This is a genomic window from Bacillus sp. 2D03, assembly GCF_003946765.1.
GTDB classification, from domain to species: Bacteria; Bacillota; Bacilli; order Bacillales; family Bacillaceae_G; genus Bacillus_A; species Bacillus_A cereus.
On the sequence record NZ_RPSJ01000018.1, the window covers coordinates 1 to 56476 of the forward strand.

The following is a 56476-nucleotide window of genomic DNA, read 5'->3' on the forward strand; positions in this document are numbered from 1 at the left end:
AGATTTCCCATAGCGTAAGCTAGTAAGATCCCTGAAAGATGATCAGGTTGATAGGTTCGAGGTGGAAGCATGGTGACATGTGGAGCTGACGAATACTAATAGATCGAGGACTTAACCATATAATATGTAGCAAATGTTATCTAGTTTTGAAGGAATATGCCTTCAATAGTTTGGTGATGATGGCAGAGAGGTCACACCCGTTCCCATACCGAACACGGAAGTTAAGCTCTCTAGCGCCGATGGTAGTTGGGACCTTGTCCCTGTGAGAGTAGGACGTCGCCAAGCAACTAAACACGAGTCAAATGACTCGTGTTTTTTCGTGTTTTCTTTTATAATCCATAGTAATTAAAAAAATGTGCTTAAATAATTACCATGTTGATTAAATACAGGGGAATGTGGCTAGGATAGTGAATAAGCAAAAGAGTTGCAAATTTTATTAATACGTATATAATTAAAGTCAAAGATAGTCAAAGTCAATAAAGGTGGCGGATAAATGAGAAATATATCTGATATCATTGAGCAATATCTAAAGCAAGTTATTGACTTAAGTAATAATAATGTGATTGAAATCAAAAGAAATGAGATTGCGGATCGATTCGAGTGCGTACCATCTCAAATCAATTATGTAATCAATACCCGTTTTACATTAGAAAGAGGATTTATAGTAGAAAGTAAACGTGGTGGTGGAGGTTACATTCGCATTATAAAAGTCAAACTGCATGATGATATAGACATTATTGATCAAATGCTTCATATGATTGATCATAGCGTTGCACAAGGGAATGCAGAGAGTATGATTATACGTTTATTAGAAGAGGGAATTATAACAGGCCGTGAAGCAAAACTAATGTTAAGTGTACTAGATCGTTCTGTATTATCAATGGATATTCCTTCTCGAGATGAACTTAGGGCTCGAATATTATGCGCAATGTTAAGAACACTGAAATATAAATAAATACAGCTTTTGTAAAAGAATGATAATTAAGATAGGGCAGTTAAATATTGTAGAAGTTTTGAAAAAGAGCATGTACTTTTATCTAAATGGATTAAGGAAAGAGGACAATCTAGTAATGTATGAAAAGTATCATGAGGTAGATCGTTCCTATTTTAAAGGTGGGGATATTGATGACTTGTCAAAACTGTAATATAAGACCAGCAACTTTACATTATACAAAAGTAATCAACGAGAAGAAGGCGGAAGTTCATCTTTGTGAGCAATGTGCGGAGCAAAGTGGCTATACGTCTTTCTTTCAATCATCACAGTCTAACTTTTCATTTCATGATGTATTTGCTGGTTTATTACACGGTGAATCAACAATGTTTGGAGAAGAAAAAAACGGGTTTTCAAATACAAATACAGTAAGATGTCCAGATTGTAAGATGACATATGAACATTTTACAAAAGTGGGACGCTTTGGTTGTGCTTCTTGTTACGATACATTTAAAGGACACTTAAACCCATTGTTAAAGCGACTTCATGGTGGACATACAGAACATTGTGGAAAAATTCCGGAACGAATGGAAGGAAATATCCACTTAAAGAAAGAATTAGATGAACTAAAACTTATTCTGAAACAATATGTACAGAATGAGGAGTTTGAGAAAGCTGCTGAGGTAAGAGATGAAATTCGAGGGCTTGAAACTCAGCTTAGTGAGCATAGAGAGGGGGAGTAGTTCTATGTCACTGGACAAAATTATGAATGAAGCGATTAGTCCATGGATGAAGGGGGATGGCCCTGATTCTGATATTGTTTTAAGTAGTCGAATTCGTTTGGCTCGTAATTTTAAGCAATATCAATTTTCTACTATGCAAAACGAAGAGGAAGCTCAACAGGTTCAAGAATTATTTAAAAAGAAATTTATAAATAAATCGGTAGAGCCCTTTGGGAAGTTTGGATTATTAAAAATGAATGAATTAACGCCTCTTCAAAGGAGAGTTTTAGTCGAAAAGCATTTAATTAGTCCAAATCTCGCAGGGACCGAATATGGAGCATGTCTGTTATCAGAAAGCGAACACATTAGTGTGATGCTTAATGAGGAAGACCACATTAGGATTCAGTGCCTATTTCCAGGGCTACAATTATCAAAGGCGCTTCAAAGCGCTAATCAAATAGATAATTGGATTGAGAAAGAGGTTGAATATGCTTTTGATGAATCACTTGGATATATTACGAGTTGTCCTACTAACGTTGGTACAGGATTAAGAGCTTCTGTAATGATTCATTTACCAGGGCTGGTTTTAACAAAAAGAATTAGCCGTATTATACAAGTAATTCAAAAATTAGGGTTAGTAGTAAGAGGAATATACGGTGAAGGTAGCGAAGCGTTAGGTAATATATTTCAAGTATCAAATCAAATGACGCTAGGGAAATCCGAAGTAGATATTATTGCAGATTTAAAGAGTGTCATGCAGCAAATTATACAACAAGAAAAATTGGCCAGAGAATTAATTGTACAAAATTCGAGTATTGAGCTTGAAGATAAGGTTTATCGTTCTTACGGTATACTAGCAAACAGTCGTTTAATTCAATCTGCAGAAGCGGCAACTTGCTTATCGGATGTACGACTTGGTATTGATCTAGGATATATAAAAGGTATATCGAGAAATATTTTGACTGAGCTAATGGTTCTTACGCAACCAGGTATTTTACAACAATACGCAGGAGGACCTTTAGGACCAGAAGAAAGAGATTATCGAAGAGCAACCTTAATCCGTGAGCGATTACGTATTGAAAAAAACTAAGCGCAAGTAGGAGGCGATTTCTATGATGTTTGGAAGATTTACAGAAAGAGCACAGAAAGTATTAGCTTTATCTCAAGAGGAAGCAATTCGCATTGGGCATAATAATATTGGAACAGAACATATTTTACTTGGGCTTGTACGCGAAGGTGAAGGAATTGCAGCAAAAGCGTTAATTGCTCTTGGATTGAGCCCGGAAAAAGTGCAAAAAGAGGTAGAAGCGTTAATTGGACGTGGAACAGAAGCTTCTCAAACTGTACATTATACACCTCGTGCTAAAAAAGTTATTGAATTGTCTATGGATGAAGCGCGTAAGCTAGGACATTCTTACGTTGGAACAGAACATATTTTACTTGGCTTAATCCGTGAAGGTGAAGGTGTAGCGGCACGTGTTTTAAATAATTTAGGCGTAAGCCTCAACAAAGCAAGACAACAAGTGTTACAACTTCTTGGAAGTAACGAAGCGAGTTCAGGTCACCAAGGTGGTTCATCGACAAATGCCAATACACCGACACTAGACAGTTTAGCGCGCGACTTAACAGTTGTTGCACGTGAGAATCGTTTGGATCCTGTTATTGGACGTAGTAAAGAAATTCAACGTGTAATTGAAGTGTTAAGCCGTAGAACAAAAAACAATCCAGTGTTAATTGGAGAGCCTGGTGTAGGTAAAACAGCAATTGCTGAAGGGTTAGCACAGCAAATCGTAAATAATGAAGTTCCTGAAACGTTAAGAGATAAGCGTGTTATGACACTAGATATGGGAACAGTGGTAGCTGGGACGAAATATCGTGGTGAGTTTGAAGATCGTTTAAAGAAAGTAATGGATGAAATACGTCAAGCAGGGAATATTATTCTATTTATTGATGAACTTCATACATTAATCGGTGCAGGTGGAGCAGAAGGTGCAATCGATGCATCAAATATTTTAAAACCATCTTTAGCACGCGGAGAATTACAATGTATTGGTGCGACAACTTTAGATGAGTATCGTAAATATATTGAAAAGGATGCAGCTTTAGAGAGACGTTTCCAGCCAATTCATGTTGATGAGCCGAGTCTAGAAGAATCAACTCAAATCTTGAAAGGTTTACGCGATCGTTATGAGGCGCATCACCGTGTGTCTATTACAGATGATGCAATTGATGCAGCTGTAAAACTTTCTGATCGTTATATTACGGATCGTTTCTTACCGGATAAAGCAATTGATTTAATTGATGAAGCTGCTTCAAAGGTTCGCTTACGCTCTTATACAACACCACCAAACTTAAAAGAGCTTGAAGTGAAGCTTGAGGAAATTCGAAAAGAAAAAGATGCGGCTGTACAAAGTCAAGAGTTTGAAAAGGCTGCTTCCTTACGTGATATGGAACAACGCTTACGTGAGAAATTGGAAGATACAAAGCGTCAGTGGAAAGAGCAACAAGGAAAAGAAAATTCAGAGGTTACGGTAGAAGATATTGCAAATGTCGTTTCTACATGGACACGTATCCCTGTTTCTAAACTTGCACAAACAGAGACTGATAAATTATTAAACTTAGAATCCATTCTTCATGATCGTGTCATCGGCCAGGATGAAGCGGTAGTGGCTGTAGCGAAAGCTGTTCGTCGTGCAAGAGCAGGACTAAAAGATCCGAAACGTCCAATTGGTTCATTTATTTTCTTAGGACCAACAGGTGTAGGTAAAACAGAATTAGCAAGAGCATTGGCAGAATCTATGTTCGGTGATGAGGATGCAATGATTCGCATTGATATGTCTGAGTATATGGAGAAACATTCAACTTCTCGCTTAGTTGGTTCTCCTCCAGGATATGTTGGGTATGAAGAAGGCGGACAATTAACAGAGAAGGTTCGTCGTAAGCCGTATTCAGTTGTCCTATTAGATGAAGTAGAGAAGGCGCATCCCGATGTATTTAATATTTTACTACAGGTATTGGAAGATGGTCGTTTAACTGATTCTAAAGGACGTACAGTTGACTTCCGTAATACGATTGTTATTATGACGTCTAACGTTGGTGCTGAGGCGTTAAAACGTAACAAACATCTTGGATTTAACGTACAAGATGAAAGCCGTGATTATTCGGATATGAAAGGTAAAGTAATGGATGAGCTGAAAAAGGCATTTCGTCCAGAATTCTTAAACCGTATTGATGAAATTATCGTATTCCATATGCTTGAGAAAAAACATATTCAAGAAATTGTGACTCTTATGGTAAATCAGTTAGTGAATCGCTTAAAAGAACAAGAAATTGAATTGCAATTAACAGAAGGGGCGATTACAGCTATTGCTGATAAAGGGTTTGATCGTGAATATGGTGCTCGTCCACTACGTAGAGCAATTCAGAAGCATGTAGAAGATAGACTATCGGAAGAACTTTTAAAAGGTGCTATTGAGAAAGGGCAAAAAGTTATCTTTGATGTAGAAGGGGAAACATTTGTCATTCATAGTGCTGAAAAGGTAAAATAAGTATAGACAAACTAAGAGGGCTACGAGATAGCCCTCTTTCTTGTACGAGAAGGTCAAATGTTTATAGATGAAAGCGAAGTGAAATATAAAAAGATATGGCTAAAAAGAAAACAAAATTCACATGTCAAGAGTGTGGTTATCAATCACCAAAATATATGGGTAAATGTCCAGGGTGTGGTCAATGGAATTCGCTTGTTGAAGAGATGGAACCCGTTGTATCATCCAGACGCCTAAATTATGCAAATGCAATTCAAACAGAAGTAACAAAACCAAGACGTCTTACAGAAGTAGAAACAAAGTCTGAGGCACGTATTGAAACAAAATTTCAGGAGTTTAACCGTGTACTAGGTGGCGGAATTGTAGATGGATCTTTAGTACTTATTGGTGGGGACCCTGGGATTGGAAAATCAACGTTATTATTACAGATTTCCTCGCAATTAGCAGATGCTTCATATGATGTATTGTATATATCAGGTGAGGAGTCAGCAAAGCAGATTAAACTTCGTGCAGATCGTTTACATGTAAATGGTAGTAATCTATTTGTTGTATCAGAGACAGATTTACAGCGTATTGCAGCACATATTGAAGAGATGAATCCTGCTTTTGTTGTTATTGATTCTATTCAAACGATACATTTACCTGAAGTGACATCAGCTCCTGGTAGTGTGGCGCAAGTACGTGAATGTACAGCAGAATTAATGAAACTTGCAAAAACAAAGGGAATCCCAATTTTTATCGTAGGGCATGTGACAAAAGAAGGTGCAATTGCGGGACCGCGTATGCTAGAACATATGGTCGATGCAGTTCTTTACTTTGAAGGAGATCGACACCATACATATCGTATTTTACGAGCTGTAAAGAATCGTTTTGGTTCTACGAATGAAATGGGTATCTTTGAAATGAAAGAACTTGGCCTTGCAGAAGTCTTAAATCCTTCTGAAATTTTCCTTGAGGAAAGACCAGTTGGAGTTGCAGGTTCAACAGTAGTTGCCTCAATGGAAGGAACAAGACCAGTTTTAGTAGAAATACAGGCATTAATTTCCCCTACTAGTTTTGGAAATCCTCGAAGAATGGCGACAGGAATTGATCATAATCGTGTCTCGCTTATTATGGCGGTACTAGAGAAAAGAACAGGTTTACTATTACAAAATCAAGATGCGTATTTAAAAGTAGCTGGTGGTTTGAAATTAGATGAACCGGCAATTGATTTAGCTGTTGCCTTAAGTATAGCTTCAAGTTTTAGAGATAAATCTACGGCACCAACTGATGCGGTAATAGGAGAAGTTGGATTAACTGGAGAAATAAGAAGAGTATCAAGAATCGAACAACGTGTACAAGAAGCAGCTAAATTAGGATTTCAACGTGCTATCATTCCTAGAAAAAATTTAGGGGGGTGGACAATTCCAGAGGGGATTGAGGTTGTAGGTGTTTCTAATTTAGGAGAAGCGCTTCGTTTGACATTAGGAGGCTAGGCTATGGAAGAAAATAAGCAACGTGTCAAAAGTATAATTAATATTTTACAGCTCGTGGCCCCGGGAACACCACTGCGCGAAGGGATAGATAATGTACTTCGCGCACAAACAGGGGGACTAATTGTTCTTGGGTATAATGAGCAGATTAAAAGCATTGTTGATGGTGGTTTTCATATTAATTGCGCATTCTCTCCTGCTAGTTTATATGAATTAGCAAAAATGGATGGAGCACTTATTTTAAATGAAACTGGAAGTAAAATTTTAATTGCAAACGCACAGTTAGTTCCGGATTCATCTATTGATTCTATTGAAACAGGTATGCGTCACCGAACAGCAGAGCGTGTAGCAAAGCAGACGGGCAGCCTTGTTGTGGCCATTTCACAAAGACGTAATGTAATTACGCTATATCAAGGGAACTTACGTTATACATTAAAAGATATAGGTGTCATTTTAACGAAGGCAAATCAAGCAATTCAAACGCTAGAAAAATATAAGGCTGTATGGAATGACGGCATTACGAATTTGGGTATTCTAGAATTTGAAGAGGTCGTTACAATGTCCGAGGTGGTTCACGTTTTACATAGTGTTGAAATGGTGCTGCGTATAAAAAATGAAATATTGAGCTATATTCATGAGCTAGGAACAGAAGGTAGGTTAATTCGTTTACAGCTTACAGAATTACTAGCTGATTTAGAGGCAGAGGCAGCATTGTTAATTAAAGATTATCACCAGGAGAAAACACAAGACCATCATCAAATCTTGAAAAAGTTACAAGATCTTGCAAATACACAACTTTTAGAGGATAGTGATTTAGTTAAATTACTTGGGTATTCAGGACAAACAAGTTTAGAAGAAAGTGTGACACCTAGAGGATACCGAATCACAAGCAAGATTTCTCGTGTTCCGCCACTTATTATCGAAAATTTAATTAATCGATTTAAAACATTGCAAGGTGTTTGCCGAGCAACTATTAATGAATTGGATGATGTGGAAGGAATTGGAGAAGTGAGAGCGAAGAAAATACGAGAAGGTCTAAAAAGAATTCAAGAGCATCTCTATATGAGTAGACACAATTAAGAATATTACATTGATTCTATAATATAACGACACTAGAACATTTTTGGTATATGATATGATATATTGGTAAATAAAACTATTTACAAAAAAACACGTCCGCTTTTGCATTCGGCGTTTTGATTAGCGAAACAATGGTTAATAATGAGTAGGAGGTGGTTGGATGTTAAAACGGATTGTACAGCTCTTCTTTTTAGTGATCGGGGGAGCGTTAGGGATTTACTTAATCCCAAAAATTATTAATGTATTAGATATCGGTGCGGTTCCTTTGTTGGAAGGATCGTATGTTCGTGCAATTATTGGTGCAATTATTTTATTTTTAACAACATTTTGGCTTGTAGATTATATTGTTCAACTTATTAAGCATATTGAAGAGGCTCTTGTAAAGGCGCCTGTAGCAGATGTTTTATTTGGTACATTAGGATTAATCTCTGGTCTTATTGTTGCATATTTAATTTTGATACCAATTCGTGAATTTACAATTCCAGTTATTAGTACGGTGTTGCAAGTGTTCTTCACCCTTTTACTTGGATATTTAGGATTCCAAGTAGGATTTAAAAAGAGGAATGAATTGCTAGGATTATTTACATTACCCCAACGCGGAGGTAAGAAGAAAAACAATAGTGAGAATGAAGAGGTAGAGGTCGAAGCAGAAAAATCTACGACTCATTGGAAAATTCTCGATACGAGTGTAATTATTGATGGACGTATTGCAGATATTTGCCAAACAAAGTTTTTAGAAGGAACAATCGTCATTCCACAATTCGTATTAGAAGAGCTTCAGCATATTGCCGATTCTTCAGATGCTTTAAAGCGTAATCGTGGCCGCAGAGGACTAGACATTTTAAATCGTATTCAAAAGGAGATGCCAATTCCGGTAGAAATTTATGAAGGCGATTTCGATGATATCCAAGAAGTAGATAGCAAGCTTGTAAAGTTGGCAAAAATCACTGGTGGAACTGTAGTAACAAACGATTTCAATTTAAACAAAGTTTCTGAATTACAAGGGGTTACGGTGTTAAACATTAATGATTTAGCTAATGCGATTAAACCAGTCGTACTCCCTGGTGAAGAATTAAGTGTTTATGTTGTGAAAGATGGTAAAGAACAGAATCAAGGTGTTGCATACTTAGATGATGGTACGATGATTGTAGTAGAAGATGGTAGAGAGTATGTGGGTTCACAACTTGATGTACTTGTTACTAGCGTATTACAAACATCGGCTGGTCGTATGATTTTCGCAAAACGTAAATTGCTAGAAAAAGCATTATAAGTAGAGGATTATTAATATGTATACATTAATTATTCCGGCAGCGGGCCAAGGGAAACGAATGGGTGCTGGTAAAAATAAGTTATTTTTACTTATAGATGAAGTACCAATTATTGTGCACACATTGCGTGCTTTTGAAAAAGATAAAGCGTGCAAAAGTATTATTATGGCAATTAACGAAGAAGAACGCCCGTATTTTGAAGAGTTGATGCAGAAGTACCAGATTGAAAAGCAGGTACAATTTATTCAGGGTGGAGCCGAAAGACAAGATAGCGTATATAACGCACTTCAGTATGCGAGTGGTGTCGAATATGTTCTTGTTCATGACGGGGCGCGCCCGTTCGTAACGAATAAAGTGATTCGCGATGTATTAACTGCAGCAGAAAAATATGGAGCTTCCATTTGTGCAGTGCCAGTAAAAGATACTGTTAAGAAAGTAGAGCAGGGTGTTGTTGTAGAAACGGTAGAGAGGTCTCAACTTAACGCTGTACAAACACCACAAGGATTCTCTGTTTCTCTTTTGCTAGAAGCTCATAGAAGCGCAAAGCAAAGTTGTTTTCTTGGCACAGATGATGCAAGTCTCGTAGAACGCGTTGGGAAGCAAGTTGGTGTAGTGGAGGGGAGTTACTATAATATTAAAGTGACGACTCCGGAAGATCTACTAATTGCTGAAAGTTTCCTTCGTGTTCAGAAGAAATAACGTTGATGATGTGTTAATAAAGAAAAGCTCGGCAACAGCCGGGCTTTTCTTTATAAGGATAGCGATATAATATAGAGTCATAAAGCTCAGTAGTTTAGCTTAAGGAGGAAGTAAGGATGTTTCGAATTGGACAAGGTTTTGATGTACATGAATTTGCGGAAGGGCGTCCGTTGATTATCGGTGGAATTACAATTCCACACGAGAAAGGATTAATCGGTCATTCAGATGCAGATGTATTGTTACATACGATTGCTGATGCATGTTTAGGTGCGATTGCAGCAGGAGATATCGGAAAGCATTTTCCTGATACAGACCCAGCTTTTAAAGATGCAGATTCAGCTGTATTGTTACAAAAAGTTTGGGAATTTGTGCGTGAACAAGGTTACGAGTTAGGAAATTTAGATTGTACAATTATTGCTCAAAAACCAAAAATGGCACCACATATTGAGAGCATGCGTAAGCGCATTAGTGAACTGTTAGAAACGTCTATCAATAACATTAATGTAAAGGCAACAACAACAGAAAAATTAGGATTTACAGGTAGAGAAGAAGGGATTGCTTCTCAAGCGGTTGTTTTATTACAGAAAAAATAATGGTTTTTAATTCGTAAGATGGATAATCACATTTTTTTGGTGTACAATTATAGAATGTGTTGACATTAAGAATGGAAGGTGTACCAATTATGGAAAAGCAAGTGAGAGTGCGCTACGCGCCAAGTCCAACAGGACACTTACATATCGGAAATGCGCGTACGGCATTATTTAATTATTTATTTGCTCGTCATTTAGATGGCAAATTTATTATTCGTATTGAAGATACTGATGTAAAACGTAACGTGGCTGGTGGAGAAGAAAGCCAATTAAAATACTTGAAATGGCTCGGTATGGACTGGGATGAAGGTGTTGATGTTGGTGGTGAATTTGGACCATATCGCCAAACAGAGCGTTTAGATATTTATAAAAAATTATATGAAGATTTATTAGAGCGTGGTCTAGCTTATAAATGTTACATGACAGAAGAAGAGCTAGAAGCAGAGCGTGAAGGACAAATCGCTCGCGGTGAAACACCTCGTTACGCAGGTAACCACCGTGAATTAACTGAAGAACAAGTGAAAGAATTTGAAGCTGAGGGACGTATTCCAAGTATTCGTTTCCGTGTACCAGCTGATCGTGACTACACATTCAAAGATATTGTAAAAGATGAAGTTGCGTTCCATTCAAATGATTTCGGTGATTTTGTTATTGTGAAAAAAGATGGAATTCCAACTTATAACTTTGCAGTAGCAGTAGATGATCATCTAATGGAAATTACACATGTACTTCGTGGTGATGATCATATTTCAAATACACCGAAACAAATGATGATTTATGAAGCTTTCGGCTGGGATATTCCACAATTCGGTCATATGACTCTAATTGTTAATGAAAGTCGTAAAAAGTTAAGTAAGCGTGATGAATCTATTATTCAATTTATTGAGCAATATAAAGAGCTTGGGTATCTTCCAGAAGCAATCTTTAACTTTATTGCACTACTAGGTTGGTCTCCGGTAGGAGAAGAAGAAATCTTCTCTAAAGATGAGTTTATCAAAATGTTCGATGCAGCTCGTTTATCAAAATCACCTGCATTATTTGATTCTCAAAAACTAAAATGGATGAACAACCAGTATATGAAAAAGCAAGATTTAGATACGGTTGTAGAGTTAAGCTTACCGCATTTAGTGAAAGCTGGACGTGTGGGAGAAACTTTAAGCGAACAAGACCAAGCTTGGATTCGTGATGTAATTGCTTTATACCATGAACAAATGAGTTTTGGAGCTGAAATTGTAGAGCTTTCTGAAATGTTCTTTAAAGATCATGTTGATTATGAAGAAGAAGGACAAGAAGTATTAAATGGTGAACAAGTACCTGAAGTACTTCGTGCATTTGCTGGTCAAATAGAAGCTCTAGAAGCAATGGAGCCAGCAGCAATTAAGGCAGCAATTAAAGCAGTTCAAAAGGAAACAGGACATAAAGGTAAAAATTTATTTATGCCAATCCGTGTTGCAACTACAGGACAAACGCATGGTCCAGAGCTTCCGAATGCTATTGCACTTCTTGGAAAAGAAAAAGTTTTAAATCGTCTTCAAAAAGTAATTGGTTAACATTTTCTAGATTTAGAAATATAATAAGTATACCTAAAATCTAATAAGGAAAAGCGACGAGAAGGAGAAGTAGAAAATCAGGCTTTTTACAGAGAGAACCACCTTTAGGCTGGGAGTGGTTTATAAGCGGGTTTTTGAAATGCCCCTTCGAGTCTTCTGCTGAACAGCGAATTGCTTCGTGGGACGTCTTAGGCCGCAAAGTAAGCAGAAGCGGTGTACACCGTTATCATGGATGAGTTTGAGGCTTTTTTAAGCCTAAACAGAGTGGAACCGCGCTTAAAAGGCGTCTCTGTCAATATGACAGAGACGCCTTTTTTTTTATACCGTGTAAATAGGTAGAGATATAGAATTTCTCCCCTTATATAAAGAATTAGGGGAGAAGTGATGAGTTAGGGGAGTTAGTTCGTTCGACAAAAAAGCAGCCCATAAAGGGGAGGGAACACCGATGTTTAAGAGGCTTCGGGAAGATATTGAAGTCGTTTTTGAACAGGATCCAGCGGCAAGAGGTTATTTCGAAGTCATTTTAACTTACTCTGGATTACATGCAGTTTGGGCCCATCGAATTGCACATGCTTTTTATAAAAGGAATTTTTTCTTTCTTGCACGTTTTGTTTCACAAGTGAGTCGCTTTTTTACTGGCATTGAGATCCATCCAGGAGCAACTATTGGTCGACGCTTTTTTATAGATCATGGAATGGGAGTTGTAATTGGAGAAACTTGTGAAATTGGTGATAATGTAACGATTTATCAAGGGGTTACATTAGGTGGTACAGGAAAAGAAAAAGGGAAGAGGCACCCAACAATTCAGGATAATGTATTAATTGCGACGGGTGCTAAAGTTCTTGGGTCTATTACTGTGGGAGAGAATTCTAAAATCGGAGCAGGGTCTGTCGTATTAAAAGAAGTTCCTGCACATTCTACAGTTGTAGGTATACCTGGCCGTGTCGTTATTCAAAATGGAGTAAAGATTGGTCAAGAATTAAATCACTCTGACCTTCCAGATCCGATTTTTGATAAATTAAAGGCTATGGAAGTAGAACTTGATAAATTGAAGAAACAATTGGAATTAAAGGTAGAAAGGAAGGATAAAAATGACTATTCACATTTATAATACGTTAACACGTCAAAAAGAAGAGTTTGTTCCATTAGAAGAAAATAAGGTAAAGATGTATGTATGCGGACCTACAGTTTATAACTACATTCATATTGGGAATGCAAGACCTCCTATGGTATTCGATACAGTGCGTCGTTATTTAGAATACAAAGGATACGATGTGCAATATGTATCTAACTTTACGGACGTAGATGATAAATTAATTAAAGCGGCAAATGAATTAGGTGAAGATGTACCAACGATTGCTGATCGTTTTGTTGAAGCGTACTTTGAAGATGTAACAGCACTAGGTTGCAAACATGCAACAGTTCATCCTCGTGTAACAGAAAATATGGATATCATTATTGAATTTATTCAAGAACTTGTGAATAAAGGGTATGCATATGAATCAGAGGGTGATGTGTACTTTAAGACGAAGGAATTCGAAGGTTACGGTAAATTATCACATCAACCAATCGCAGATTTACGTCACGGTGCTCGTATTGAGGTAGGGGAAAAGAAACAAGACCCTCTTGATTTTGCTTTATGGAAAGCTGCGAAAGAAGGAGAAATCTTCTGGGAAAGCCCTTGGGGGCAAGGACGTCCAGGATGGCATATTGAATGCTCAGCAATGGCGCGTAAGTACTTAGGGGATACAATTGACATTCATGCTGGTGGGCAAGATTTGGCGTTCCCGCATCATGAAAATGAAATTGCGCAGTCAGAGGCATTGACTGGAAAAACGTTTGCACGTTACTGGATGCATAATGGATATATTAATATTAACAATGAGAAGATGTCTAAATCGCTTGGTAACTTTATTTTAGTTCACGATATTATTAAGCAATACGACCCGCAGTTAATTAGATTCTTTATGTTATCAGTACACTATCGTCACCCGATTAACTTTAGTGAAGAGTTATTACAAAGTACGAATAATGGACTGGAAAGAATTAAAACAGCTTATGGAAACTTAAAGCATCGTATGGAGAGTAGTACGGATTTAACGGACCATAATGAGAAATGGTTAGCTGAAATAGAGAAATTCCAGACTGCATTTGAAGAGGCAATGAATGATGACTTTAACACTGCAAATGCAATTACCGAATTATACAACGTAGCAAATCATGCAAATCAATATTTACTTGAAGAGCATACATCTAAAGTTGTGATTGAAGCATACGTAAAACAACTGGAAACGTTATTTGATATTTTAGGATTAGAATTATCAAAAGAAGAATTACTGGATGAAGAAATTGAAGAGCTTATCCAAAAGCGCATTGAAGCTCGTAAAAATCGCGATTTCGCATTGTCTGATCAAATTCGTGACGATTTAAAAGAACGTAATATTATTTTAGAAGATACCGCTCAAGGTACAAGATGGAAAAGAGGATAAGGATGATTGATGCAAAGCAATTAAACAGCTTGGCGTTAGCGTATATGGGTGATGCGGTATATGAACAATATATCCGCTATCACCTCCTTCAAAAAGGAAAAGTTCGCCCTAATCAATTACATCGCTTAGGGACGAGCTTTGTTTCAGCAAAAGCACAGGCGAAAGTTGTTTATCATTTATTAGAGACGGCATTTTTGACAGAGGAAGAAGAGGCGGTATTAAGAAGAGGGCGTAATGCAAATTCAGGTACAGTTCCGAAAAATACGGATGTACAAACATATCGACATAGTACAGCCTTTGAAGCACTAATTGGTTATCATCATTTATTAAATAATCGTGAAAGATTAGACGAAATTGTATATAAGGCAATTGCAGTTTTAGAAGAAAAGGAAGGGGGCACATCATCATGACTAGTGAATATATTATCGGACGTAACCCTGTAATTGAAGCGTTAAGATCAGGGAGAGATATTAATAAAATTTGGATCGCAGAAGGTGCTGCCAAAGGACAAGTACAAATTGTACTAGCGTTAGCGAAAGAAAATAAGATTATTTTACAACATGCACCAAAGAAAAAGTTAGATCAATTAGTTGAGGGTAATCATCAAGGTGTAATTGCTCAAGTAGCTGCATATCAGTATGCAGAGTTAGAAGATTTATTCAAAGTGGCAGAAAAACGTAATGAAGATCCGTTCTTCTTGATTTTAGATGAGATTGAAGATCCGCATAACCTAGGTTCTATTATGCGTACTGCTGATGCAACAGGAGCTCATGGAATTATTATTCCGAAGAGAAGAGCTGTGGGACTTACAGCATCAGTTGCGAAAGCATCAACAGGAGCGATTGAATACATTCCTGTTGCGCGCGTAACAAACTTATCTCGTACAATTGATGAATTAAAAGAGCGTGGACTTTGGATTGCTGGTACAGATGCCAAAGGGAAAACGGATTACCGTAATTTAGATGGTACAATGCCGATTGGATTAGTAATTGGTAGTGAAGGAAAAGGTATGAGTCGTATTATTGGTGAAAAGTGTGATTTCTTAATCACTCTACCGATGGTTGGTAAAGTTACATCCTTAAATGCTTCAGTAGCCGCAAGTTTGTTAATGTATGAGGTATATCGTAAACGTCACGAAATTGGTAAATAAAAAATGAACGATATTTTAATCGTTGACGGTTACAACATTATCGGAGCTTGGGGAGATTTGAAGAAACTGCGGGATGTAGATTTACAATCATCAAGAGATGCGCTTATTGATAAGATGGCGGATTATCAAGGTTATACAGGCACAAAAGTGATGATAGTCTTTGATGCCTATACAGTCCATGGTATTGAAAAAAAGATGAAACAATCTCGTGTAGAAGTAATATTCACACGAAAGAATCAAACTGCAGACGAAAAGATAGAGCAACTTGCAATAGAGCTTAGAAATATAAATACACAAATATATGTTGCGACTTCTGATTATACAGAACAATGGGTTATATTTGGGCAAGGTGCCCTTCGAAAATCTGCGCGTGAATTAGAGTTGGAAGTACAAGCGATGGAACAACAAGTAAGAAGGCGTACAAAAGACGCGAAAGAACAGCAGCCTGCCATGCGAAAGATATTTAGTAAGGATATTACAGAAAAATTAGAAAAATTAAGAAGAGGAGAGCGTTGAAGCATTGACGCTCTTTATCTTTTTACTGTATAATATTGCTAAATAAATAGCGGTCGGAGGGATCAAGGTGGAAGCAGGCTTCGTAAGTATAGGCGACGTTACATTTCGTGATTTAGAGGATGAGGCAATCGTTGAGTTAGTTCGAAAAGGTAATACTGACGCTCTAGAATATTTAATTCACAAGTATAAGAACTTTGTTCGTGCGAAATCAAGATCTTACTTTTTAGTGGGTGCCGATCGAGAAGACATTGTTCAAGAAGGTATGATAGGGTTGTTTAAAGCAATTCGTGATTATAAAGAGGACAAGCTGTCTTCATTCAAAGCATTTGCTGAACTATGTATCACTCGACAAATTATTACCGCTATTAAAACGGCAACAAGACAAAAACATATTCCTTTAAATTCGTATGTGTCTTTAGATAAGCCGATTTACGATGAGGAATCTGATCGAACGTTATTGGATGTTATTTCTGAAGCGAAGGTGACTGATCCTGAAGAGATGATCATTAGCCAGGAAGAATATACAGACATAGAATCAAAAATATCTGAATTATTAAGCGATTTAGAAAGAAAAGTGCTTTCTTTATATTTAGATGGTCGTTCTTATCAAGAGATTTCAGAACAGTTAAACAGGCATGTGAAATCTATTGATAACGCTTTACAACGAGTAAAGAGGAAATTGGAACGATATATGGAAATGAGAGAAAGTACAACTTTAAATTCATAAGAAGTAACAAGTGCTGCAGGTGTAAAATAAATCACCTGTTTTCTTTTGTAGAGAGTACAAAATGCATGTCATTGACATTGTCTTTTATTGTATGATACATTTTTAGGGACATAATGTTACAAGGTTGGTGTAACTAATGAGGAAAAAAGTTGTACTCTCATGTGAAGAGTGTAAAAATCGAAACTACTCTACTATGAAAGATACGAGCTCAATAGAGCGACTTGAAATAAAAAAGTTTTGTAAAACATGCAATCAGCATACAGTTCACAAGGAAACAAAATAAATAATTGAAATAATACACTGGAGGTCCCGCAGATGCGTTTAACGAACTTTTTCGGCGATGTAGGTCGCGAAATGAAAAAAGTAAGTTGGCCTAAAAAAGATGAATTACTCCGCTCAACAGCGACTGTTGTTGCTACAGTTGTGTTCTTTGCGATTTTCTTCGCAGTAGTTGATATGGGCATTTCTTCTTTAATTCGGTTAATTCTTGGTTAATTCTTGAATAAGAAGCACTTATCCATGATATAATGTTATTTATAAGAACTGTGTAAAAGCCCGGTGAACGGGTTTTTTCATTTGCGCAAAAAAATGTACGTCAGGGAGGGAAGGACGCTCGTCCTAAATGAATGGAAAAAAGTTGGTATGTTGTCCATACTTATTCTGGATATGAAAATAAAGTAAAAGCAAACCTAGAGAAACGTGTAGAATCAATGGGTATGCAAGATAAAATTTTCCGTGTTGTTGTCCCGGAAGAAGTAGAAGTAGAAATGAAAAACGGAAAAGAAAAATTAATGAAAAGAAAAGTGTTCCCAGGTTATGTATTAGTAGAATTAATCATGACTGATGACTCTTGGTATGTTGTACGTAACACGCCAGGTGTAACTGGGTTCGTTGGTTCTTCTGGTTCTGGATCTAAACCATCACCTCTATTAGAAGAGGAAGTTGTTACCATTATGAAACATATGGGAATGGACAACGAAGTGGTTGATTTCGACTTTGAACTTCATGAGACAGTACGTGTAAATGAGGGGCCATTCGCAGATTATACAGGTGCTATTGAAGAAATTGATGTGGAGAAGAAAAAGGTTAGCGTGCTTGTGGACATGTTTGGTCGCGAGACTCCAGTTGAACTTGACTTCCATCAAATTGAAAAATTATAAAATGAAACTTGAAATGAATTGTAAAAAGTGATAATATCTTTTAAGTCAGTACGTCTTCGTTATCGGAGACGTTTTTTGAAAGATTTTATCCTTACAGATAAAATATGACGTGGGAGGGCAAATCACTGTCCAATTGACCACATCACGGACTTAAGGAGGTGTGTCTCGTGGCTAAAAAGGTAATTAAAATGGTAAAGCTTCAAATTCCTGCAGGTAAAGCTAACCCAGCTCCACCAGTTGGTCCAGCATTAGGACAAGCAGGTGTTAACATCATGGGCTTCTGTAAAGAGTTTAACGCTCGTACAGCAGATCAAGCTGGTCTTATCATCCCTGTTGAAATTACGGTATTTGAGGACCGTTCATTCACTTTCATTACTAAAACTCCTCCTGCTGCTGTTCTTCTTAAGAAAGTAGCTGGTATTGAGTCTGGTTCTGGTGAACCAAACCGTAATAAAGTGGCAACTGTTAAGCGTGATAAAGTACGCGAAATCGCTGAAACTAAAATGCCTGACCTAAACGCTGCTAGCGTAGAAGCTGCAATGCGTATGGTTGAAGGTACTGCACGCAGTATGGGCATCGTTATCGAAGACTAATTCGATTTGTTTTTAAAAAAGGTTGCGGGTCTGGAATTCCAATTCGCAACCTTTATTATCGTAAATGATTATCGTTTTTAAATAAATGGATGGCGCTCATCCTCAGGTTATACCTGAAAACAGGCGTAAACGTGGGAGGTTATTCCGCTAAAACCACATTCGAGGAGGAAATAAAAATGGCTAAAAGAGGTAAAAAGTACGTAGAAGCTGCAAAGCTTGTTGATCGTGCAGCTGCTTACTCTGCAACAGAAGCAGTAGAATTAGTAAAGAAAACAAACACAGCTAAATTTGATGCAACTGTAGAAGCTGCATTCCGTTTAGGTGTTGACCCTAAGAAAGCTGACCAACAAATCCGTGGCGCAGTTGTTCTTCCACACGGTACTGGTAAAGTACAACGTGTATTAGTATTTGCTAAAGGTGAAAAAGCTAAAGAAGCTGAAGCTGCTGGAGCTGACTTCGTAGGCGATACTGATTACATCGGTAAAATCCAACAAGGTTGGTTCGATTTCGATGTAGTAGTAGCAACTCCTGACATGATGGGTGAAGTTGGTAAACTTGGTCGCGTATTAGGACCTAAAGGTTTAATGCCAAACCCTAAAACTGGAACAGTTACTTTCGATGTAACTAAAGCTGTTAACGAAATCAAAGCTGGTAAAGTTGAATACCGCGTTGATAAAGCTGGTAACATCCACGTTCCAATCGGTAAAGTATCTTTCGAAGATGCTAAATTAGTAGAAAACTTCAAAACAATTGCTGACACTTTACAAAAAGTTAAGCCAGCTGCTGCAAAAGGTACTTACATGAAGAACGTAACAGTTGCTTCTACAATGGGACCTGGCGTACGTGTAGACGTTTCTACATTAGCGTAAATTTTGGAAGTTGACTTCATAAAGAAGTTTTAATATAATCATTTATGTTGTGAATTTAATTAGTGTACCGTAGACAGTAGGTGTCAATAGACTTAATTTCCTACCTAGGTGTTAATATACGAAGCGGAATCTTTTTTCTGTGACTATATGCCTCCATGTCTACAAGTTGGGCATGGAGGTTTTTAGTGCACTTTCGGTACATCTTCTATATAATCTACAGGAGGTGTAATAACATGAGCAAAGTAATCGAAACTAAACAACAAGTTGTAACTGAAATCGCGGACAAACTTCGCGCTAGTAAATCTACAATCGTTGTTGACTACCGTGGTTTAACAGTTTCTGAAGCAACAGAATTACGTAAGCAATTACGTGAAGCTGGCGTTGAGTTCAAAGTTTACAAAAACTCTCTAACTCGTCGTGCTGCAGAATCTGCTGAAATGGCTGAGTTAAATGAATTCTTAACAGGACCAAACGCAATCGCGTTCAGTAACGAGGATGTAGTTGCTCCTGCGAAAGTATTAAACGACTTCGCTAAAGATCATGAAGCTTTAGAAATTAAAGCGGGCGTAATCGAAGGTAAACTTGTAACACTTGATGAGGTTAAAGCAATCGCTACTCTTCCATCACGTGAAGGCTTACTTTCTATGCTTCTTAGCGTTCTTCAAGCTCCAATCCGTAACCTTGCACTTGCTACTAAAGCAGTTGCAGACCAAAAGGAAGAGCAAGGCGCTTAATTTTTTAAAAGATAATTACGTATTATCGATAAAACAATACAAACCTATTTAAGGGAGGATATTTACAATGACTAAAGAACAAATCATTGAAGCAGTTAAATCTATGACTGTATTAGAACTTAACGACTTAGTAAAAGCTATCGAGGAAGAATTCGGCGTAACTGCTGCTGCTCCTGTAGCTGTTGCTGGTGGCGCTGGAGAAGCTGCTGCTGAGAAAACTGAATTTGATGTGGAACTAACTAGCGCTGGTGCACAAAAAATCAAAGTTATCAAAGTTGTTCGTGAAATCACTGGTCTTGGCTTAAAAGAAGCTAAAGAATTAGTTGACAACACTCCAAAAGTAATCAAAGAAGCTGCTGCTAAAGAAGAAGCTGAAGAAATCAAAGCTAAACTTGAAGAAGTTGGCGCTGCTGTAGAAGTTAAGTAATTAACTTTTGATGCTTTAAAAAAAGCTCGCTCTCATGCGAGCTTTTTTTTTAACTGTAAAGAAAAGAGGTGGCCATATGGCAGACCATTATTTTTCTAACGACCCTTCTAGTAAAAGTGATCGTAAGCGATGGGAGTTTGCCCTTCGTGGATCTCGATTTACTTTCTTATCTGACCATGGGGTGTTCTCGAAAAACGAAGTGGACTTTGGTTCCCGTCTTTTAATTGAAGCGTTTCAAATGCCAGATATTAAAGGTGATATATTAGACGTAGGTTGCGGATACGGTCCTATTGGTTTGTCGTTAGCGAAAGAGTTTCAAGGTCGTGAAGTTCACATGGTGGATGTGAACGAGAGGGCACTTGGGCTTGCGAAAGAAAACGCCGCTAATAACAAAATCGAGAATATACGTATTTTTCAAAGTAGCGTCTATGAAAATGTAGATGGTAAGTATGCTGCTATTCTATCTAACCCTCCAATTCGTGCGGGTAAAGATATCGTACATGAGATTTTAGAAAAAGCTGTGGAGTATTTAGTTCCGGGTGGAGAACTTTGGATTGTTATTCAAAAGAAACAAGGTGCACCGTCTGCGCTAAAAAAACTAGAAGAAGTATTTTCTGAAGTTGAGGTTGTAGAAAAGAAAAAAGGATATTATATCATAAAATCAAAAAAACGTTGACGGTTATTTTTGGCTATGTTAACATTATACAATGCCAATATATGATTTTCTGCGTTGAGAAAGATGTATATTTTTGTTTCTCTTGGAAAAGATAGTAAAATCAGCAGATTATGAAACAGAATGATGGTTTTCTTATAGAAGCCATTTTTCTTTTTTGAGCAGGTAGAAAGACTCAACGTATTTATCTTTAAGAGAAAGAGACTACGCTAATAGCAGTAGTTGTATTTATTTGTGATTTTGCACAAATTTTTTTGTGCATTTATAATACTCATGATTTGAGGGGTGAAGCAGTTGACAGGTCAACTAGTTCAATACGGACGCCACCGCCAACGAAGAAGTTATGCCCGTATTAGTGAAGTATTAGAGTTACCAAATCTTATCGAAATTCAAACCTCTTCTTATCAGTGGTTTCTTGATGAGGGTTTGCGAGAAATGTTCCAAGACATTTCTCCGATTGAAGACTTTACGGGAAATCTATCGCTTGAATTTATCGACTACAGCTTAGGTGAACCTAAATACTCTGTAGACGAATGCAAAGAGCGTGATGTGACGTATGCAGCACCACTTCGTGTAAAAGTGCGTCTAATCAACAAGGAAACTGGTGAAGTAAAAGAACAAGATGTGTTCATGGGAGATTTCCCACTCATGACAGAGACTGGAACATTCGTAATTAACGGTGCAGAACGTGTTATCGTTTCCCAGTTAGTTCGCTCTCCAAGCGTATACTATAGTGGCAAAGTGGATAAAAACGGAAAACGTGGTTTTACTGCTACTGTAATTCCAAACCGCGGAGCTTGGTTAGAGTATGAGACAGATGCTAAGGATGTTGTATATGTGCGTATTGACCGTACGCGTAAACTTCCTGTAACTGTTTTGTTACGCGCATTAGGGTTTGGCTCTGATCAAGAAATCACCGAGCTTTTAGGTGATAACGAATACTTAAGCAACACATTAGAAAAAGACAACACAGATAGCACAGAAAAAGCATTGCTTGAAATTTATGAGCGTCTACGTCCTGGTGAACCACCAACAGTAGAAAATGCTAAGAGCTTACTTGTGTCTCGTTTCTTCGATCCAAAGCGCTACGATTTAGCAAATGTAGGTCGCTATAAGATCAACAAGAAGTTACACATTAAAAACAGGTTGTTTAATCAACGTTTAGCTGAAACATTAGTGGATCCAGAAACTGGTGAAATTTTAGCGGCAGAAGGAACAATCTTAGATCGTCGTACACTTGATCGCATTTTACCTTACTTAGAGAAAAACATTGGATTCAAAACAGCGAAACCAATGGGTGGAGTGGTAGAAGGCGATGTTGAGCTGCAATCTATTAAGATTTATGCTCCTGAGTCGGAAGGCGAACGCGTAATTAATGTAATTGGTAATGCAAACATTACTCGTGATGTGAAACACATCACACCAGGTGATATCCTTGCTTCTATCAGTTACTTCTTCAACCTACTATACAAAGTAGGGGATACAGATGATATTGACCATTTAGGAAACCGTCGTCTGCGTTCTGTTGGAGAACTATTACAAAATCAATTCCGTATCGGTCTTTCTCGTATGGAACGTGTTGTTCGTGAGAGAATGTCGATCCAAGATACAAATGCAATTACACCACAGGCACTAATTAATATTCGTCCTGTTATTGCATCTATTAAAGAGTTCTTCGGAAGTTCTCAGTTATCTCAGTTTATGGACCAAACAAACCCATTAGCAGAGTTAACTCACAAACGAAGACTATCTGCATTAGGACCTGGTGGTTTAACGCGTGAGCGCGCAGGCTTTGAAGTGCGTGACGTTCATTACTCCCACTACGGTCGTATGTGTCCGATTGAAACACCAGAGGGACCAAACATCGGTTTGATTAACTCATTATCTTCGTTCGCGAAAGTAAATGAGTTTGGTTTCATTGAAACACCATACCGTCGTGTTGACCCAGAAACTGGTCTTGTAACAGGGCATGTTGATTACTTAACAGCAGATGAAGAAGATAACTATGTTGTAGCCCAAGCGAATATGAAATTATCTGACGAAGGTGAATTCCTAAGTGAAGATATCGTAGCTCGTTTCCGTGGTGAAAACATTGTCACAAATAGAGAACGCATCGACTACATGGATGTATCTCCAAAACAAGTAGTGTCGGCAGCGACAGCTTGTATTCCGTTCTTAGAAAACGATGACTCTAACCGCGCACTTATGGGAGCGAACATGCAACGTCAGGCGGTTCCGTTAATGAATCCGGAATCTCCGATTGTAGGTACAGGTATGGAGTACGTATCAGCAAAAGACTCAGGTGCTGCAGTAATCTGTAAACATCCTGGTGTTGTTGAGCGCGTAGAAGCACGTGAAGTTTGGGTACGTCGCTATGTAGAAGTTGACGGTCAAACAGTAAAAGGCGACTTAGATCGCTACAAAATGCAAAAATTCATTCGTTCTAACCAAGGAACTTGTTACAACCAACGTCCAATCGTAAGTGTTGGAAATGAAGTTGTAAAAGGTGAAATCCTTGCGGATGGTCCTTCTATGGAATTAGGTGAACTAGCACTTGGACGTAACGTGCTTGTTGGCTTCATGACTTGGGACGGTTATAACTACGAGGATGCGATCATCATGAGTGAGCGCCTTGTAAAAGATGATGTGTACACTTCTATTCATATTGAAGAATATGAATCAGAAGCTCGTGATACGAAGCTTGGACCAGAAGAAATTACACGTGACATTCCAAACGTTGGGGAAGACGCATTACGTAACCTTGACGAGCGCGGTATCATTCGCGTTGGTGCTGAAGTAAAAGATGGAGATTTACTTGTTGGTAAAGTAACACCTAAAGGTGTAACAGAATTAACAGCTGAAGAACGTCTATTACATGCTATCTTTGGAGAAAAAGCACGTGAAGTACGTGATACATCACTACGTGTACCACACGGTGGTGGCGGTATTATCTTAGATGTAAAAGTATTCAACCGTGAAGATGGCGATGAATTACCACCAGGTGTGAATCAACTTGTACGTGCATATATCGTTCAAAAACGTAAAATCTCTGAAGGTGACAAGATGGCCGGACGTCACGGTAACAAAGGTGTTATTTCTCGTATTTTACCAGAAGAAGATATGCCTTACTTACCAGACGGTACGCCAATCGATATCATGTTAAACCCATTAGGGGTACCATCTCGTATGAATATCGGTCAGGTATTAGAACTTCATCTTGGTATGGCAGCAAGATACCTTGGCATTCACATTGCAACACCAGTATTTGATGGTGCTCGTGAGGAAGATGTTTGGGGCACAATTGAAGAAGCTGGTATGGCAAATGACGCGAAAACAATCCTGTATGACGGACGTACTGGTGAACCATTCGATAACCGCGTATCTGTTGGTGTCATGTATATGATCAAACTTGCGCACATGGTTGACGATAAACTTCATGCTCGTTCTACTGGACCATACTCACTTGTAACGCAGCAACCTCTTGGAGGTAAAGCTCAGTTCGGTGGACAGCGTTTCGGTGAGATGGAGGTTTGGGCACTTGAAGCATACGGTGCTGCTTATACTCTTCAAGAAATCTTAACAGTGAAGTCTGATGATGTTGTTGGACGTGTTAAGACTTATGAAGCAATTGTTAAAGGCGAAAATGTTCCAGAACCAGGCGTTCCTGAATCATTCAAAGTATTGATTAAAGAGCTGCAAAGTTTAGGTATGGACGTTAAAATGATGTCTAGCGACGATACAGAAATTGAAATGCGTGATACAGAAGATGACGATGATCATCAATCAGCAGATAAATTGAATGTCGAAGTTGAGACAACTAAGGAATAATTGGGATAACCTGTAGACTAAAAGGGAGGTAGGCCCCTTGATAGATGTAAATAACTTTGAATATATGAAGATTGGACTTGCTTCACCTGACAAGATTCGTTCTTGGTCATACGGTGAAGTTAAGAAACCAGAAACTATTAACTATCGTACGTTAAAGCCTGAAAAAGATGGCTTGTTCTGTGAGCGTATTTTCGGACCACAAAAGGACTGGGAATGTCATTGCGGAAAATACAAACGTGTACGTTATAAAGGTGTAGTTTGTGATCGATGTGGCGTTGAAGTAACGCGTGCAAAAGTACGTCGTGAACGTATGGGTCATATCGAATTAGCTGCTCCTGTATCTCATATTTGGTATTTCAAAGGTATCCCGAGCCGCATGGGACTTGTCTTAGACATGTCCCCTCGCGCGCTTGAAGAAGTAATTTATTTCGCTTCTTATGTTGTAACAGAAAGTGGAGATACACCACTTGATAAGAAGCAATTACTTTCTGAAAAAGAATACCGTGCATATCGTGATCGATATGGTAGCACATTCCAAGCTGCTATGGGTGCAGAAGCAATTAAAAAGCTACTACAAGACATCGATTTAGATAAAGAAGTAGACTTCTTAAAAGAAGAATTAAAAACAGCACAAGGACAACGCCGTACTCGTGCTATTAAACGTCTAGAAGTATTAGAAGCATTCCGTAACTCTGGAAATGAACCGTCTTGGATGATCTTAGATGTTCTACCAGTAATCCCACCAGAACTACGCCCAATGGTACAGTTAGACGGTGGACGTTTTGCTACTTCTGACTTAAACGACTTATACCGTCGTGTAATTAACCGTAACAATCGTTTAAAACGTCTATTGGACTTAGGTGCACCAAGCATCATCGTTCAAAACGAAAAACGTATGTTACAAGAAGCTGTAGACGCATTAATCGATAATGGTCGTCGTGGCCGTCCAGTTACTGGACCAGGTAATCGTCCATTAAAATCACTATCTCACATGCTTAAAGGTAAACAAGGACGTTTCCGTCAAAACTTATTAGGTAAACGTGTTGACTACTCTGGTCGTTCTGTAATCGTTGTAGGACCGAACTTAAAGATGTATCAATGTGGATTACCAAAAGAAATGGCGCTTGAACTGTTCAAACCTTTCGTAATGAAAGAGTTAGTTGAAAAAGGATTAGCACATAACATTAAGAGTGCGAAACGTAAAATCGAGCGTGTACAACCTGAAGTTTGGGACGTTTTAGAGTCTGTGATTAAAGAACATCCAGTACTTCTAAACCGCGCACCAACACTTCACCGTCTTGGTATCCAGGCGTTTGAACCTACATTAGTAGAAGGTCGCGCAATCCGTCTACACCCACTTGTATGTACTGCATACAACGCGGACTTTGACGGTGACCAAATGGCCGTTCACGTACCTTTATCATCAGAAGCTCAAGCTGAAGCTCGTCTTCTTATGTTAGCGGCACAAAACATCTTGAACCCGAAAGACGGTAAACCAGTTGTTACTCCATCTCAGGATATGGTATTAGGTAACTATTACTTAACACTTGAGCGTGAAGGTGCAATCGGTGAAGGTATGGTCTTTAAAGATGCAAACGAAGCATTGCTTGCATACCAAAATGGATATGTTCATCTTCATACACGTGTTGCAGTAGCTGCAAGTGCAGTAAACAACGCAACATTTACTGAAGAGCAAAAGAGTATGCTTCTATTAACAACAGTTGGTAAATTAATATTTAACGAAATCTTACCAGAGTCGTTCCCTTATATTAATGAACCAACAAATTCAAACCTTGAAAAAGAAACACCAGCGAAATATTTCGTTGAAAAAGGTGCGAACATTAAAGAAATTATTGCTAGTCGCGAAGAAGTGGCGCCATTTAGCAAGAAGATCCTTGGTAACATCATTGCGGAAGTGTTCAAACGTTTCCAAATTACAGAAACGTCTCGCATGCTTGACCGTATGAAAAACTTAGGATTCAAGTACTCTACAAAAGCTGGTATTACAGTTGGGGTATCTGACATTCTTGTATTAGGCGAAAAAGATGAAATTCTCCACGAAGCACAAGCAAAAGTAGATAATGTAATTAAACAATTCCGTCGCGGTTTAATCACGGAAGAAGAACGTTACGATCGCGTTATCTCTATTTGGAGTAATGCAAAAGATGTTATCCAAGGAAAACTGATGAAATCCTTGAATAAACGCAACCCAATCTTCATGATGAGTGACTCAGGTGCCCGTGGTAACGCATCTAACTTTACTCAGCTTGCTGGTATGCGTGGTCTTATGGCCAATCCATCTGGTCGTATCATCGAACTTCCAATCAAATCGAGTTTCCGTGAAGGTTTAACAGTACTTGAGTACTTCATCTCTACGCATGGTGCGCGTAAAGGTCTTGCCGATACAGCACTTAAAACTGCCGATTCTGGTTACTTAACACGTCGTCTTGTTGACGTTGCACAAGATGTAATCGTTCGTGAAGATGATTGTGGAACAGATCGCGGTTTATTAATTGGTGCGATTAAAGAGGGTAATGAAGTTATCGAGTCATTATATGATCGTCTTGTTGGACGTTTTGCAAGAAAAACTGTAAAACATCCTGAAACAGGTGAAGTATTAGTTGCTGAAAATCAATTAATTACTGAAGATATTGCTCATATCGTTGAAAATTCGGGTGTTGAAACTGTAAACATTCGTTCAGCGTTTACGTGTAACACTCGCCACGGTGTATGTAAGAAGTGTTACGGTCGTAACTTAGCAACTGGAACAGACGTAGAAGTAGGAGAAGCGGTAGGTATTATCGCAGCTCAATCTATCGGTGAGCCAGGTACACAGTTAACGATGCGTACATTCCATACAGGTGGGGTTGCCGGAGATGATATCACTCAAGGTTTACCTCGTATCCAAGAGATTTTCGAAGCTCGTAATCCGAAAGGTCAGGCAGTTATCAGTGAAATCGACGGTGTTATCGCAGCGATCAACGACGTTAAAGATCGCCAAGAAGTAGTTGTGCAGGGTGAAGTTGAAGCTCGTACGTATGCTATTCCTTACGGTGCTCGTCTGAAAGTAACTCCAGGACAGCCAATTAGCCACGGTAAAGAGTTAACAGAAGGTTCTATTGATCCGAAAGAATTACTAAAAGTAACGGACATTACGGCGGTTCAAGAATACTTATTACGTGAAGTTCAAAAAGTATACCGTATGCAAGGGGTAGAAATTGGTGACAAACACGTAGAAGTAATGGTACGTCAAATGTTACGTAAAGTTCGTGTAAGTGATGCAGGTGAAACAGATGTATTACCAGGAACATTACTAGATATCCATCAGTTTACTGATGCGAATGCTAAGGTCTTACTGCAAGGTAAGCAACCAGCAACGGCTAGACCTGTTCTACTTGGTATTACAAAAGCTTCACTTGAAACAGATTCATTCTTATCTGCAGCATCGTTCCAAGAAACAACTCGTGTCTTAACTGATGCAGCAATTAAGGGTAAACGCGATGAACTTCTAGGATTAAAAGAAAATGTTATTATCGGTAAACTTGTTCCTGCTGGAACAGGTATGAATCGTTATCGCAAAGTGGATCTTGTAAAAACAACACAAGATGACATGAATGTAGAAAACGATGAGGTTTATGTGGAACAGTAAAATTTTCCGGTATAAATTTTGTATAAAAACAATTAATCTTAGTTGACATTGTATGAGTCAAAATGTTACTATAATCAAGGTTGCTCCTGAACGATGCTTTGGAGGATATTTATATGTCTTATCAAAAAGTATCAACTGCTGAAAATGTAGTCGTTGGTCATAAACGCACATTGGAAGCAATCAAAAATGGTACAGTTAAAGAAGTTGTCATCGCAGAGGATGCTGACATGCGGTTAACCCATGCTATCATTCGTGTTGCAATGCAATATAACGTGCCCATAACAAAAGTTGAATCAGTTCGTAAGCTTGGTAAAGCTTCGGGGATTCAAGTGGGAGCTTCAGCAATAGGAATAATAAGTTAAAACTGTTTTTGTGAGGAGAGAGCATTTGCTCTTCCTTGCAAAAACTTTGTTTTCAACTAATAATGAACCACCTGGATATGTGGTCATACAAACATGCGAAGGGAGGATAATCAAATGCCTACTATTAACCAATTAGTGAGAAATGGTCGTACTGATAAAGTATGGAAATCTAAATCACCTGCGTTAAACAAAGGTTTTAACTCTTTAAAGAAAAAATCAACTGATATCTCTGCACCTCAAAAACGTGGTGTATGTACTCGTGTTGGTACAATGACTCCAAAGAAACCTAACTCAGCGTTACGTAAATACGCTCGTGTACGTTTAACAAACGGTATCGAGGTTACAGCTTACATCCCAGGTATCGGTCATAACCTACAAGAGCATAGCGTAGTATTAATTCGCGGTGGTCGTGTAAAGGATTTACCAGGGGTACGTTACCACATCGTTCGTGGTGCGCTTGACACAGCTGGTGTTGACAAACGTATGCAAGGACGTTCTAAATATGGTACTAAGAGACCAAAACCTGCTAAAAAATAATAACTTTAAAATGAAAGGAGGAACTCAATATGCCTCGTAAAGGACCTGTTGCGAAACGTGACGTGTTACCAGATCCAATGTACAATTCTAAGCTAGTAACACGCCTTATCAACAAAATGATGGTTGACGGTAAAAAAGGTAAATCTCAAACAATTCTTTATAATGCGTTCGATATCGTAAACGAACGTACTGGTAAAGAGCCAATGGAAGTATTCGAGCAAGCTCTTAAGAACATCATGCCTGTTCTTGAAGTACGCGCTCGTCGTGTTGGTGGTGCTAACTACCAAGTTCCAGTTGAGGTTCGTCCAGAACGCCGTACAACTTTAGGTCTTCGTTGGTTAGTAAACTACGCTCGTCTTCGTGGTGAAAAAACTATGGAAGAGCGTCTTGCTAACGAAATCTTAGATGCAGCTAACAACGCTGGTGCATCTGTTAAGAAACGTGAAGACACTCATAAAATGGCAGAAGCTAACAAAGCATTTGCTCATTACCGTTGGTAGGATTCAACGTAAAATAAATGTAAGCATAAACCGCTTTATTTGTCGCTTATGGAAGTGTGGAGAGGGAGAATGCCTCTCCCTTTCATCGGGCGCTCGTTTTACATAATGAGAGTACTGGACATACTGACATGTGTAACAATATAAAGTGGCTTTTTTGCTACTTAAAATAAAAAAATCCAATCCATATATGGAAGGAGCAAGACACCAAATGGCAAGAGAGTTCTCTTTAGAAAACACTCGTAATATTGGTATCATGGCTCACATCGATGCTGGTAAAACAACAGCAACTGAGCGTATTCTGTACTACACAGGACGTATTCATAAAATCGGTGAAACTCACGAAGGTGCATCTCAGATGGACTGGATGGAGCAAGAGCAAGAGCGTGGTATCACAATTACTTCTGCTGCAACTACAGCACAATGGAAAGGTCATCGTGTAAACATCATTGATACTCCAGGACACGTAGATTTCACAGTAGAAGTAGAACGTTCTTTACGCGTACTTGATGGCGCTGTAGCAGTACTTGATGCGCAATCTGGTGTAGAACCACAAACAGAAACTGTTTGGCGTCAGGCTACTACTTACGGCGTACCTCGTATCGTATTCGTTAACAAAATGGATAAGATCGGTGCAGATTTCTTATACTCTGTAGGAACAATCCACGATCGTTTACAAGCAAACGCACATCCAATTCAGTTACCAATCGGTGCTGAAGATGAGTTCAATGGTATCATTGACCTTGTTGAAGAGTGTGCTTACATGTACGGTAACGATTTAGGAACAGACATTCAACGTGTTGAAATTCCTGAAGAGCACAAAGAATTAGCTGAAGAATACCGTGGAAAACTTATTGAAGCGGTAGCTGAGCTTGATGAAGAAATGATGATGAAGTACCTAGAAGGTGAAGAAATCACTGTAGAAGAGCTTAAAGCTGGTATCCGTAAGGCTACAACTTCTGTAGAATTCTTCCCAGTAATCTGTGGTTCTGCATTCAAAAACAAAGGTGTTCAAATTCTGTTAGACGCAGTTATCGACTACCTTCCATCTCCACTAGATGTACCTGCTATTAAAGGTACTCTACCGGATACAGATGAAGAAGTAGAACGTAAGTCTAGCGATGAAGAACCATTCGCAGCTTTAGCATTCAAAATCATGACTGACCCTTATGTTGGTAAGTTAACGTTCTTCCGTGTGTACTCTGGTGTGTTAAACTCTGGATCATACGTGAAAAACTCAACTAAAGGTAAGCGTGAGCGTGTAGGTCGTATCCTACAAATGCACGCTAACAGCCGTGAAGAGATTTCAACAGTTTACGCTGGTGATATCGCTGCTGCTGTAGGTTTAAAAGATACTACTACTGGTGATACTCTTTGTGACGAGAAGAGCCTTGTTATCCTTGAGTCTATGGAATTCCCAGAGCCAGTTATCTCTGTAGCTATCGAACCAAAATCTAAAGCTGACCAAGATAAGATGGGTACAGCATTATCTAAGCTTTCTGAAGAAGATCCAACATTCCGTGCTCACACTGACCAAGAAACTGGCCAAACTATCATCGCTGGTATGGGTGAACTTCACCTTGATATCATCGTTGACCGTATGCGCCGTGAATTCAAAGTGGAAGCAAACGTTGGTGCTCCTCAGGTAGCATACCGTGAGACTTTCCGCGCTGCTGCGAAAGTTGAAGGTAAGTTCGCTCGTCAATCTGGTGGTCGTGGACAATTCGGTCACGTTTGGATTGAGTTTGAACCTAACGAAGAAGGTAAAGGATTCGAATTCGAAAACAAGATCGTCGGTGGTGTAGTTCCTCGTGAATACATCCCAGCTGTTGGAGCAGGTCTTGAAGATGCACTTAAAAATGGTGTACTAGCTGGTTATCCACTAGTTGACATTAAAGCTGCATTAGTTGACGGATCTTACCATGATGTCGATTCATCTGAGATGGCGTTCAAAATCGCTGCATCTATGGCACTTAAAGCTGCGGTTTCTAAATGTAGCCCAGTAATTCTTGAGCCAATGATGAAAGTTGAAGTTGTAATTCCTGAAGAGTACATGGGTGACATTATGGGTGACGTAACATCTCGTCGTGGACGTGTAGAAGGTATGGAAGCTCGCGGTAACGCACAAGTTGTTCGCGCTATGGTTCCACTTTCTGAAATGTTCGGTTATGCAACGTCATTACGTTCTAACACTCAAGGACGCGGAACATTCTCTATGGTGTTTGACCACTATGAAGAAGTACCAAAGTCTGTTTCTGAAGAAATTATCAAAAAAAATAAAGGTGAATAATTGATTTTTATCGATTGTTCAAGTATAACTACTTATGTAAGCTTAGAAAGTGGGACGTAAGTTTCGCTTTCTAGTCTAAATATAAAATAACCTATATAAACTAAGGAGGAATTTAGAATGGCTAAAGCTAAATTCGAACGTTCTAAACCCCATGTTAACATCGGTACAATCGGCCACGTTGACCATGGTAAAACTACATTAACTGCTGCGATCACTACAGTTCTTGCAAAAGCTGGTGGTGCTGAAGCACGCGGATACGATCAAATCGATGCTGCTCCAGAAGAAAGAGAGCGCGGTATCACAATCTCAACTGCACACGTTGAGTACGAAACTGAAACTCGTCACTATGCACACGTTGACTGCCCAGGTCACGCTGACTATGTTAAAAACATGATCACTGGTGCTGCTCAAATGGACGGCGGTATCTTAGTAGTATCTGCTGCTGATGGCCCAATGCCTCAAACACGTGAGCACATCCTTCTTTCTCGTCAAGTAGGTGTTCCTTACATCGTTGTATTCTTAAACAAATGCGACATGGTAGATGACGAAGAATTATTAGAATTAGTAGAAATGGAAGTTCGCGACCTATTATCTGAATACGGATTCCCAGGCGACGACATTCCTGTAATCAAAGGTTCTGCTCTTAAAGCTCTTCAAGGAGAAGCTGATTGGGAAGCAAAAATCATTGAATTAATGGCTGAAGTTGATGCTTACATCCCAACTCCAGAACGTGAAACTGACAAACCATTCTTAATGCCTGTAGAGGACGTATTCTCTATCACAGGTCGTGGTACAGTTGCTACTGGTCGTGTTGAGCGCGGTATCGTTAAAGTTGGTGACGTAGTAGAAATCATCGGTCTTGCTGAAGAAAATGCTTCTACAACTGTAACTGGTGTAGAGATGTTCCGTAAACTTCTTGACCAAGCTCAAGCTGGAGACAACATCGGTGCTTTACTTCGTGGGGTTGCTCGTGAAGACATCCAACGTGGACAAGTACTTGCAAAAAGCGGTTCTGTAAAAGCTCACGCTAAATTCAAAGCTGAAGTTTTCGTATTATCTAAAGAAGAAGGTGGACGTCACACTCCATTCTTCGCTAACTACCGTCCTCAGTTCTACTTCCGTACAACTGACGTAACTGGTATCATCCAATTACCAGAAGGTACTGAAATGGTAATGCCTGGTGACAACATCGAAATGACTATCGAACTTATCGCTCCAATCGCTATCGAAGAGGGAACTAAATTCTCTATTCGTGAAGGTGGACGTACAGTAGGTTACGGTGTAGTTGCTACTATCGTTGAGTAATCTTAACTGATATAAAAAAAACCTAAGGGATTTTCCCTTAGGTTTTTTGTTTGCGTTTATATAAGGGAGAAGAGAGTGTTTTTTTGTTTTGACGAGTTTCTTCTATAGTAATATAAAAACAATAAAAGATAATCCAGAAACTGTAAAATGAATTCTGTTAGATGAAAACTTGAAATTCTTTAAAGTGCCATGTATAATAGCAAAAGTAGAGAAAAGCAGATGCAAACAAAAAGATGCTTGCATCTAGACGAATAACATTGTATAATAAACAATGTTGCTCTTTGACTGCGATGAAGTGGAAGGTTGCTGACACACCCGGCCGCTTTGCCATGGCATGGTGTGGGGAAATTTCCATGGAGAAGGTCTATTTTAGAAATAGGCGAACGAAGGAGGGAAAATAATGGCAAAAGAAAAAATTCGTATCCGTTTAAAAGCTTACGATCACCGTATTCTTGATCAGTCAGCTGAGAAAATTGTAGAAACAGCTAAGCGTTCTGGGGCAACAGTTTCTGGTCCGATCCCATTACCAACTGAAAAAACTGTTTACACAATTCTTCGTGCTGTTCATAAGTACAAAGATTCTCGTGAGCAATTCGAAATGCGCACGCACAAACGTCTAATCGACATCGTGAGTCCTACTCCACAAACAGTAGATTCATTAATGCGTTTAGACTTACCATCTGGTGTAGATATCGAAATCAAACTATAATTTATATAACTTAAAAATGTAGGAGGTGTAACTCATGACCAAAGGAATCTTAGGAAGAAAGATCGGTATGACTCAAGTATTTGCTGAGAACGGTGAGTTAATCCCAGTAACAGTTATCGCTGCTAATCCAAACGTTGTTCTTCAAAAGAAAACAACTGAAACTGATGGCTACAATGCAATCCAGTTAGGATTTGAAGATAAACGTGAAAAGTTAACTAACAAGCCTGAACAAGGCCACACTGCTAAAGCATCTACAACTCCTAAGCGCTTCATTCGCGAAATCCGCGATGCAGACGTGGACGGATTAGAGGTTGGTCAAGAGGTAAAAGTTGACGTATTCGCTACAGGTGAAATCGTTGATGTAACAGGAATTTCTAAAGGTAAAGGTTTCCAAGGTGTTATCAAACGCCACGGACAATCTCGCGGACCTATGTCTCATGGTTCTCGCTATCACCGTCGTCCAGGTTCAATGGGCCCAGTTGCTCCGAACCGTGTATTCAAAGGCAAAAAACTTGCTGGACGTATGGGTGGAGACCAAGTTACTATCCAAAACTTAGAAATCGTTCAAGTTGACACTGAGCGCAACTTATTACTAGTAAAAGGTAACGTTCCAGGTGCTAAGAAATCTCTTGTAGTTGTTCAAGGCGCTGTGAAGGTTAGCAAATAATTCACAATAGGAAGGAGGAATTCCAATGCCAAAAGTTACTGTATATAACCAAACTGGTTCACAGGTTGGTGAAATCGAATTAGCTGAAGCTATTTTCGGTATCGAACCAAATGAAGCTGTACTTTTCGAAGCTGTAATGATGCAACGTGCATCTTTACGTCAAGGTACACACAAAGTAAAAACTCGCTCTGAAGTTCGCGGTGGTGGTCGTAAACCATGGCGTCAAAAAGGAACTGGACGTGCTCGTCAAGGGTCTATCCGCTCTCCTCAATGGCGTGGTGGTGGTACGGTATTCGGACCTACACCAAGAAGCTATGCGTACAAACTTCCTAAGAAAGTTCGTCGTTTAGCAATCAAATCTGCATTAGCTACTAAAGTAGTTGAGAACAACATTGTAGTTCTTGAAGACCTAGTGTTAAATGCACCAAAAACAAAAGATATGCTAGCAGTACTTAAAGGATTAACTGTTGAGAAGAAAGCTCTTATCGTAACTGCTGATGCAAACGAATCTGTAGAGTTATCTGCTCGCAATATCCCTGGAGTAACAGTAATCACTGCTGATGGCGTAAACGTTTTAGACGTGCTTCATCATGATAAGCTAATCATGACAAAAGCGGCAGTGGAAAAAGTAGAGGAGGTGCTTGCATAATGAGAGATCCTCGTGATATCATTAAGCGCCCAGTTATCACTGAACGTTCTATGGAAATGATGGCTGAAAAAAAATACACGTTCGATGTGGACGTTAAATCTAATAAAACAGAAGTTAAAGATGCTCTTGAAGCGATCTTTGGTGTTAAAGTAGAAAAAGTGAACATCATGAACTACAAGCCGAAAGCAAAACGCGTTGGTCGTCACGCTGGTTTTACTAGCCGTCGTCGTAAAGCAATCGTTAAGCTAACTGCTGACAGCAAAGAAATCGAAATCTTCCAAGGCGTTTAATTCTTACTAAAGAAGGAGGGAAATTGAGATGGGAATCAAAAAGTATAATCCAACTACTAACGGTCGTCGTAATATGACTACGAATGATTTCGCTGAAATCACGACTGATAGACCCGAAAAGTCATTACTTGCTCCTTTAAGCAAGAAGGCTGGTCGTAATAACCAAGGTAAAATCACTGTACGTCATCAAGGTGGCGGACATAAGCGTCAATACCGTATCATCGACTTTAAGCGTAACAAAGATGGAATTCCAGGACGCGTTGCTACGATCGAATACGATCCAAACCGCTCTGCGAATATCGCATTAATTAACTACGTTGACGGTGAAAAACGTTACATTCTTGCTCCTAAATCTTTAGAAGTAGGTATGGAAGTTATGTCTGGCCCAGAAGCTGACATTAAAATCGGTAACGCATTACCATTAATCAACATTCCAGTAGGTACTGTTGTTCATAACATCGAGCTTAAGCCTGGTCGTGGCGGACAATTAGTTCGTTCTGCTGGTACATCTGCTCAAGTACTTGGTAAAGAAGGTAAATACGTACTTGTACGTTTAACTTCTGGTGAAGTACGTCTTGTATTATCTGCTTGTCGCGCTTCAATCGGTCAAGTAGGTAACGAACAACACGAACTTATCAAAATCGGTAAAGCAGGTCGCTCTCGCTGGTTAGGTAAACGCCCAACAGTTCGTGGTTCTGTAATGAACCCGGTTGATCACCCACACGGTGGTGGTGAAGGACGTTCTCCAATCGGACGTAAGTCTCCAATGTCTCCATGGGGTAAACCAACTCTTGGATTCAAGACTCGTAAGAAAAACAAAGCGTCTGACAAATTCATCGTTCGTCGTCGTAAAAAATAATGGGATTGTAGTACGGTTCATTTCTAGAACCGTACGCCAATCACGAAGGGAGGCACCAAAATGGCTCGTAGCTTAAAAAAAGGACCATTTGTCGATGATCACTTAATGAGCAAAATGGAAAAATTAGTTGCATCTGAGCAAAAACAAGTTGTTAAAACTTGGTCTCGCCGTTCAACAATCTTCCCTCAGTTCATCGGACACACAATCGCTGTATATGATGGTCGTAAACACGTACCTGTGTACATCACTGAGGATATGGTTGGCCATAAGTTAGGTGAATTCGCACCAACTCGTACGTACAAAGGTCACCTTGCTGACGATAAGAAAACTAGAAGATAATGAGAGGAGGCACTTCAATGCAAGCTAAAGCAGTAGCGAGAACAGTTCGTATTGCTCCTCGTAAAGTTCGTTTAGTAGTAGACTTAATCCGAGGTAAGCAAGTGGGTGAAGCGATTGCTATCCTTAACCACACACCAAAAACTGCTTCTCCAGTTGTAGAAAAAGTTTTAAAATCTGCAATCGCAAATGCAGAGCACAATTATGAGATGGACATTAACAACCTAGTTGTTGAAAAAGTTTTCGTTGACGAAGGTCCAACGTTAAAACGTTTCCGTCCACGTGCAATGGGTCGTGCAAGCCAAATTAACAAACGCACAAGCCACATCACAGTTGTGGTATCAGAAAAGAAGGAGGGATAATCGATGGGTCAAAAGGTTAATCCAATTGGTCTTCGTGTCGGCGTTATCCGTGACTGGGAATCTCGTTGGTTCGCTGAGAAAGATTACGCTACATTATTACATGAAGACATCAAAATCCGTGAGTACATTAATGTACGCTTAAAAGATTCTGCTGTTGCTAAAGTAGAAATCGAACGTGCAGCAAATCGTGTAAATGTTACAATTCACACTGCAAAACCTGGTATGGTAATTGGTAAAGGTGGTACTGAAGTTGAAGCACTTCGTAAAGCTCTTAACCAATTAACAGGCAAGCGTGTACACATCAACATTTTAGAAGTTAAGAGAGCTGATCTTAACGCTAAATTAGTAGGCGAAAACATCGCTCGTCAATTAGAAAACCGTGTATCATTCCGTCGTGCACAAAAGCAAGTTATTCAACGTGCTATGCGTGCAGGTGCTAAAGGTATTAAAACACAGGTTTCTGGTCGTCTTGGCGGAGCTGATATCGCTCGTGCAGAATCTTACAGTGAAGGAACTGTTCCACTTCATACACTTCGCGCTGATATTGACTATGCAGCAGTTGAAGCTGATACAACATACGGTAAATTAGGCGTAAAAGTATGGATCTACCGTGGAGAAGTCCTTCCTACAAAAAAGAAAGCTTCTGAGGAAGGAGGAAAATAATATGTTAATGCCAAAACGCGTAAAATATCGTAGAGAGCATCGTGGTAAAATGCGTGGTCGTGCTAAAGGTGGAACTGAAATTGCTTTCGGTGAATTCGGTTTACAAGCACAAGCTGCTTCATGGATTACAAACCGTCAAATCGAAGCTGCTCGTCGTGCAATGACTCGTTACATGAAACGTGGCGGTAAAGTATGGATTAAAATTTTCCCTTCTAAACCTTACACTGCAAAACCTCTAGAAGTACGTATGGGTTCCGGTAAAGGGGCACCAGAAGGCTGGGTAGCAGTAGTAAAACCTGGGAAAATTATGTTCGAAATCGCGGGTGTATCTGAAGAGGTAGCACGCGAAGCATTACGTCTTGCAGCTCACAAGTTACCTGTGAAATGTAAATTCGTAAAACGTGAAGAAAATGGTGGTGAATCTAATGAAAACTAATGATATTCGTGAATTAACCACTGCCGAAATCGAAACAAAAGTTAAAGCTTTAAAGGAAGAGTTGTTTAATCTTCGCTTCCAACTTGCTACAGGACAATTAGAGAATCCAACTCGCATTCGTGAAGTGCGTAAAGCAATTGCTCGTATGAAAACTGTAGTTCGTGAAAGAGAGATCGGAATTAATCGATAAATTGAGGGGAGGTTTGCATAGTGAGCGAACGTAACCAACGCAAAGTTTATACTGGTCGTGTAGTGTCTGACAAAATGGACAAAACGATTACAGTTTTAGTTGAAACTTACAAAACTCATTCCTTGTACGGAAAACGTGTTAAGTATTCTAAGAAGTACAAAGCCCATGATGAGCAAAACCAAGCGAAACTTGGCGATATCGTTAAAATCATGGAAACTCGCCCGCTTTCTGCTACTAAGCGTTTCCGTTTAGTTGAAATCGTTGAAGAAGCGGTTATTATCTAAATAGACGAATCGGAATTTTTAGTCCGAAGGGAGGTTTCATAACATGATCCAACAAGAATCTCGTTTGAAAGTTGCTGACAACTCTGGTGCACGTGAACTTTTAACAATTAAAGTATTAGGCGGCTCTGGTCGTAAATATGCTAACATTGGTGACATTATCGTTGCTACGGTAAAACAAGCAACACCAGGTGGCGTTGTTAAAAAAGGTGACGTTGTTAAAGCAGTAGTGGTACGTACGAAGAGCGGAGCTCGTCGTCCGGACGGTTCTTACATCAAATTTGATGAAAACGCAGCGGTTATCATTAAAGACGATAAGAGCCCACGTGGTACTCGTATCTTCGGACCAGTAGCTCGTGAATTACGTGATAGCAACTTCATGAAGATCGTTTCTTTAGCTCCAGAAGTTCTATAATTTAAGGTATTGCCTTGCTAAGGAGGTGCAGAATTAAGATGCATGTAAAAAAAGGTGATAAAGTACAGGTAATCACTGGTAAAGACAAAGGAAAACAAGGCGTTATCCTTGTGGCTTTCCCAAAGCAAAACCGTGTTATCGTTGAGGGTGTCAATATCGTTAAGAAGCACTCTAAGCCATCTCAATTAAATCCACAAGGTGGAATTATTACTAAAGAAGCACCTATTCACGTTTCTAACGTTATGATTTTAGATCCGAAAACAGGTGAACCTACTCGTGTAGGCTTCAAAGTAGAAGATGGTAAAAAAGTTCGTATTGCAAAAAAATCTGGTGAATTATTAGATAAATAATTTTCTTAAGAAAGGAGGTCACTTCATTGAATCGCCTTAAAGAGAAGTTCCAAAAGGAAATTACTCCTGCTCTAGTGAGCAAGTTTAACTATAAATCTGTAATGCAGGTACCAAAAATCGAAAAGATCGTAATCAACACTGGTGTTGGTGACGCGGTATCTAACTCAAAAGCGTTAGACAACGCAGTAGAAGAATTAACACAAATCACAGGTCAAAAACCTGTTGTAACTCGTGCTAAAAAATCAATCGCTGGTTTCCGTCTTCGTGAAGGTATGCCAATCGGTGCGAAAGTAACTTTACGCGGCGAGCAAATGTATGAGTTCTTCGACAAATTAGTATCAGTTTCTTTACCACGTGTACGTGATTTCCGTGGTGTTTCTAAGAAATCATTCGATGGTCGTGGAAACTATACATTAGGTGTTAAAGAGCAACTTATTTTCCCTGAGATTGATTATGATAAAGTAAGCAAAGTCCGCGGTATGGACATCGTAATCGTTACTACAGCGAAAACTGATGAAGAAGCTCGTGAACTTTTAACACAATTCGGTATGCCATTCCAAAAATAATGGAAGCCAACGCTAAGTAGAGGAGGCGAAAACGTGGCTAAAAAATCTATGATAGCGAAACAAAAGCGTACTCCTAAGTTTAAAGTACAAGAGTATACACGTTGCGAACGCTGCGGTCGTCCGCATTCTGTATACCGCAAATTTAAACTTTGCCGTATTTGTTTCCGTGAACTTGCATATAAAGGTCAAATTCCTGGTGTTAAAAAAGCTAGTTGGTAAAACCCACAAATGGGAAGGAGGTAAAACACATGGTGATGACAGATCCAATTGCAGACATGCTTACTCGCATCCGTAATGCGAACATGGTACGTCATGAGAAATTAGAGGTTCCTGCTTCTAAAATCAAAAAAGAGATCGCTGAACTTTTAAAACGTGAAGGTTTCATTCGTGATGTAGAATACATCGAGGATAACAAACAAGGTATCCTTCGTATTTTCCTGAAATATGGTGCAAACAATGAACGTGTAATCACTGGATTAAAACGTATCAGTAAACCTGGCTTACGCGTTTACGCTAAAGCTGACGAAGTACCACGTGTACTTAACGGATTAGGTATCGCTCTTGTTTCTACATCTAAGGGAGTAATGACAGACAAAGACGCTCGTCAATTACAAACTGGTGGAGAAGTAGTAGCATACGTTTGGTAATATATATTTAAAACGAACGGAGGTGTGACCACATGTCTCGTATTGGTAAAAAGATTCTTGAAATCCCTGCAGGTGTTACTATTACAGTTGCAGAAGACAATACTGTAACAGTAAAAGGCCCTAAAGGTGAATTAACTCGTACTTTCAATGCTGATATGCTTATCAAAATTGAAGAGAATACATTAACAGTTGAGCGTCCATCTGAACAGAAGGAACACCGTGCATTACACGGTACAACTCGTGCTTTAATCGGAAACATGGTTGAAGGTGTAACTGAAGGTTTCGCACGCGGACTTGAATTAGTCGGTGTTGGTTACCGTGCTCAAAAACAAGGTGATAAACTTGTATTAAGCGTAGGTTATTCTCATCCAGTAGAAATGACTCCGGAAGCAGGTCTTGAAGTTGAAGTACCTGCACCAACTAAGATCGTAATTAAAGGTATCGACAAGCAACGTGTTGGCGAATTCGCTGCTAACATCCGTGCTGTACGTGCTCCTGAGCCTTACAAAGGTAAAGGTATTCGTTACGAAGGCGAAGTTGTTCGTCGTAAAGAAGGTAAAACTGCTAAGTAAACCCGTTAGGTGAGAGAAAGGAGTGACAAGAATGATCACTAAAGCTGATAAAAATGCGACTCGTAAGAAAAGACATGCACGTGTACGTGCTAAACTTACTGGTACTGCAGAGCGTCCACGTTTAAACGTGTTCCGTTCTAACCAACATATTTACGCTCAAGTTATTGATGATGTGAATGGTGTAACGTTAGTAAGTGCATCTACTCTTGATAAAGACCTTGCTCTTAACGGTACTAGCAATATTGAAGCTGCTACGAAAGTTGGAGAATCAGTTGCTAAGCGTGCTGTAGAGAAAGGCGTTAAAGAAGTAGTATTTGATCGCGGTGGTTACTTATACCATGGCCGTGTTAAAGCTCTAGCTGAGGCTGCTCGTGAGGCTGGATTACAATTTTAATGGTCAAAGGAGGGAAAATTGATGCATCGCATTGACCCAAGTAAATTAGAACTTGAAGAACGTGTAGTTACGATAAATCGTGTCGCGAAAGTTGTTAAGGGTGGTCGTCGTTTCCGCTTTGCTGCACTAGTTGTAGTTGGCGATAAAAACGGTCATGTTGGATTCGGTACTGGTAAAGCACAAGAGGTACCAGACGCAATCCGTAAAGCTATCGAAGACGCTAAGAAAAACTTAATCGCTGTACCATTAGTTGGTACAACAATTCCACACACAATCAACGGTCATTTTGGCGCTGGTGAAGTATTCTTAAAACCTGCTGCTGAGGGTACTGGTGTTATTGCTGGTGGACCTGTTCGTGCGGTCCTTGAATTAGCTGGTGTACAAGATATTCTTTCGAAATCTCTTGGTTCTAACACACCAATCAACATGATTCGCGCTACTGTGAACGGATTAAGCGAACTTAAGCGCGCTGAAGATGTTGCAAAATTACGCGGTAAATCTGTAGAAGAGCTACTAGGTTAAGGAGGGAAAACAAATGGCGAAAAAGTTAGAAATTACCCTCACTCGTAGTGTAATTGGTCGTCCACAAGATCAACGTGCGACGGTAGAAGCTTTAGGTCTTAAAAAGTTGAATTCAACTGTAGTTAAGGAAGAAACTCCTGCTATTCTTGGTATGATCAACAAAGTTTCTCACCTTGTAACTGTAAAAGAAGCTTAAGGATAACTCATTAATATAAGGAGGTGCCTGGGAATGAAACTTCATGAATTAAAACCTGCAGAAGGTTCTCGTAAAGTACGTAACCGTGTCGGTCGTGGTATCGGTTCTGGTAACGGTAAAACTGCTGGTAAAGGTCATAAAGGACAAAACGCACGTTCTGGCGGCGGTGTTCGTCTTGGCTTCGAAGGTGGTCAAACTCCATTATTCCGTCGTTTACCAAAACGCGGCTTCACAAACATTAACCGTAAAGAGTTTGCTATTGTAAACTTATCAACGTTAAATCGTTTTGAAGATGGTACAGAAGTAACACCTGAATTATTGCTGGAAACTGGCGTTATCAGCAAGTTAAACGACGGTGTTAAAGTTCTTGCAAGCGGAGCAGTAGAGAAAAAACTAACTGTTAAAGCGCACAAGTTCTCTTCAAGTGCTAAAGAAGCAATTGAAGCAGCTGGCGGATCAGTTGAGGTGATCTAATGTTTCGTACAATCTCCAACTTTATGCGCGTTGCTGAGATAAGACGTAAAATATTATTCACTTTAGCGATGTTAATCGTATTCAGGATTGGCACGTTTATCCCCGTGCCATTTACAAATGGAGACGTACTGAAGGCACAAGATCAATTAAATGCTTTAGGTATTCTAAATACATTTGGCGGTGGAGCCTTGAAAAACTTCTCCATCTTTGCGATGGGAATCATGCCGTATATTACAGCATCCATCATCGTGCAATTATTGCAGATGGATGTTGTTCCTAAATTTTCGGAATGGTCGAAGCAAGGTGAAATGGGCCGTCGTAAATTAACGCAATTCACGCGTTACTTTACAATTGTTCTTGCGTTTATTCAGGGGTTTGGTATGTCAATCGGTTTTAACGGTATGGTAGGTGGACAATTAATTTTGAATCCAGGTTGGAGCACTTATTTATACATTGCTACGGTACTGACTGCTGGTACTGCATTTTTAATGTGGTTAGGTGAACAGATTACAGCTAAAGGTGTAGGTAATGGTATTTCCATCCTTATCTTTGGCGGTATTGCCGCAGCGATCCCAAGTGTTATATCTCAAGTGTATCAGCAACAGTTTCAAAATATCGGAGATCAATTGTTCATGAGTATCGTTAAAGTTGCATTGATTTTACTAGCTGTGCTAGCAGTTATTGTGGGTGTTATTTTCATTCAACAGGCTGTTAGAAAGATTCCAATTCAATATGCGAAGCGTGTAACAGGAGGAAATGGTGGTTATGCTGGAGCACAAAACACACATTTACCGCTTAAGGTAAATAGTGCTGGTGTTATTCCAGTAATTTTTGCTGTTTCATTCTTAATTACGCCTCCGACTATTGCACAGTTCTTCCCGAAACATGATGTATCGCAGTGGATTATTGCAAACTTTAACTATTCTCACCCAGTGGGAATGATCATATATGTTGCGCTCATTGTAGCCTTCACATATTTCTATGCATTTGTTCAGGTTAATCCAGAGCAAATGTCAGAGAATCTAAACAAGCAAGGTGGATATGTTCCAGGTATTCGTCCGGGTAAGAATACGGAACAATATCTAACAAAAATCTTGTATCGTTTGACCTTTGTAGGATCAATTTTCCTAGCAGCGATTGCAATCTTACCAGTTATCTTTACGAAATTGGGAAATCTTCCTCCGTCTGCACAGATCGGTGGAACGAGTATGTTAATCGTTGTCGGCGTTGCTTTAGAAACAATGAAGCAGCTAGAAAGCCAACTGGTAAAACGCCATTACAAAGGGTTTATCAAGCAGTGAGTAAGTGGGAAGAATTGTCTTCCCTACATGCTCATGTACTCTGAGGGGGAACAAGGATGAACTTAATTTTAATGGGGCTTCCTGGTGCTGGTAAAGGTACACAAGCCGAACAGATTGTTGCCAAGTATAACATCCCTCACATTTCAACAGGAGACATGTTCCGTGCAGCTATGAAGGCTGAAACTGAAATGGGTCTACAAGCAAAATCTTTTATTGATGAAGGTGCACTTGTTCCAGATGAAGTTACAATCGGAATCGTTCGTGAACGTTTAAGTCAAGACGACTGCGTAAGAGGTTTCTTACTAGACGGTTTCCCACGAACTGTTGCACAAGCATCAGCTCTTGAAGAAATTATGAAAGATCTTGGCAAAAAAATCGACTATGTTTTAAACATTAATGTGGATTCAGGGTTGTTATTAAAACGCCTTACAGGCCGTCGCATTTGTAAAGAGTGCGGTGCGACTTACCACTTAGAATTCAATCCACCAGCAAAAGCTGATGTGTGCGATAAATGTGGTGGCGAATTATATCAACGCTCTGATGACAATGAAGAAACTGTAGCAAATCGTTTAGATGTAAATATTAAGCAAACAAAACCTTTGCTTGATTTCTACGAAGAGCTTGGTTACTTACAAAGCATTAATGGTGAGCAAGATATCAATAAAGTATTTGCTGATATCGATGTTCTCATCGGAGGCTTAGCGTAATGATAATCTGCAAAACTCCTCGCGAGATAGAAATCATGCGAGAAGCTGGCAGGATCGTTGCTTTGACTCATCAAGAGTTGAAACAGCACATTACTCCAGGAATTACAACGAAAGAGCTCGATCAAATAGCGGAAAAGACGATTCAAAAATATGGTGCTACGCCATCTTTTAAAGGATACAACGGATTTCCGGGGAGCATATGTGCTTCTGTAAATGAAGAGCTTGTACACGGAATTCCAGGGAAGCGCAAGCTCAAAGAGGGCGATATCATCAGTATCGATATTGGTGCGAAATACAATGGGTACCATGGAGATTCTGCATGGACGTATCCAGTTGGAAACATTTCTGAATCTGTTCAAAAGCTACTTGATGTCACAGAAAAATCGTTGTATCTTGGTCTAGAACAAGTAAAACCAGGCGAGAGATTATCAAATATCTCACATGCGGTTCAAACCCATGCTGAAGAGAATGGATTCTCGATCGTTAGGGAGTATGTTGGTCACGGAATCGGGCAAGACTTACATGAGGACCCTCAAATCCCGCACTATGGTCCACCAAATAGAGGCCCTAGATTAAAGCCGGGAATGGTCATCTGTGTTGAGCCGATGGTGAATCAAGGAAGACGATATGTAAAAACACTATCTGATGACTGGACAGTGGTAACGGTAGATGGTAAATGGTGTGCCCATTTTGAGCACACGATTGCTCTTACAGAAGCAGGATACGAAATCCTTACCACTTTATAAGTAGCTGGCTCTCCGGGATTTCAGAGCAGTGTAAAATGTTACTGATTTGAAGAAGGGAGAACTATTGAATGGCTAAAGATGATGTAATTGAAGTCGAAGGTACCGTTCTTGAAACGTTGCCAAATGCTATGTTCAAAGTAGAATTAGAGAATGGGCATGTCGTATTGGCTCACGTTTCTGGTAAAATCCGTATGAACTTCATTCGTATTTTACCAGGAGACAAAGTTACGGTAGAATTATCTCCGTACGATTTAAATCGTGGTCGTATTACGTACCGTTTTAAATAATATAGCACTCCGTAATCTTTAAGGAGGTTCGAGACATGAAAGTAAGACCGTCAGTTAAACCAATCTGCGAAAAATGTAAAGTTATTCGTAGACGTGGAAAAGTAATGGTTATTTGTGAAAACCCTAAACATAAACAAAAACAAGGTTAATCAGAAGGAGGTGCATTCGTAATGGCACGTATCGCAGGTGTAGATATTCCTCGAGACAAACGCGTTGTTATTTCTTTAACTTACGTATTCGGCATTGGTCGCACAACTGCTGAAAAAATTCTTGCTGAAGCAGGTATTTCTGAAGAAACACGAGTTCGTGATTTAACGGAAGACGAATTAGGACGTATCCGTGATATCATCGATCGTATTAAAGTTGAGGGAGACCTTCGTCGTGAAGTATCTCTTAACATCAAACGTCTAATGGAGATCGGTTCTTACCGTGGTCTTCGTCACCGTCGTGGTTTACCAGTTCGTGGTCAAAACTCTAAAAACAATGCTCGTACACGTAAAGGTCCACGTCGTACAGTAGCAAATAAAAAGAAATAATAAGTAAAGGAGGTTGAACTAACAATGGCACGTAAAACAAACACTCGTAAAAAACGTGTGAAAAAGAATATTGAAGCTGGTATAGCTCATATTCGTTCTACTTTCAACAACACAATCGTAACACTTACAGATACTCACGGTAACGCACTTTCTTGGTCTAGTGCTGGTGCACTTGGTTTCCGTGGATCTCGTAAATCTACTCCATTCGCTGCGCAAATGGCTGCTGAAACTGCTGCTAAAGCTGCAATGGAACACGGTTTAAAAACTTTAGAGGTTACTGTTAAAGGTCCTGGTGCTGGTCGTGAAGCTGCAATTCGTGCTCTTCAAGCTGCAGGTCTAGAAGTAACAGCAATTAGAGATGTTACTCCAGTTCCTCATAATGGATGTCGTCCACCAAAACGTCGTCGTGTGTAATTTTTCTGTATAGAATTTTCCCTTTTGTCTATAATGGATATGATGCATTATCGAGAAATTTCGTACAGAAACATCGCTTGTTGTGCACAATCGGGAACTGCCTAAGGGGGACTTTCGGTTAGACAGGGGTTATACCTTTGTTTAACCGGGGTTTCGACGTTTTGAAGGAGGGTTTAGTTAATGATTGAAATCGAAAAGCCGAAAATCGAAACGGTTGAACTTAACGAAGATGCTAAATATGGTAAATTCGTAATTGAACCGCTTGAGCGTGGATATGGTACTACTTTGGGTAACTCCTTACGTCGTATTCTTTTATCCTCACTCCCTGGTGCCGCTGTTACTGCTATCCAAATCGATGGCGTATTACATGAATTTTCAACAGTTGAGGGCGTAGTAGAAGACGTTACGACGATCATCTTAAACTTGAAAAAGTTAGCTCTTAAAATCTACTCTGAAGAAGAGAAGACGTTGGAAATTGATGTACAGGGCGAAGGTATTGTCACAGCTGCTGATATTACTCACGATAGTGATGTAGAAATCTTAAATCCAGATTTACACATTGCAACGTTAGCAAAAGATGCGCATTTCCGCGTGCGTTTAACTGCAAAGCGTGGCCGTGGGTATACGCCAGCTGATGCAAATAAAAGCGAAGATCAACCAATAGGAGTAATTCCTATTGATTCTATTTATACTCCGGTATCACGTGTGACTTACCAAGTGGAAAAGACACGTGTCGGACAAGTGGCTAATTATGATAAGCTTACGCTTGATGTATGGACGGATGGAAGCATCGGGCCAAAAGAAGCTATCTCTTTAGGTGCCAAAATCTTAACTGAGCATTTAAATATCTTTGTTGGTTTAACTGATGAAGCACAAAATGCTGAGATTATGGTCGAGAAGGAAGAAGATCAAAAAGAGAAAGTTCTTGAGATGACTATCGAAGAACTAGACCTTTCTGTTCGTTCTTATAATTGCCTAAAACGTGCAGGAATTAATACTGTACAAGAGCTTGCGAACAAAACAGAAGAAGATATGATGAAAGTTCGTAACTTAGGACGTAAATCCTTAGAAGAAGTTAAACATAAACTTGAGGAATTAGGTTTAGGTTTACGTAAAGACGACTGAGGATTTAAACCCATCAACAAAGGAGGGAACTACGAATGGCATACAGAAAATTAGGCCGTACAAGTGCGCAACGTAAAGCTATGTTACGTGATTTAGCTACTGATTTAATTATCAACGAGCGCATCCAAACGACAGAAACTCGTGCAAAAGAACTTCGTTCTGTAGTGGAAAAAATGATCACTTTAGGTAAACGCGGAGATCTTCATGCTCGTCGTCAAGCAGCAGCTTTCATTCGCAATGAAGTAGCTAACGCTGAGACTGGTCAAGATGCACTTCAAAAACTATTCGCTGATGTAGCTCCACGCTATGCTGAGCGCCAAGGCGGATACACTCGTATTGCAAAAATTGGTCCACGTCGCGGAGACGCAGCACCAATGGTAATTATCGAGTTAGTATAATGATAATTAAAAGGGCAGGACAGTTCTTTTCAAGAAACTGGTCATGGCCCTTTTTTTTAAATATAAAAATAGGCTAACTTGGCGAAGGAAAGGGTGCCTTCTATTGAAAAAAGAGAAACTTCGGATAAAAAATATATCATTTCAATATCCTGGGGCAGCCACTTATGCATTAAAAGATGTTTCATTTTCCTTATATGAGGGAGAATGGGTATCTATTATTGGACAAAACGGTTCAGGAAAGTCTACACTTGCAAAATTATTGAATGGTTTGTTTTTGCCAGAAGCAGGGACTATTATAATAAATGATACAATGGTTTTATCAGAGGAAACGGTATGGGATGTTCGAAAACAAATTGGAATGGTATTTCAAAATCCAGATAATCAATTTGTTGGAACAACAGTGCAAGATGATGTTGTATTTGGCTTAGAGAATATCGGAATGCCAAGAGAACAAATGATTGAAAGATTAGAACAGGCCTTGCAACTTGTCCGTATGGAAGATTTTCTTAATGATGAGCCTCATTCCTTATCCGGTGGGCAAAAGCAGCGAGTGGCAATAGCAGGCGTTTTAGCACTTCAACCATCTATTTTAATATTAGATGAAGCAACGTCAATGTTAGACCCTCAAGGGAGACGTGAAGTAGTAGAAACGGTTAGACAGCTTGTTACTCAAAAAGGTATTACTGTGTTATCGATTACGCACGATTTAGAAGAAGCGGCACAGTCAGATCGTGTCATTATTTTAAATAAGGGAGAAATATTAGAGGAAGGGACTCCAGAAAAAATTTTCAAATCCTCTCATATGCTCCAAGAAATTGGCTTAGATGTACCGTTTTCAGTGAAAATAGCAGAATTATTAAAAAGAAATGAAATTCTCTTGCAAAATACGCATCTTACAATGGAAAGCTTGGTGAACGAACTTTGGAGATTACATTCCAAAAAGTAGAGCATCGTTATCAATATAAAACTCCATTTGAAAGACGCGCACTTTATGATGTAGACGTGTCGTTTCCAAGTGGGGGCTATTATGCCATTATCGGTCATACTGGTTCAGGTAAGTCGACGATGATTCAACATTTAAATGGTTTATTGCAGCCGACAAATGGTACAGTTCAAATTGGTGAACATTTGATTTCGGCAGGAAAGAAAGAAAAAAAGCTAAAGCCACTACGTAAAAAAGTAGGGGTTGTCTTTCAATTCCCAGAACATCAGTTGTTTGAAGAGACTGTGGAGAAAGATATTTGTTTCGGCCCTACTAATTTTGGAGTATCTGTAGACGAAGCAAGGCAAAAGGCTAGAAAGGCAATTGAACTTGTAGGGCTAGAACCGGAACTGTTAACACGTTCTCCGTTCGAATTAAGTGGTGGACAAATGAGACGTGTTGCTATAGCGGGTGTACTGGCGATGGAACCTGAAGTGCTTGTATTAGATGAACCTACAGCAGGACTAGATCCAAAAGGGCAGAACGAACTTATGGAGATGTTTTATAAGCTGCACAAGGAGAAGGGTCTTACAGTTATCCTTGTAACGCATAATATGGAGGATGCTGCTCAGTATGCGGAGCAGATTGTAGTTATGCATAAAGGAACGGTCTTTTTGCAAGGAAGTGCAGAGGAAGTATTTTCACATGCTGATGAACTAGAGAAAATTGGTGTGGATCTTCCTATGTCATTAAAGTATAAACGTGCAATTGAAGAGAAGTTTGGTATTTCAATTCCAAAGGCTACCTTATCTTTAGAGGATCTTACTCATGAAGTTGTGCAGGTGATACGAAAAGGTGGTCATGAATCATGCAGCAGTTGATTATTGGGAGATATATCCCGGGGAATTCACTTATTCATCAACTTGATCCACGTACGAAGCTGCTGATTGTCTTTTTATATGTATTTGTTGTTTTCTTAGCAAATAATGCGATTTCATATGGATTTTTATTTTTATATGCACTCATTGCTTTATTTTTTGCAAAAGTGCCGATTCGTTATGTACTTTCGGGCTTAAAACCAATTTTATGGATTTTTCTTTTTACATTTTTCCTGCATATTTTTACAAATAAAGAGGGGGATGTACTATTCCAGCTTGGTTGGTTTTCGATATATGAAAAAGGATTAGAGCAAGGGATATACATTTCTGTACGATTCTTCGTTATTATTTTAATGACGACATTATTAACGTTAACGACGACACCTATTGAAATTACAGATGGTTTGGAGACGTTATTAAAGCCGTTGAAGCGTATAAAGGTTCCTGTTCATGAAATCGCATTAATGATGTCAATTTCTCTTCGTTTTATCCCGACATTAATGGATGAAACGAGTAAAATAATGAAAGCACAAGCGTCACGTGGTATTGATTTTGCCGGGGGACCGATAAAAGATAGAATGAAAGCTATTATTTCACTGCTCGTTCCTCTGTTTATCAGTGCTTTTAAGCGTGCAGAGGACTTAGCCGTTGCGATGGAAGCTCGTGGATATCAAAGTGGTGAAGGACGTACTAAATTTAGGCAACTACGCTGGAAAACAAGCGATACAGTAACGATTGTCAGCTTATTTTGTTTAGCTTGTATTTTGGCATGGGTGCGATCGTAATGGAGAATAGAGAAATGGATAGAATAAAATGTACGGTTGCATATGATGGCATGCATTTTTGTGGTTATCAAATTCAGCCGAACCATCGTACTGTTCAACAGGAGATAGAAAAAGCATTGCAGAAATTGCATAAGGGAGAACTTGTTCGTGTTCAGGCATCTGGTAGAACAGATTCTACAGTTCATGCAAAAGGACAAGTAATACACTTTGATACTCCTTTGTCTCTTGAAGAGTGGCAATGGAGTAATGCTTTAAACACAATGTTGCCAGATGATATTGTTATTAGGCAAGTAGAGAAAAAAACAGAAGAATTTCATGCACGTTACGGTGTTGAGAAAAAAGAATATCGTTATCGTGTATTATTATCAAAGACTGCGGATGTATTCCGTAGAAATTACGTATATCAATATCCATACCCGCTCGAAATCAACTCTATAAGAAAAGCAATTCCTTATTTTATTGGAACGCATGATTTCACTTCTTTTTGTTCGGCAAAAACTGACAAAAAAGATAAAGTGCGAACAATTTATGAAATCGAGTTAATTGAACAAGATGATGAAATAATTTTTCGTTTTGTAGGTAATGGATTTTTATATAATATGGTCAGAATTATTGTTGGTACGTTACTTAGCGTAGGGCAAGGAAAGCTTGATCCTGATAGCATTCCAGAGATTTTAGCGAAACAAAATCGTCAGTTTGCTGGAAAGATGGCTCCAGGTCATGGGCTTTACTTATGGGAGGTAAACTATAACAACTAATCCTGGTGTAACATTTGCTTGACATTAGAAACTCAAAAGTATATCATAACATATGGTATTGTTTCTAAAACCACGATTAGCCCCGGAAGGAAATCGTGTTTAAGATAAACAATAGATTTTTTCTATGGAAAAGATAACGAGGAGGGAAACACATGCGTACGACTTTTATGGCAAAAGCTAACGAAGTTGAGCGTAAATGGTATGTGGTTGATGCTGAAGGTCAAACTTTAGGTCGCCTTGCTAGTGAAGTAGCATCCATTTTACGTGGTAAAAACAAACCTACATTTACACCACACGTTGACACGGGTGATCATGTAATTATTATTAACGCTGAGAAAATTCATTTAACAGGTAATAAATTAAACGATAAAATTTACTACCGTCACACTAACCACCCAGGTGGACTTAAGCAAAGAACAGCTCTTGAAATGCGTACAAACTACCCTGTACAAATGTTAGAGCTTGCAATTAAAGGCATGCTTCCAAAAGGACGCTTAGGCCGTCAAGTTTCTAAGAAACTTAACGTGTATGCTGGAGCAGAGCATCCACACCAAGCACAAAAACCAGAAGTTTACGAACTTCGCGGATAATTAATTAAAGGAGGGCTTACTTTGGCACAGGTTCAATACTATGGCACTGGACGTCGTAAGAGTTCAGTAGCGCGCGTACGCCTAGTTCCAGGCGAAGGACGCGTTATCATTAACGGTCGTGATTTTGAAAACTATATCCCATTTGCTGCATTACGTGAAGTAGTGAAACAACCTCTAGTTGCAACAGAAACTTTAGGTAACTACGATGTACTTGTAAACGTAAATGGTGGTGGATACACTGGTCAAGCTGGTGCTATTCGTCACGGTATTTCTCGCGCTTTATTAAAAGCTGATCCAGAATACCGTCTAACACTAAAACGTGCAGGTCTATTAACTCGTGACGCACGTATGAAAGAGCGTAAAAAATACGGTCTTAAAGGCGCACGTCGTGCACCTCAGTTCTCAAAACGTTAATTTTTGCGAACTACAAACCCCAACCATTTTGGTTGGGGTTTTTTTTATGTTTCATTCCTCTTTTGCAATTTTTATAGCTTGGAATATTTTAGTGCTACCGCCACGCGTATGCTTCTTCTTTAGAAGTTTAGACTAATACGTATTAGGGAGGTTTATAAGTACTATGAATGTCATTGTCAGCTTACAAGAAAAACAAAAAGAAAAGCAGTTAAAATACGAGCGGAAGATGTTGCGGGAATTATCATTAAAAACATTGCGTTCAAATATTCGTGATGCCTTTCAAATGCAAGAGCTTCATCGTCAGTATGAAGATTACTGTATTGAATTAGGGATAGAATCTTATTTATTAGGAGCGAGATATAGTAAATTTGGTTATTATGGTGAATCGTTTTTTGATGTGAAATATAGAGCTTTAGAAGAAGAACAACAATTAACTGAAACGCTATTTCAATTTTTAACGAGTATGACTATGCGAGAAATAAAGTTGAAAGATGAGGAATTACTTTTTGAATCTTGTCAGCAGTTCATAGGATTGTGGTGGCAAGAAGGGTATGAAAAAGGTGAAAGAAGATATCGATTAAAGCTTCATTAAGACAAGCATAAACTTTCCTCTTGTCCCATATAAGTAATTAGAGGGACTAGCTGGAGGAGGAAAGGTATGAAGAGAATTCGAATTATCTCTTTTGCACTCGCTGCGGTTGTATTGTTTTTTTTAGTCAAACAAGAATTTCAAATTACAAAATCGTGGCGTGCTTGGAATTTACCCTTATCAGGGAAAGTAATCGTATTAGATGCTGGGCATGGTGGACCAGATGGAGGGGCTGTTGGTGGAAAGGATATTATAGAAAAGGATATTACGCTTGAAATTACAAAAAAGGTACAAGACTATTTACAAGAACAAGGTGCACTAGTCATTTTAACGCGTGAGGGAGATTATGATTTAGCTAACAAAGATACAAAGTCATATAGCAGACGTAAAGCAGAGGATTTAAAAAAACGTGTAGAAATCATCAATAAACCTGATGTAGACTTTTTTGCAAGTATTCATTTAAATGCTTTAACTAGTAGTGGATCGAAAGGCGCACAAACGTTCTATTACCGCTCTTCAATTGAAAATGAACGTGCTGCAAAATTTATACAGGCTGAATTGAGAACAAGTTTAGAGAACACGAATCGTTCTGCTAAGACTATTTCGCATGTGTATTTATTAAAGTATTCTAAAACACCAGGTGCTTTAATTGAAGCTGGCTTTTTATCGAATGTGAACGAAAGGTATATGTTAAATTCGGAGAAATATCAGCAAAAGGTAGCAGCTGCAATATACCGTGGTATATTACGTTATTTCACGGAAAAAGGAAATCCTCCAGAATAAGGAGGATTTTTTTGAGCTTCTCTCGTTAACGAAGTTTTCGGAAAATATGTTATACTGGAAATGTAAACGCATTTATTTCAAGAATAAGCAGAGATAAATTCAATTAACATTACGTTATTTTTCATACAGGGGGCTGGGCTAATTATGGTAACGAAAGAGCAAGTGGTTGAAGCGTTAGAAGGGATTGTAGATCCGTTTTTACATAAAACTTTAAAAGAAACAAGTGCAATTAAAGAGGTAACAGTCAAGCCAGAGAAGGAACATGTGAGTGTCAAAATTGCAATCGTAAAAACCGGTACAGCGGAACAAATGCAGTTGCAGTCTGGAATTGTAAAGTTAGTAAAAGAACTTGGGGCAGCAACAGTTGGACTTCGTTTTGCAGAATTTACAGAAGAGGAATTAGCTCAGTTTGCACCGGAACAAGAAGAAGAGCAAAGTGAATCTTTATTGTCACCTAATTCAAAAACAACATTCTTAGCGGTAGCGAGTGGAAAAGGTGGCGTGGGAAAATCAACTGTTTCCGTTAACCTTGCAGTTGCTTTAGCTCGTTTAGGAAAAAAAGTTGGTATTATCGATGCGGACATTTACGGTTTTAGTGTGCCAGACATGATGGGGATAGAAAAACGTCCTATCGTAAGAGGTGACAAGATAATTCCGGTGGAACGTTTAGGTGTAAAGGTAATCTCAATGGGCTTCTTTGTAGAGGATAATGCACCAGTTATTTGGAGAGGACCTATGCTTGGGAAAATGTTAAACCACTTCTTCACAGAAGTAGAATGGGGCGATTTAGATTATTTAGTACTAGATTTGCCACCAGGCACAGGTGATGTTGCGTTAGATGTGCACTCAATGTTGCCATCTTGCAAAGAGATTATTGTAACGACGCCTCATCCAACAGCTGCGTTTGTAGCAGCGCGTGCTGGAGCGATGGCATTGCGCACTGAACATAGTATTCTTGGTGTTGTTGAGAATATGGCATATTTTGAAAGTAAGGTAACTGGTGAGAAAGAATATGTATTTGGAAAAGGCGGGGGAGATAAGTTAGCTACCGAATTACAAACGAATGTTCTTGGTCGAATTCCGCTACAACAACCCGATTGGAATAAAGAAGACTTTGCTCCTTCAGTATATGAAGATACACATACAACGGGCATTATTTATAGTAAAATAGCTGAAACAGTAATTGATAAAACAGCTGTTACACAAAAATAAAGTGAAACTTTAATTAGTGGGGTTCACCTGTTACTGACAACAATAAGGCTTTTGTTGTTAGTAAACCTTTCACTTAACTAGAGGCGGTCCATTTTGTCTGTTAATAGTAAGATAAAGTAATAACGAGTGAACAATGTATACATTGTTCACTCGTTATTATAGTTATTATTTTTTACTGTTCTTCCTTCTTCTCGCCTTGAGAACCACCGTCACCGCCTGCTTCTTTCTTACCAGATCCGCCTTTTTCAGCTTTTTGCACACCTTTACTAATGATATCAATCATCTTGGCTTGGAAGAGTGGACTTTCAGCAGTTTCTGTTAGTACTTGTTGTAGATATTGACGGTATTCTTTACTCTTCATTGTTTGTAACATCATTTTTTCTACTTCAGGATTTTTCATAATTTCTATAACACCTGCTTGGTATTCAGGGTCTTTTAGTAAGGTTTTCATTAATTGAGTTTGTTCTTTCCCCATACTTTTAGCAAACTTTGATGAGAACTCAGGATCTTTAAAGAGCTTTTCCCAGAATTGTTGCCCTTTATCGGATACCATGGCATCTTCAATCGTTTTCTTTACTACTGTTTCATCTAGTATGAGTGCTTGTTTCATTTTTTCATCAGTTAATACATCTTGAATAGCTTTCTTACCTTGATCTGTTTTTAAAATATCAACAATCATTTTCTTTGTTTGATCGTAATCTAGTTCGGATTTCGTTTCTTTTCCTTGTGCGCATGCTGCAAGTGCGATAAGTAGAAAAGAAGAAACGAAAATGAATAGCATCCGTTTCAT

71 protein-coding genes, 2 rRNA genes and 2 other annotated features are annotated in these 56476 nt (G+C 39.1%); of the genes, 72 read left to right on the forward strand and 1 reads right to left on the reverse strand.

All coding sequences use genetic code 11. The features are described from left to right. From EBQ15_RS27945 to EBQ15_RS28305, 72 genes are all read left to right on the forward strand, one after another. A 23S ribosomal RNA gene (locus EBQ15_RS27945) occupies positions 1 to 119 on the forward strand; the annotation flags it as partial. A gap of 50 nt (positions 120 to 169) precedes the next feature. Beyond that, positions 170 to 285: ribosomal RNA gene (rrf, locus tag EBQ15_RS27950) — 5S ribosomal RNA — on the forward strand. Positions 286 to 493: 208 nt separating this feature from the next. Next, positions 494 to 955, forward strand: a complete 462-nt coding sequence (ctsR, locus tag EBQ15_RS27955) for a transcriptional regulator CtsR (protein WP_001244558.1) — start codon at positions 494 to 496, stop codon at positions 953 to 955. A 170-nt stretch (positions 956 to 1125) separates the two neighbouring features. Further along, positions 1126 to 1674, forward strand: a complete 549-nt coding sequence (gene mcsA / locus EBQ15_RS27960; RefSeq protein WP_000128397.1) for a protein-arginine kinase activator protein McsA — start codon at positions 1126 to 1128, stop codon at positions 1672 to 1674. A gap of 4 nt (positions 1675 to 1678) precedes the next feature. Then, positions 1679 to 2743 (forward strand): protein-arginine kinase McsB, encoded by a 1065-nt coding sequence (mcsB, locus tag EBQ15_RS27965; protein ID WP_000050843.1) that lies wholly within the window; start codon positions 1679 to 1681, stop codon positions 2741 to 2743. Positions 2744 to 2765: 22 nt separating this feature from the next. Further along, positions 2766 to 5201 (forward strand): ATP-dependent protease ATP-binding subunit ClpC, encoded by a 2436-nt coding sequence (clpC, locus tag EBQ15_RS27970; RefSeq protein WP_000971186.1) that lies wholly within the window; start codon positions 2766 to 2768, stop codon positions 5199 to 5201. Positions 5202 to 5296: 95 nt separating this feature from the next. Beyond that, positions 5297 to 6673, forward strand: a complete 1377-nt coding sequence (gene radA, locus EBQ15_RS27975; protein WP_001085202.1) for a DNA repair protein RadA — start codon at positions 5297 to 5299, stop codon at positions 6671 to 6673. A gap of 3 nt (positions 6674 to 6676) precedes the next feature. Beyond that, positions 6677 to 7750 carry a DNA integrity scanning diadenylate cyclase DisA gene (disA, locus tag EBQ15_RS27980; protein ID WP_000392159.1) on the forward strand — a complete coding sequence of 358 codons (1074 nt, stop codon included), beginning with the start codon at positions 6677 to 6679 and terminating at the stop codon, positions 7748 to 7750. A gap of 160 nt (positions 7751 to 7910) precedes the next feature. Further along, a complete protein-coding gene (locus EBQ15_RS27985) occupies positions 7911 to 9020 on the forward strand; it encodes a PIN/TRAM domain-containing protein (protein WP_000919677.1) in 1110 nt (369 codons plus the stop codon). A 16-nt stretch (positions 9021 to 9036) separates the two neighbouring features. Next, positions 9037 to 9717: a 2-C-methyl-D-erythritol 4-phosphate cytidylyltransferase gene (gene ispD / locus EBQ15_RS27990; protein ID WP_000288286.1), complete on the forward strand. Its 681-nt coding sequence runs from the start codon at positions 9037 to 9039 to the stop codon at positions 9715 to 9717. A 116-nt stretch (positions 9718 to 9833) separates the two neighbouring features. Further along, positions 9834 to 10310 (forward strand): 2-C-methyl-D-erythritol 2,4-cyclodiphosphate synthase, encoded by a 477-nt coding sequence (gene ispF / locus EBQ15_RS27995; protein WP_000488388.1) that lies wholly within the window; start codon positions 9834 to 9836, stop codon positions 10308 to 10310. Positions 10311 to 10399: 89 nt separating this feature from the next. Further along, on the forward strand, positions 10400 to 11857 hold the full coding sequence (gltX, locus tag EBQ15_RS28000; protein WP_000415143.1) for a glutamate--tRNA ligase: 1458 nt from the start codon (positions 10400 to 10402) through the stop codon (positions 11855 to 11857). 47 nt (positions 11858 to 11904) lie between these two features. Further along, positions 11905 to 12151 (forward strand) — a binding site (T-box leader). 151 nt (positions 12152 to 12302) lie between these two features. Continuing rightward, positions 12303 to 12968, forward strand: a complete 666-nt coding sequence (cysE, locus tag EBQ15_RS28005) for a serine O-acetyltransferase (RefSeq protein WP_000476497.1) — start codon at positions 12303 to 12305, stop codon at positions 12966 to 12968. Then, positions 12949 to 14346, forward strand: a complete 1398-nt coding sequence (cysS, locus tag EBQ15_RS28010) for a cysteine--tRNA ligase (protein ID WP_000152276.1) — start codon at positions 12949 to 12951, stop codon at positions 14344 to 14346. Before cysE ends, cysS begins: the two co-directional genes overlap by 20 nt. 2 nt (positions 14347 to 14348) lie before the next feature. Then, positions 14349 to 14756, forward strand: a complete 408-nt coding sequence (locus tag EBQ15_RS28015) for a Mini-ribonuclease 3 (protein WP_000564261.1) — start codon at positions 14349 to 14351, stop codon at positions 14754 to 14756. After that, complete coding sequence (gene rlmB, locus EBQ15_RS28020) at positions 14753 to 15496, forward strand: 23S rRNA (guanosine(2251)-2'-O)-methyltransferase RlmB (RefSeq protein ID WP_000200237.1); 744 nt, start codon at positions 14753 to 14755, stop codon at positions 15494 to 15496. Before EBQ15_RS28015 ends, rlmB begins: the two co-directional genes overlap by 4 nt. Positions 15497 to 15499: 3 nt before the next feature. Next, positions 15500 to 16012 (forward strand): NYN domain-containing protein, encoded by a 513-nt coding sequence (locus tag EBQ15_RS28025; RefSeq protein WP_000997885.1) that lies wholly within the window; start codon positions 15500 to 15502, stop codon positions 16010 to 16012. Positions 16013 to 16079: 67 nt separating this feature from the next. After that, positions 16080 to 16739 carry an RNA polymerase factor sigma-70 gene (locus EBQ15_RS28030; RefSeq protein WP_000387193.1) on the forward strand — a complete coding sequence of 220 codons (660 nt, stop codon included), beginning with the start codon at positions 16080 to 16082 and terminating at the stop codon, positions 16737 to 16739. 136 nt (positions 16740 to 16875) lie between these two features. After that, on the forward strand, positions 16876 to 17022 hold the full coding sequence (gene rpmG, locus EBQ15_RS28035) for a 50S ribosomal protein L33 (protein ID WP_014481927.1): 147 nt from the start codon (positions 16876 to 16878) through the stop codon (positions 17020 to 17022). 32 nt (positions 17023 to 17054) lie between these two features. Further along, positions 17055 to 17234 (forward strand): preprotein translocase subunit SecE, encoded by a 180-nt coding sequence (secE, locus tag EBQ15_RS28040; protein WP_001241323.1) that lies wholly within the window; start codon positions 17055 to 17057, stop codon positions 17232 to 17234. Between the two features lie 131 nt (positions 17235 to 17365). Further along, on the forward strand, positions 17366 to 17899 hold the full coding sequence (gene nusG / locus EBQ15_RS28045; protein WP_000415794.1) for a transcription termination/antitermination protein NusG: 534 nt from the start codon (positions 17366 to 17368) through the stop codon (positions 17897 to 17899). A gap of 167 nt (positions 17900 to 18066) precedes the next feature. Then, positions 18067 to 18492 carry a 50S ribosomal protein L11 gene (gene rplK, locus EBQ15_RS28050; RefSeq protein ID WP_001085872.1) on the forward strand — a complete coding sequence of 142 codons (426 nt, stop codon included), beginning with the start codon at positions 18067 to 18069 and terminating at the stop codon, positions 18490 to 18492. A gap of 176 nt (positions 18493 to 18668) precedes the next feature. Further along, positions 18669 to 19361 carry a 50S ribosomal protein L1 gene (rplA, locus tag EBQ15_RS28055; protein ID WP_001987630.1) on the forward strand — a complete coding sequence of 231 codons (693 nt, stop codon included), beginning with the start codon at positions 18669 to 18671 and terminating at the stop codon, positions 19359 to 19361. 49 nt (positions 19362 to 19410) lie between these two features. After that, positions 19411 to 19555 (forward strand) — a sequence feature (ribosomal protein L10 leader region). 39 nt (positions 19556 to 19594) lie between these two features. Continuing rightward, positions 19595 to 20095, forward strand: coding sequence for a 50S ribosomal protein L10 (rplJ, locus tag EBQ15_RS28060; protein ID WP_000048716.1), 501 nt, complete (start codon positions 19595 to 19597; stop codon positions 20093 to 20095). A 67-nt stretch (positions 20096 to 20162) separates the two neighbouring features. Then, the gene (gene rplL, locus EBQ15_RS28065; protein ID WP_000159736.1) at positions 20163 to 20522 is read left to right on the forward strand and encodes a 50S ribosomal protein L7/L12; all 360 of its coding nucleotides are present in this window, start codon (positions 20163 to 20165) and stop codon (positions 20520 to 20522) included. Between the two features lie 76 nt (positions 20523 to 20598). Beyond that, complete coding sequence (locus EBQ15_RS28070) at positions 20599 to 21198, forward strand: class I SAM-dependent methyltransferase (RefSeq protein WP_000763263.1); 600 nt, start codon at positions 20599 to 20601, stop codon at positions 21196 to 21198. A gap of 291 nt (positions 21199 to 21489) precedes the next feature. Beyond that, complete coding sequence (rpoB, locus tag EBQ15_RS28075; protein ID WP_000147553.1) at positions 21490 to 25023, forward strand: DNA-directed RNA polymerase subunit beta; 3534 nt, start codon at positions 21490 to 21492, stop codon at positions 25021 to 25023. Positions 25024 to 25060: 37 nt separating this feature from the next. Further along, positions 25061 to 28672, forward strand: a complete 3612-nt coding sequence (gene rpoC / locus EBQ15_RS28080; protein WP_000567939.1) for a DNA-directed RNA polymerase subunit beta' — start codon at positions 25061 to 25063, stop codon at positions 28670 to 28672. A gap of 113 nt (positions 28673 to 28785) precedes the next feature. Next, a complete protein-coding gene (locus EBQ15_RS28085; protein WP_000121837.1) occupies positions 28786 to 29034 on the forward strand; it encodes a 50S ribosomal protein L7ae-like protein in 249 nt (82 codons plus the stop codon). A gap of 114 nt (positions 29035 to 29148) precedes the next feature. Beyond that, the gene (rpsL, locus tag EBQ15_RS28090) at positions 29149 to 29571 is read left to right on the forward strand and encodes a 30S ribosomal protein S12 (protein ID WP_001142341.1); all 423 of its coding nucleotides are present in this window, start codon (positions 29149 to 29151) and stop codon (positions 29569 to 29571) included. Between the two features lie 29 nt (positions 29572 to 29600). Beyond that, positions 29601 to 30071 carry a 30S ribosomal protein S7 gene (gene rpsG, locus EBQ15_RS28095; RefSeq protein WP_001137491.1) on the forward strand — a complete coding sequence of 157 codons (471 nt, stop codon included), beginning with the start codon at positions 29601 to 29603 and terminating at the stop codon, positions 30069 to 30071. A 208-nt stretch (positions 30072 to 30279) separates the two neighbouring features. After that, the gene (fusA, locus tag EBQ15_RS28100) at positions 30280 to 32358 is read left to right on the forward strand and encodes an elongation factor G (protein ID WP_000090370.1); all 2079 of its coding nucleotides are present in this window, start codon (positions 30280 to 30282) and stop codon (positions 32356 to 32358) included. A gap of 117 nt (positions 32359 to 32475) precedes the next feature. Then, positions 32476 to 33663: an elongation factor Tu gene (tuf, locus tag EBQ15_RS28105; protein ID WP_001029614.1), complete on the forward strand. Its 1188-nt coding sequence runs from the start codon at positions 32476 to 32478 to the stop codon at positions 33661 to 33663. 400 nt (positions 33664 to 34063) lie between these two features. Then, complete coding sequence (gene rpsJ / locus EBQ15_RS28115) at positions 34064 to 34372, forward strand: 30S ribosomal protein S10 (RefSeq protein ID WP_001040596.1); 309 nt, start codon at positions 34064 to 34066, stop codon at positions 34370 to 34372. A gap of 34 nt (positions 34373 to 34406) precedes the next feature. Next, the gene (gene rplC / locus EBQ15_RS28120; protein WP_000160207.1) at positions 34407 to 35039 is read left to right on the forward strand and encodes a 50S ribosomal protein L3; all 633 of its coding nucleotides are present in this window, start codon (positions 34407 to 34409) and stop codon (positions 35037 to 35039) included. Positions 35040 to 35064: 25 nt separating this feature from the next. Then, positions 35065 to 35688: a 50S ribosomal protein L4 gene (gene rplD / locus EBQ15_RS28125; RefSeq protein WP_001127258.1), complete on the forward strand. Its 624-nt coding sequence runs from the start codon at positions 35065 to 35067 to the stop codon at positions 35686 to 35688. Next, positions 35688 to 35978, forward strand: coding sequence for a 50S ribosomal protein L23 (gene rplW / locus EBQ15_RS28130; RefSeq protein WP_001205558.1), 291 nt, complete (start codon positions 35688 to 35690; stop codon positions 35976 to 35978). Before rplD ends, rplW begins: the two co-directional genes overlap by 1 nt. 28 nt (positions 35979 to 36006) lie before the next feature. After that, positions 36007 to 36837: a 50S ribosomal protein L2 gene (gene rplB, locus EBQ15_RS28135; protein WP_000511583.1), complete on the forward strand. Its 831-nt coding sequence runs from the start codon at positions 36007 to 36009 to the stop codon at positions 36835 to 36837. Between the two features lie 60 nt (positions 36838 to 36897). Then, positions 36898 to 37176: a 30S ribosomal protein S19 gene (rpsS, locus tag EBQ15_RS28140; protein WP_000124454.1), complete on the forward strand. Its 279-nt coding sequence runs from the start codon at positions 36898 to 36900 to the stop codon at positions 37174 to 37176. A gap of 17 nt (positions 37177 to 37193) precedes the next feature. Then, complete coding sequence (rplV, locus tag EBQ15_RS28145) at positions 37194 to 37535, forward strand: 50S ribosomal protein L22 (RefSeq protein WP_001148024.1); 342 nt, start codon at positions 37194 to 37196, stop codon at positions 37533 to 37535. Between the two features lie 3 nt (positions 37536 to 37538). Further along, positions 37539 to 38198: a 30S ribosomal protein S3 gene (gene rpsC, locus EBQ15_RS28150; RefSeq protein ID WP_000529956.1), complete on the forward strand. Its 660-nt coding sequence runs from the start codon at positions 37539 to 37541 to the stop codon at positions 38196 to 38198. Between the two features lies 1 nt (position 38199). Next, complete coding sequence (gene rplP / locus EBQ15_RS28155; RefSeq protein WP_000928969.1) at positions 38200 to 38634, forward strand: 50S ribosomal protein L16; 435 nt, start codon at positions 38200 to 38202, stop codon at positions 38632 to 38634. After that, entirely contained in the window at positions 38624 to 38824 is a 201-nt protein-coding gene (gene rpmC, locus EBQ15_RS28160) for a 50S ribosomal protein L29 (protein ID WP_000855718.1), read from the forward strand. Before rplP ends, rpmC begins: the two co-directional genes overlap by 11 nt. A gap of 20 nt (positions 38825 to 38844) precedes the next feature. Beyond that, positions 38845 to 39108: a 30S ribosomal protein S17 gene (gene rpsQ / locus EBQ15_RS28165; RefSeq protein WP_000004106.1), complete on the forward strand. Its 264-nt coding sequence runs from the start codon at positions 38845 to 38847 to the stop codon at positions 39106 to 39108. Positions 39109 to 39151: 43 nt separating this feature from the next. Further along, complete coding sequence (rplN, locus tag EBQ15_RS28170) at positions 39152 to 39520, forward strand: 50S ribosomal protein L14 (protein WP_000615912.1); 369 nt, start codon at positions 39152 to 39154, stop codon at positions 39518 to 39520. A 38-nt stretch (positions 39521 to 39558) separates the two neighbouring features. After that, positions 39559 to 39870 (forward strand): 50S ribosomal protein L24, encoded by a 312-nt coding sequence (gene rplX / locus EBQ15_RS28175; protein WP_000558200.1) that lies wholly within the window; start codon positions 39559 to 39561, stop codon positions 39868 to 39870. 26 nt (positions 39871 to 39896) lie between these two features. Continuing rightward, positions 39897 to 40436: a 50S ribosomal protein L5 gene (gene rplE / locus EBQ15_RS28180; protein WP_001080831.1), complete on the forward strand. Its 540-nt coding sequence runs from the start codon at positions 39897 to 39899 to the stop codon at positions 40434 to 40436. A gap of 33 nt (positions 40437 to 40469) precedes the next feature. Then, positions 40470 to 40655: a 30S ribosomal protein S14 gene (gene rpsN / locus EBQ15_RS28185; RefSeq protein ID WP_001085700.1), complete on the forward strand. Its 186-nt coding sequence runs from the start codon at positions 40470 to 40472 to the stop codon at positions 40653 to 40655. A gap of 29 nt (positions 40656 to 40684) precedes the next feature. Next, positions 40685 to 41083: a 30S ribosomal protein S8 gene (rpsH, locus tag EBQ15_RS28190; protein WP_000245511.1), complete on the forward strand. Its 399-nt coding sequence runs from the start codon at positions 40685 to 40687 to the stop codon at positions 41081 to 41083. 32 nt (positions 41084 to 41115) lie between these two features. Continuing rightward, the gene (gene rplF, locus EBQ15_RS28195; RefSeq protein ID WP_000086558.1) at positions 41116 to 41655 is read left to right on the forward strand and encodes a 50S ribosomal protein L6; all 540 of its coding nucleotides are present in this window, start codon (positions 41116 to 41118) and stop codon (positions 41653 to 41655) included. Between the two features lie 31 nt (positions 41656 to 41686). Beyond that, the gene (rplR, locus tag EBQ15_RS28200; RefSeq protein WP_000628816.1) at positions 41687 to 42049 is read left to right on the forward strand and encodes a 50S ribosomal protein L18; all 363 of its coding nucleotides are present in this window, start codon (positions 41687 to 41689) and stop codon (positions 42047 to 42049) included. A gap of 21 nt (positions 42050 to 42070) precedes the next feature. Then, positions 42071 to 42571 (forward strand): 30S ribosomal protein S5, encoded by a 501-nt coding sequence (rpsE, locus tag EBQ15_RS28205; RefSeq protein ID WP_000554646.1) that lies wholly within the window; start codon positions 42071 to 42073, stop codon positions 42569 to 42571. Between the two features lie 13 nt (positions 42572 to 42584). After that, positions 42585 to 42767: a 50S ribosomal protein L30 gene (rpmD, locus tag EBQ15_RS28210; protein ID WP_001085234.1), complete on the forward strand. Its 183-nt coding sequence runs from the start codon at positions 42585 to 42587 to the stop codon at positions 42765 to 42767. Positions 42768 to 42800: 33 nt separating this feature from the next. Continuing rightward, on the forward strand, positions 42801 to 43241 hold the full coding sequence (gene rplO / locus EBQ15_RS28215; protein WP_000766081.1) for a 50S ribosomal protein L15: 441 nt from the start codon (positions 42801 to 42803) through the stop codon (positions 43239 to 43241). Further along, positions 43241 to 44542 carry a preprotein translocase subunit SecY gene (secY, locus tag EBQ15_RS28220; RefSeq protein WP_000490117.1) on the forward strand — a complete coding sequence of 434 codons (1302 nt, stop codon included), beginning with the start codon at positions 43241 to 43243 and terminating at the stop codon, positions 44540 to 44542. The genes rplO and secY overlap by 1 nt, the downstream gene beginning before the upstream one ends. Positions 44543 to 44598: 56 nt before the next feature. Further along, complete coding sequence (locus EBQ15_RS28225) at positions 44599 to 45249, forward strand: adenylate kinase (protein WP_001048988.1); 651 nt, start codon at positions 44599 to 44601, stop codon at positions 45247 to 45249. Continuing rightward, positions 45249 to 45995 (forward strand): type I methionyl aminopeptidase, encoded by a 747-nt coding sequence (gene map / locus EBQ15_RS28230; protein WP_000582539.1) that lies wholly within the window; start codon positions 45249 to 45251, stop codon positions 45993 to 45995. The genes EBQ15_RS28225 and map overlap by 1 nt, the downstream gene beginning before the upstream one ends. A 68-nt stretch (positions 45996 to 46063) precedes the next feature. After that, positions 46064 to 46282, forward strand: a complete 219-nt coding sequence (gene infA, locus EBQ15_RS28235; protein ID WP_001029884.1) for a translation initiation factor IF-1 — start codon at positions 46064 to 46066, stop codon at positions 46280 to 46282. Positions 46283 to 46317: 35 nt separating this feature from the next. Then, positions 46318 to 46431: a 50S ribosomal protein L36 gene (gene rpmJ, locus EBQ15_RS28240; RefSeq protein WP_000868344.1), complete on the forward strand. Its 114-nt coding sequence runs from the start codon at positions 46318 to 46320 to the stop codon at positions 46429 to 46431. A 21-nt stretch (positions 46432 to 46452) separates the two neighbouring features. Beyond that, complete coding sequence (rpsM, locus tag EBQ15_RS28245) at positions 46453 to 46818, forward strand: 30S ribosomal protein S13 (RefSeq protein WP_000090788.1); 366 nt, start codon at positions 46453 to 46455, stop codon at positions 46816 to 46818. Positions 46819 to 46842: 24 nt separating this feature from the next. Continuing rightward, a complete protein-coding gene (gene rpsK, locus EBQ15_RS28250) occupies positions 46843 to 47232 on the forward strand; it encodes a 30S ribosomal protein S11 (protein ID WP_000101798.1) in 390 nt (129 codons plus the stop codon). Positions 47233 to 47412: 180 nt separating this feature from the next. After that, complete coding sequence (locus tag EBQ15_RS28255; RefSeq protein WP_000569643.1) at positions 47413 to 48357, forward strand: DNA-directed RNA polymerase subunit alpha; 945 nt, start codon at positions 47413 to 47415, stop codon at positions 48355 to 48357. 35 nt (positions 48358 to 48392) lie between these two features. Beyond that, positions 48393 to 48755, forward strand: coding sequence for a 50S ribosomal protein L17 (gene rplQ, locus EBQ15_RS28260; RefSeq protein ID WP_000331490.1), 363 nt, complete (start codon positions 48393 to 48395; stop codon positions 48753 to 48755). A gap of 103 nt (positions 48756 to 48858) precedes the next feature. Next, the gene (locus EBQ15_RS28265) at positions 48859 to 49701 is read left to right on the forward strand and encodes an energy-coupling factor ABC transporter ATP-binding protein (RefSeq protein WP_000711765.1); all 843 of its coding nucleotides are present in this window, start codon (positions 48859 to 48861) and stop codon (positions 49699 to 49701) included. Next, positions 49677 to 50558 (forward strand): energy-coupling factor ABC transporter ATP-binding protein, encoded by an 882-nt coding sequence (locus tag EBQ15_RS28270; RefSeq protein ID WP_000406534.1) that lies wholly within the window; start codon positions 49677 to 49679, stop codon positions 50556 to 50558. Before EBQ15_RS28265 ends, EBQ15_RS28270 begins: the two co-directional genes overlap by 25 nt. Next, positions 50546 to 51340 (forward strand): energy-coupling factor transporter transmembrane component T family protein, encoded by a 795-nt coding sequence (locus EBQ15_RS28275; protein WP_001186528.1) that lies wholly within the window; start codon positions 50546 to 50548, stop codon positions 51338 to 51340. The genes EBQ15_RS28270 and EBQ15_RS28275 overlap by 13 nt, the downstream gene beginning before the upstream one ends. A gap of 14 nt (positions 51341 to 51354) precedes the next feature. Then, complete coding sequence (gene truA, locus EBQ15_RS28280) at positions 51355 to 52098, forward strand: tRNA pseudouridine(38-40) synthase TruA (protein WP_002164804.1); 744 nt, start codon at positions 51355 to 51357, stop codon at positions 52096 to 52098. Between the two features lie 152 nt (positions 52099 to 52250). Then, entirely contained in the window at positions 52251 to 52688 is a 438-nt protein-coding gene (gene rplM / locus EBQ15_RS28285; protein ID WP_001260793.1) for a 50S ribosomal protein L13, read from the forward strand. A 21-nt stretch (positions 52689 to 52709) separates the two neighbouring features. Continuing rightward, a complete protein-coding gene (gene rpsI / locus EBQ15_RS28290) occupies positions 52710 to 53102 on the forward strand; it encodes a 30S ribosomal protein S9 (protein ID WP_000079986.1) in 393 nt (130 codons plus the stop codon). 163 nt (positions 53103 to 53265) lie between these two features. Continuing rightward, positions 53266 to 53694: a DUF2521 family protein gene (locus EBQ15_RS28295; RefSeq protein WP_001101005.1), complete on the forward strand. Its 429-nt coding sequence runs from the start codon at positions 53266 to 53268 to the stop codon at positions 53692 to 53694. 66 nt (positions 53695 to 53760) lie between these two features. After that, positions 53761 to 54474, forward strand: coding sequence for an N-acetylmuramoyl-L-alanine amidase CwlD (gene cwlD, locus EBQ15_RS28300; RefSeq protein ID WP_000822439.1), 714 nt, complete (start codon positions 53761 to 53763; stop codon positions 54472 to 54474). A 144-nt stretch (positions 54475 to 54618) separates the two neighbouring features. Then, positions 54619 to 55686, forward strand: a complete 1068-nt coding sequence (locus EBQ15_RS28305) for an Mrp/NBP35 family ATP-binding protein (protein WP_000256628.1) — start codon at positions 54619 to 54621, stop codon at positions 55684 to 55686. Positions 55687 to 55858: 172 nt separating this feature from the next. On the opposite strand, the gene gerD is transcribed toward EBQ15_RS28305, so the two are convergent. Beyond that, entirely contained in the window at positions 55859 to 56476 is a 618-nt protein-coding gene (gerD, locus tag EBQ15_RS28310) for a spore germination lipoprotein GerD (protein ID WP_000827295.1), read from the reverse strand.

Coding starts and splice junctions, on each gene's coding strand:
- ctsR (WP_001244558.1), top strand. CDS start 494: ATGAGAAATATATCTGATATCATTGAGCAATATCTAAAGCAAGTTATT.
- mcsA (WP_000128397.1), top strand. CDS start 1,126: ATGACTTGTCAAAACTGTAATATAAGACCAGCAACTTTACATTATACA.
- mcsB (WP_000050843.1), top strand. CDS start 1,679: ATGTCACTGGACAAAATTATGAATGAAGCGATTAGTCCATGGATGAAG.
- clpC (WP_000971186.1), top strand. CDS start 2,766: ATGATGTTTGGAAGATTTACAGAAAGAGCACAGAAAGTATTAGCTTTA.
- radA (WP_001085202.1), top strand. CDS start 5,297: ATGGCTAAAAAGAAAACAAAATTCACATGTCAAGAGTGTGGTTATCAA.
- disA (WP_000392159.1), top strand. CDS start 6,677: ATGGAAGAAAATAAGCAACGTGTCAAAAGTATAATTAATATTTTACAG.
- EBQ15_RS27985 (WP_000919677.1), top strand. CDS start 7,911: ATGTTAAAACGGATTGTACAGCTCTTCTTTTTAGTGATCGGGGGAGCG.
- ispD (WP_000288286.1), top strand. CDS start 9,037: ATGTATACATTAATTATTCCGGCAGCGGGCCAAGGGAAACGAATGGGT.
- ispF (WP_000488388.1), top strand. CDS start 9,834: ATGTTTCGAATTGGACAAGGTTTTGATGTACATGAATTTGCGGAAGGG.
- gltX (WP_000415143.1), top strand. CDS start 10,400: ATGGAAAAGCAAGTGAGAGTGCGCTACGCGCCAAGTCCAACAGGACAC.
- cysE (WP_000476497.1), top strand. CDS start 12,303: ATGTTTAAGAGGCTTCGGGAAGATATTGAAGTCGTTTTTGAACAGGAT.
- cysS (WP_000152276.1), top strand. CDS start 12,949: ATGACTATTCACATTTATAATACGTTAACACGTCAAAAAGAAGAGTTT.
- EBQ15_RS28015 (WP_000564261.1), top strand. CDS start 14,349: ATGATTGATGCAAAGCAATTAAACAGCTTGGCGTTAGCGTATATGGGT.
- rlmB (WP_000200237.1), top strand. CDS start 14,753: ATGACTAGTGAATATATTATCGGACGTAACCCTGTAATTGAAGCGTTA.
- EBQ15_RS28025 (WP_000997885.1), top strand. CDS start 15,500: ATGAACGATATTTTAATCGTTGACGGTTACAACATTATCGGAGCTTGG.
- rpmG (WP_014481927.1), top strand. CDS start 16,876: ATGAGGAAAAAAGTTGTACTCTCATGTGAAGAGTGTAAAAATCGAAAC.
- secE (WP_001241323.1), top strand. CDS start 17,055: ATGCGTTTAACGAACTTTTTCGGCGATGTAGGTCGCGAAATGAAAAAA.
- nusG (WP_000415794.1), top strand. CDS start 17,366: ATGGAAAAAAGTTGGTATGTTGTCCATACTTATTCTGGATATGAAAAT.
- rplA (WP_001987630.1), top strand. CDS start 18,669: ATGGCTAAAAGAGGTAAAAAGTACGTAGAAGCTGCAAAGCTTGTTGAT.
- rplJ (WP_000048716.1), top strand. CDS start 19,595: ATGAGCAAAGTAATCGAAACTAAACAACAAGTTGTAACTGAAATCGCG.
- rplL (WP_000159736.1), top strand. CDS start 20,163: ATGACTAAAGAACAAATCATTGAAGCAGTTAAATCTATGACTGTATTA.
- EBQ15_RS28070 (WP_000763263.1), top strand. CDS start 20,599: ATGGCAGACCATTATTTTTCTAACGACCCTTCTAGTAAAAGTGATCGT.
- EBQ15_RS28085 (WP_000121837.1), top strand. CDS start 28,786: ATGTCTTATCAAAAAGTATCAACTGCTGAAAATGTAGTCGTTGGTCAT.
- rpsL (WP_001142341.1), top strand. CDS start 29,149: ATGCCTACTATTAACCAATTAGTGAGAAATGGTCGTACTGATAAAGTA.
- rpsG (WP_001137491.1), top strand. CDS start 29,601: ATGCCTCGTAAAGGACCTGTTGCGAAACGTGACGTGTTACCAGATCCA.
- fusA (WP_000090370.1), top strand. CDS start 30,280: ATGGCAAGAGAGTTCTCTTTAGAAAACACTCGTAATATTGGTATCATG.
- tuf (WP_001029614.1), top strand. CDS start 32,476: ATGGCTAAAGCTAAATTCGAACGTTCTAAACCCCATGTTAACATCGGT.
- rpsJ (WP_001040596.1), top strand. CDS start 34,064: ATGGCAAAAGAAAAAATTCGTATCCGTTTAAAAGCTTACGATCACCGT.
- rplC (WP_000160207.1), top strand. CDS start 34,407: ATGACCAAAGGAATCTTAGGAAGAAAGATCGGTATGACTCAAGTATTT.
- rplD (WP_001127258.1), top strand. CDS start 35,065: ATGCCAAAAGTTACTGTATATAACCAAACTGGTTCACAGGTTGGTGAA.
- rplW (WP_001205558.1), top strand. CDS start 35,688: ATGAGAGATCCTCGTGATATCATTAAGCGCCCAGTTATCACTGAACGT.
- rplB (WP_000511583.1), top strand. CDS start 36,007: ATGGGAATCAAAAAGTATAATCCAACTACTAACGGTCGTCGTAATATG.
- rpsS (WP_000124454.1), top strand. CDS start 36,898: ATGGCTCGTAGCTTAAAAAAAGGACCATTTGTCGATGATCACTTAATG.
- rplV (WP_001148024.1), top strand. CDS start 37,194: ATGCAAGCTAAAGCAGTAGCGAGAACAGTTCGTATTGCTCCTCGTAAA.
- rpsC (WP_000529956.1), top strand. CDS start 37,539: ATGGGTCAAAAGGTTAATCCAATTGGTCTTCGTGTCGGCGTTATCCGT.
- rplP (WP_000928969.1), top strand. CDS start 38,200: ATGTTAATGCCAAAACGCGTAAAATATCGTAGAGAGCATCGTGGTAAA.
- rpmC (WP_000855718.1), top strand. CDS start 38,624: ATGAAAACTAATGATATTCGTGAATTAACCACTGCCGAAATCGAAACA.
- rplN (WP_000615912.1), top strand. CDS start 39,152: ATGATCCAACAAGAATCTCGTTTGAAAGTTGCTGACAACTCTGGTGCA.
- rplX (WP_000558200.1), top strand. CDS start 39,559: ATGCATGTAAAAAAAGGTGATAAAGTACAGGTAATCACTGGTAAAGAC.
- rpsH (WP_000245511.1), top strand. CDS start 40,685: ATGGTGATGACAGATCCAATTGCAGACATGCTTACTCGCATCCGTAAT.
- rplF (WP_000086558.1), top strand. CDS start 41,116: ATGTCTCGTATTGGTAAAAAGATTCTTGAAATCCCTGCAGGTGTTACT.
- rplR (WP_000628816.1), top strand. CDS start 41,687: ATGATCACTAAAGCTGATAAAAATGCGACTCGTAAGAAAAGACATGCA.
- rpsE (WP_000554646.1), top strand. CDS start 42,071: ATGCATCGCATTGACCCAAGTAAATTAGAACTTGAAGAACGTGTAGTT.
- rpmD (WP_001085234.1), top strand. CDS start 42,585: ATGGCGAAAAAGTTAGAAATTACCCTCACTCGTAGTGTAATTGGTCGT.
- rplO (WP_000766081.1), top strand. CDS start 42,801: ATGAAACTTCATGAATTAAAACCTGCAGAAGGTTCTCGTAAAGTACGT.
- secY (WP_000490117.1), top strand. CDS start 43,241: ATGTTTCGTACAATCTCCAACTTTATGCGCGTTGCTGAGATAAGACGT.
- EBQ15_RS28225 (WP_001048988.1), top strand. CDS start 44,599: ATGAACTTAATTTTAATGGGGCTTCCTGGTGCTGGTAAAGGTACACAA.
- map (WP_000582539.1), top strand. CDS start 45,249: ATGATAATCTGCAAAACTCCTCGCGAGATAGAAATCATGCGAGAAGCT.
- infA (WP_001029884.1), top strand. CDS start 46,064: ATGGCTAAAGATGATGTAATTGAAGTCGAAGGTACCGTTCTTGAAACG.
- rpmJ (WP_000868344.1), top strand. CDS start 46,318: ATGAAAGTAAGACCGTCAGTTAAACCAATCTGCGAAAAATGTAAAGTT.
- rpsM (WP_000090788.1), top strand. CDS start 46,453: ATGGCACGTATCGCAGGTGTAGATATTCCTCGAGACAAACGCGTTGTT.
- rpsK (WP_000101798.1), top strand. CDS start 46,843: ATGGCACGTAAAACAAACACTCGTAAAAAACGTGTGAAAAAGAATATT.
- EBQ15_RS28255 (WP_000569643.1), top strand. CDS start 47,413: ATGATTGAAATCGAAAAGCCGAAAATCGAAACGGTTGAACTTAACGAA.
- rplQ (WP_000331490.1), top strand. CDS start 48,393: ATGGCATACAGAAAATTAGGCCGTACAAGTGCGCAACGTAAAGCTATG.
- EBQ15_RS28275 (WP_001186528.1), top strand. CDS start 50,546: ATGCAGCAGTTGATTATTGGGAGATATATCCCGGGGAATTCACTTATT.
- truA (WP_002164804.1), top strand. CDS start 51,355: ATGGATAGAATAAAATGTACGGTTGCATATGATGGCATGCATTTTTGT.
- rplM (WP_001260793.1), top strand. CDS start 52,251: ATGCGTACGACTTTTATGGCAAAAGCTAACGAAGTTGAGCGTAAATGG.
- EBQ15_RS28295 (WP_001101005.1), top strand. CDS start 53,266: ATGAATGTCATTGTCAGCTTACAAGAAAAACAAAAAGAAAAGCAGTTA.
- cwlD (WP_000822439.1), top strand. CDS start 53,761: ATGAAGAGAATTCGAATTATCTCTTTTGCACTCGCTGCGGTTGTATTG.
- EBQ15_RS28305 (WP_000256628.1), top strand. CDS start 54,619: ATGGTAACGAAAGAGCAAGTGGTTGAAGCGTTAGAAGGGATTGTAGAT.
- gerD (WP_000827295.1), bottom strand. CDS start 56,476: ATGAAACGGATGCTATTCATTTTCGTTTCTTCTTTTCTACTTATCGCA.